This window comes from Sulfitobacter sp. 1A15106, assembly GCF_043556995.1.
Lineage (GTDB): Bacteria > Pseudomonadota > Alphaproteobacteria > Rhodobacterales > Rhodobacteraceae > Sulfitobacter > Sulfitobacter faviae.
Genome location: NZ_JBIFFM010000010.1, coordinates 1 through 55,952, shown reverse-complemented (window position 1 = coordinate 55,952; position 55,952 = coordinate 1). Strand labels below are relative to the sequence as shown.

Here is a 55,952-nt window from a genome sequence, read left to right as displayed (position 1 = left end):
CTTAGGCGTCGCGGTTCAGGACATCGCCATCGCGAATTGTAAAATCAGTGAACTGAGCAATACCATCACATACTCTGCCCCGACAGAAATCGACGCTCGCGGCCTCTTGGTATTGCCCGGTGGTGTGGATACGCATTGCCATATCGAACAGATGTCCGGTGCCGGGTTGATGAATGCCGATACGTTCCGCACCGCCACACGCTCTGCCGCGATGGGCGGGACCACGACCACCGTTTCATTCGCCGCGCAGCACGCGGACCAAAAGATGCGGAAGGTCGTGGGGGACTATGCCGCGCTTGCCAAGAGGGGCGCGGTGATCGACCACGCCTTTCACATGATTGTTGCGGACACGGGCAATGGCAATCTGGCCGAAGATATCCCGGCCCTGATCGCCGAAGGGCACCGTTCGATTAAGATTTTCACCACCTACGCCAAGGTTCGTCAGGATGACAAATCCATTCTTGATATCCTTGCGCTGGCGCGGGATGCGGGCGCGCTCGTCTGTTTTCACGCCGAGAATGACGGGCTGATCGGTCATATGACCGAAAAGCTGCTGGCCGAGGGCAAGACCGCCCCGAAATACCACGCCGCCTCTCACCCACGCGAGGCAGAGATTGAGGCGATCGACCGGATGTGCCGTTTTGCCGAATTCACCGGGGCGCGGGTGATGATTTTTCACGTCTCGACCCGCGAAGGGGCCGAGATCGTCCGGCAGGCCCGCGCGCGTGGGGTAAAGGTGCAGGCCGAGACCTGTCCGCACTACCTTTTCATGACTGAGGATATTCTGGATAGCGAGAATCCGGCCCGCTTTATGTGCTCCCCTCCGCAACGCGGGACCGATGATCAGGCCGCTCTTTGGGAGGCAATAGCCGATGGCACGATTGAGCTGATCACCTCAGACCATGCGCCCTACCGGATGGACGCCAGCGGTAAGTTCGCCCATGGGGAAAACGCGCCGTTCAATCAAATCGCCAATGGGATGCCGGGTCTGGAGACGCGTTTGCCGCTGATGTTCAACGCGATGGTGAGCGAGGGCCGCATGGGTGTCGAAGCATTCGCCAAGGTGACCGCCACCGCGCCCGCGCGGGCCTTTGGTCTGGATGGCAAAGGCGCGATTGCCGAAGGCTTCGATGCAGATCTGGCGATTTGGGATCCTGAGGCGTCTTACACCTACGGCGCCGATGATCTCCATGACAACACCGGGTACAATCCCTTTGAAGGCACTACCGTCAAAGGTATGCCGCGCCATGTGCTCTCTCGCGGTGAGCTATTGGTCAGGGACCGGGCGCTGGTTGCCGAAGCGCCGCGCGGGCGTTGGTTGCCGATGCGGGCGGGATAAGGGGCACCGTTGCAGCGCCCCTACCCTTCTACGCTCTAGAGCTTAGTTCATGCCGTAGTTTGCACGGTCTAGCTTGTCATAGATCTCGCCTCTTGCCAGGGCTGCCAGCGCATCGGTGTCGGTGTGATCCACATCGGCCAGCAGTTCGGCCCAGCGGTCTACGATGCGCTTATAGTCTTCCAGCAGCGCCTCGGGGTTCTCGATCCCGCGGCTTTTGGCGTTTTCGATCAGTACGGCTTCGTCCGCTTTGACGAATTCCGCCAACGCGTCTTTAAGGGCCTGGTCGGGCTCGAAGACTTCCATGCCGCCCTCTTTCGCAGCAGAGACCGCTTTGTCGACGTCCTTGTCGAACTCAACCCGGTGCTGCGCCAAATAATAGGCCATTTGGTCAAACAAAACGTCGCGCGACTCTTGCGACAGCCCCTGCCAGAACGTCGGGTTATAGCCCCACTCGAAACCGGCATAATAGTTGCCGACGGCCAGCATGTTCAGATGCGTGACTACATCGGAAAGCGAAAAGGAATCGAGCGCGTCAGCGGCAGCCACGGCGCAATCGAGCGAGCCTGTATCGAGGCCGGTGTACATCTCGCTTGAGGGGATCGACACGGGCACGGCACCCACATGTTCGGCAAAACGCGACCAGGCGCCCCCGGCCATGCGCAGGCGTTTGCCTTGAATGTCCTCATAGGTGGCGACAGGCGTGTTGCACATCATATAGTATTCAGAGGTCGAGTAGCCGCCACCGAAGACCACGCCATTCTCTTTCCATTCGGCCAAGGCGGCTTCGTTGGTAAGGCCAAACTCGGTCGAGGCGAAAGCCATGACCATCGGGTCGGTGTTGTAGAAGGCGAAGTTGCCGATCAGATTCGCGACAGGCAGTTCGGACGGGGTGTAGGTGCCCGCGTGATAGGTCACTTGTGCCACACCATCGCGCACGCCTTGCAGTGAAGCCGCGGGCGGCAGCAGCGAGCCACCAGCGAAGACGGTGAAATTCACCTCGCCATTGGTTTCTTCCGCCACACGTTCGGCAAATTCCACGTAAGGGCCGCGCACCATCGAATGGCGTTCCGCAAAGAAGTGGTTCGCGTTCTGGGCTGCGGCCGCAGTGCCGAGGCCACAGACCGCGAGGGCCAGTATGGATGTGTTGAGTTTCATATTGTCGTCTCCTCCGGTTAAAATAGCGTTACTGCGCCATGAGTGAGGGCAGGAACAGGCTGATCGCGGGAAAGGCGATCAGGATAAAAAGCGTCACGATGTCCATGGCGATGAACCATGTCGTGCCCGAGATGATGTCGCGCAACTTAACCTCGCCCGAGAGCGCGCTGTGCAAGACATAAAGATTCAGGCCGACCGGCGGTGTGACCAACCCGATCTCCAAAAGCTTGATGCAAATGATGCCGAACCAAATGAGGTTGATGTCTGCGGCCTCGAGCACCGGTAGCAGGATTGGTAGTGTCAGCAGGATAAGACCGATGGAGTCGATCACCATGCCCAAGATGACGAAAAGCGCAGCAATCATCAGGATAATCACGATCTGATTGTCCGACACCGACAGCATCATATCCGTCAGAGCGCGCGGTACGCCCGACAGCCCCATGAAGCGGGTGAACATCACTGCGCCGATGGAGAGAAAGAAGATCGAGGAGGTCGCCAGCGTCGTCTGGCGGATCGCCTCGGCCAGCGCTTTGCGGGTTAGCGAGCGACGCAGCAATGCAACCGTCGCGGCAAGGAACGCACCCACGGCGCCGGCCTCAGTCGGGGTGAAGAAGCCGCCGAAGATGCCACCTAAGACGCCGAGCACCAGCACAGGAAATGGCCAAACGGACCATAGCAGGCTCAGCACTTGCGCCCGGTCGATCCGTTCGACCACGGGCGGGGCAAGCTGCGGTGTGACGGTGGCGCGAACGGTGATCATCGCCATATATACGAAGGCAGAGAGCACACCGGGAATGACGCCTGCGATGAAGAGCTGGCCGATCGATTGCTCGGTGAAAATGCCGTAGAGCACCATGAGGATCGACGGCGGGATGAGAGAGCCAAGCGTGCCCGAGGCTGCGACGACACCGGTGGCCAGCGAGGGGTGATACTTCGCCTTTAGCATCTCCGGCACGGCGATCTTTGACATCGCGGCGGTGGTCGCGATGGAAGAGCCGGAAGCAGCCGCGAAAAGCCCGCAAGCGCCGACACTGGCCGACGCCAGGCCGCCGGGCACCCGCGCCAGCAACACGCGCAAAAGGTCAAACGCGCCTGCGGTAAGTCCGGTATTTGCGGCGATGAACCCCATGAAGAGAAACATCGGGATTGCAGTCAGCGACCAGTCTCCGATCAAGTTGAAGGGCATCGCGCTGACGATGCCAAAAGCGGCTTGTAGATTGAACATCACGGTTATGCCGACAAAGGACACCGCCATAAGGGCCGTCCCGATGGACATCCGAAAGGCCAGCAGGCCGAACAGCGTGCCCACACCGATCCAGCCGATAACGAGATTGCTCATGACATGCCCCCATCAAGGTCGGACTGGGTGACAGGCTGCCCGCGCAGCACCAGCAGACCCCGCAGCAACGCGGCGAGACTGGCAAGGCCGAAGCCAAGCGGCAGAACCATACGCGAAGGCCAGACGATGACTTCACGCCCGCCCATCACGACTTCGCCAACACGCAGGGCGCGCATGGCGTCCAGCCCGGTGCGCCATGTCATTACCGCCAAAATAGCGGCGGCGGCGAGGCAGCTAAAAAGCAGCGCGAGTTTCTGAAGCCATGCGGGGAAGTGATTGAACAACAGATCGACGGAAATTTGCTGGTCCTGCATCTCGACAAAGGCCATCGGCAGCATGACCAGCGCGACCATATAGTAGTAGGACGATATCTCGACCGTGCCTTGGATCGGCGCGTTCCACACAAGTTTAGCGACGACATCCGCCACGATGTTCAGCATCATCGCGATGACGCCAAAGCCGCCGATAAACATCAGCCAAGAGCATAATCTGTTGAACAGCGTCAGCATCGGGCCTCCTCCCCATACCAAGACGGGAACCGGGCCCGTAATTCCTATTCAACCTCACCGCTGAAGGGTCAGTTGACAAATAGCGATGGTTGATCGAGTGATAACGAAACGCGATCAACACGGAAGCATCAATGAATGACGGCAGGAAACCCACAAGGCTCGACCTTCGACATCTGCGATACGCTTTGGCCGTGGCCGATGCCCAAGGCTTCCGCGCCGCAGCCGAGATGCTCAATATCGCGCAGCCGGCCATTTCGAAAGCCGTGAAAGACACTGAGGTGGATTTGGGGTTTCGGATATTCGATCGCAGCGGGCCGCGCGTGATCCCCACGCCAGAGGGCGTCGTTTTCCTCGACGATGCGCGCCAGGCGGTCGCGCAGTTCGAGCGGACAATCCGCGCTTCACGCCAGAATGCTGCCGGGGCCCGTGGGCATATCATCGTGGGCTATTCCGCCCTCGCCACCTCAAGGCAAATCTCGGAAGCGCTGGATGCCTTCCACCGCAGCGTCCCCGGCGTGCAGGTCGAGATGCATGTCATGTCCACGGATAACATGCTGAAAAATCTGAAATCCGGCGCTATCGACCTTGGCTTTTTGCTGTCTCATTCCACCGTTGGCGCACCGGGGATCGACCAGATGCCCGTTTGGAGTTCGCGCATCGGTGTGGTCGCCCCCGCAGGCGAAGCCCCCACGCAAGTGGATGATCTGGCTGAGATGCCCTTCGTCATGGGGCTGCGGGAAAACTGGCGCTCATGGCGCGCGCTGCTGGACAGCGCTTGCGATCGCGCGGGCCTTTCCCCCGTGGTGGTGGATGAGGCTTGGGACGTGCAGGTGATTTTGCAGCGCGTGGCCGAACGCCGCGGGGTGACGCTTTTCCCCATGACCATGGCCGAGAGCCTGCCCGCAGCGTTAGAACTGGTGCCGATAGCAGGGCTAGATGCAGAGGCGACGATCTCGATGGCATGGAGCATAAAAGCAGATACCGGGCTGTTGCGTCAGTTCCGCAACCACTTCCCACCGCTTGGTTGATCGCGTTCGGTTATCGGACGATACCACAAGTCTATTTGCGTAACGCGGGGATAGCGCGATCATATGCGCCTATGAAACAGATCCCGATCGCCCCCTTCGACCTTCCTGAAGCACAGCCTTTTTTTCTCGAAGGCAGCGACACCGGATTTCTCTTTTTCCACGGCTTCACCAGCACGCCGCAGAGCGTGCGCGAAGTCGCAGAAAAAGTACATGAGATCAGCGGCGCGACGGTATATTGCCCACGGCTTGCGGGACATGGCGAAACCCCCGCCGCCCTGAAAAAAACCGGTCAAGCGGATTGGGTCGCCTCTGCTGAGACCGCTCTCGTGACACTCTCGACACGCTGCTCGCGGGTGATCGTCGGCGGGCTTTCCTTGGGCGCGACGCTATCGCTCAATCTCGCAGCCAGAATGCCCGATAAGATACAGGGCGTGGTCAGCATTAACGGCTCAACAGGCCTCTACCGCCCCGAGGTTGTGGCGCCGCTTTACGAGGCAGACGGGCCGGCGTTCATTGACGGCATCGGCTCCGACATCGCCGAACCGGGGATGACCGAAATCTGCTATGATCGGATCCCACGCGATACACTTAAAGAGCGGTTCCTGCTGACGAATGCGACCGGCGCCCTGCTGCCGCTGATACGGCAGCCGATCCAGATTATGCAGTCGCGATGCGACAATGTGGTCGACCCACAAAACGCGCTGCGTATCGCGACCTCAGTGGGGTCAAACGAGATACAATTAAACTGGCTAGAGCGGTCTTATCACGTGGCGACGCTGGATTATGATCGGGGCGAGATTGCGGAGCGGATTGCTGGGTTCTTAGCCTAACCGGATCCGATAGCGTGCTGTGAAAAGGGCTTGTCAAAATAACCTGCTCAGAACCCCGAAAACACCATGTCGAGCGCACCGCGGATTTCATAGTCTGAAGCGGAAAGGTCCTCGATGGGAGGACCTTTGAGCAACGCAGAGGGGATCGCCGCCATCTCGGCAGTGTGCAGGGCATAGGCATCGCCGCTAATCTCAAACACTGGCTCGAGGCGTCCTATAACCCCTGGCCCGCCTGCAATCGAGATCAAAGGTGCGACCACGCGGGAGCCGGTGTCGATGAGATCCGTCTGAAGGTCGAGCACAAGCCGCCCGCCAGATAGTCGGTAGACTTGGAACTGCGCCATCAGTCGAGCCGGAACACCTGCAAATCCGCCAGCGGCATCCCATTGGTCTCAATCCAAGCGCGCCGCTCTGAGATCGCCGCCGCATTGTCTGACGCCCAAGCCGCGGCCCGTGCCGCACGCACCGCGTCTCCGACCGCAGCATCGCTGATCGCGGAGACGTTCAAGCCTAACTCCCGGGCGGCAGCGAGATTTTCTGCCGTCAGGGTAATGTTTGTGCGCTGCTTTTCAGCTGTGGTCTGCATACTGCCCTCCTGCGTCACATGGAATATACACATAAATGGTGTGTAGTGCAATGGGACTGGGATCACCTCCATATTGGCGCGAATGCCCCGGCGGGTTGCAAAAGGGGCGTTTTCCGCGCCCTATCCCTGAATTTCGTTAGGCAGAGATCGGCCTGCACGCTCCTGATGTTGCACGTTATCGAAGGTTACTGGGTGGGGGGAGGGACACCCGAAAAATTTAATTCAACCCCATGCACAGTAGAATATCTGTACTTTTAGACATCAATTCCAAGCCTCAGATGTGCTAGGCTCATCCATAACGCGACAACCTGGTGAAGGCGAGATGGCAAAGAATTCCTCTAAAACCGACCCTGCGGCCCTGCCTTCCCACGAGATATTGCCGGTACGCGCGTATTTGGACGTAAACGAGGTTGATCTTGAAACCCAGAAAATGAACGAGATAGCCCAACTGGTCCGCCTGCCAGATGGCCTGTCAAAAGCAGCACAAAACGCCCGGCTCGCTAGAGCCCTTGATCTCTATGAAGGCCTAGCCCCTACAGACGGGCTGGAAGGCATGCTTGCAGCGCAGATGGTTGGTACGCATCACGCCGCGCTTGAATGCCTTCGCATGGCGGCAGTTCCGGGACAGACTTTCGCGGGCCGGGACATGAACCTCAAGCATGCGCAGAAACTCATGGCGCTCTACACTCAGCAGGTAGCTGCATTAAACAAACATCGCGGCAAGGGGCAGCAGAAGGTCACCGTTGAGCATGTCAATGTTCATGCAGGTGGCCAAGCTGTCGTCGGCAATGTGGAGATGGGAAAGCGCAATGGACAAGCTTTAAGTAAATCCGACGCAATTAGAGATGTGCAGAATGTCTCAACTTCCACCGCTAAGCGGCAGCGGAAGCCGACCAAAAGTAAGCGGCGAGATTAGGCGGCGATGACACACCAACGGAATACCGGACCCATGCGAACAAGCCCGCGCTGCGGTGCCAAGACCCGCAAGGGAACACCGTGTCAGGCCCCTGCCCTCTCCGGTAAGGCCCGTTGCCGCATGCACGGCGGCGCAGCAGGCTCCGGCGCCCCGAAAGGCAATCAGAACGCGCTGAAACATGGTCTTTATACCAAGGAAGCATCGGCGCTCAGAAAACATGTGCGCGAGTTGTTACGGAGCGGCAAAGAACTTATCGAGAAATTTTAGCGGTGTCGCATTTCGGCAGCAGTAAAGCGGCAGAAGATTCGGTCGCCGCTCAGCCCATACCGTAGCCTGTTCGCGCCGTTTAGCTCCTCGAAGCCGGGACTAACGTAACGGCGAGAAGAAACTATTTGAAGAACTCGCCGCCCTTCGTGCAATGCGACATTTAAAAATCAAGTGCAGGAGAAGGCCAAACGCCGCCCCAATGCCAACGCCTAGCAAATCTGCGAGTACGTCCGCCGTCTCGCCATGACGCCCGACGTAGGGCTGAATGACTTCTATCAAGCCCCCATAAACTGCAGCGGCAAACACAACCCGAAAAAGCCCTTTTGGATAAAGAGCCGCACACGGCATGGTCAAGATCGCAAAGGCCAGAACATGATGGGCCTTATCAGTTCCTGGAACAGCGGAGGGGGCGCTTAGGGGAATGAGAGTTAGCGCGCCGATACAAAGCGCCAGGCCAACTGTAAGCCATATCGCAATCGCTCGACGGCGCTTTCTGCTTAAGGCAATCGCGCGAAGCGTAGACATAGCCTATCGTTTCGGGGGGTAAATGCGAATGCCAGGGCCGTTGTCGGGCGTACCGATGAATTCAATACCAGCAGCTTCGAGTACCGACTTCACAGCTAGCAATGAGCTCTTTCTTATTTTTAGCTCACCGCCCTCAGTCTCTGCAGTCTGAATCGTTCTTAATGACAGACCAGCGTTCTCTCCGAGTTGAGAGGCTGACCAACCGAGCGCGCCCCTCGCGCTTCGTATCTGGGAAGCAATAATCACTTTCACCTCAAGATATATCTTGCGCATTTTACGCAATATGATACTTTTTTCGCATGTTAGATCGAATCCAACACAACTGGCGGCAAGAATTCAAGCGCCTTGAAGGTGCGTATGCGCCCTCGACCATGCGCGCCTATTACGCAGATATCGAGACATACACCCGCTGGTGCGCACAAACCGAACGGACGCCCTTTCCCGGCAGCGTGGATACAGTCTGCGCATTTCTAGTAGATCAGGGGCCAGAGTTTACTCCCTCGACAGTCCGTCGGCGCATATACGCCATTCGAAAGGTTCACCAGCTGTTGTGTCTGCCCGATCCAACGCATGACGAGGACATCAACCTTACCTTTCGCCGCATCCGCCGCAGCAAAACGTCGCGGCCGCGGCAGGCGAAGGGAATGACGAAGGATTATCTTGGTCAGTTCCTTGCTGTTCAACCGGACACCCCTTGGGGCTTAAGAAACAAAGCCATGCTTTCACTGGGCTATGACCTTCTTGCTCGGCGGTCCGAGTTGGTTGCCCTTACTGTCAACGACGTTGAGTTCCTTGGTGATGGAACGCTGCGTGTTCTGATCCGACGCAGCAAAGCAGACCCTGAGGGCTATGGCCGAATCGCGTTCACGTCAAAACGAACGGGGCAGCTTATAACCGATTGGCTTGTTTGGCGAAGCCAAGATTTTCAGCCTTTGTTCAACCCGATCTACCACGGTCATGTAGTGGATCGCCACTTAAGCGATACGTCCGTAAAGCATCTTATTAAGTCAGCCGCTAAGGGTGCTGGCCTGGATCCATGCGAAGCGAACGATTTTAGCGGGCATTCGATGCGCGTTGGCGCAGCGCAAGATTTGTTAAAAGCAGGTCACGATACCGCTGCGATCATGCGTGCAGGAGGTTGGAAGTCAATTCACGTCCTCACTCGGTATTTAGAGAACGCGGAGTGTAACGTCTGGCTATAGTCTCTAGCACAGCAAACTACGCGCCGACCAGATCACCATGTTTATCACTGATGCTCAAGTGCTGCCATGGCGCAGCCGCTTTTGATAATTCCGATTGATCCACTCCCACAAGGTCGCTGAGTTCGATCAATCAGAGCCAAAAAGATCACGGGTAAAGACCTTGTTCGGGACGTCATCAAGATCGTTCGTCCGCCGGTTCGCCAATATGACGTCACAATCATTCTTGAAAGTTGCAAGGTCATGGGTGACCTCTGAGCCGAAGAATTCCCTTTCCTCCATCTCAGGCTCGTAAACCACAATTTCAACCCCTTTAGCCTTGATACGCTTCATCACGCCTTGAATCGAGCTCTGCCTGAAATTGTCAGAACCCGCTTTCATGACCAACCTATAGACCCCCACGCGGCGCGGGCTCAAAGCAAGGATCTGTTCGGCGATGAAATCCTTGCGGGTGCGGTTAGCGTCGACGATGGCGCGGATCATGTTCTGCGGCACTTCGGAGTAATTCGCTAAGAGCTGCTTGCTGTCTTTCGGCAGGCAATAGCCGCCGTAGCCGAAGGAGGGGTTGTTGTAATGCGCGCCAATCCGCGGATCGAGGCTGACCCCGTCGATGATCTGGCGGCTGTCCATGCCGTGGCTCATTGCATAGCTGTCGAGTTCGTTGAAATAAGCCACGCGCATGGCAAGGTATGTATTGGCGAAGAGCTTGATCGCCTCGGCCTCAGAGGCATTCGTGTAGAGAAGCGGTATGTCTTCGCGCAGCGCACCTTCGGCCAAGAGCTTGGCAAAGGTCTCGGCCCGCGCGGAGCGTTCCCCGACGATGATCCGCGAAGGATACAGGTTATCGTGCAGCGCCCTGCCTTCGCGTAGGAATTCCGGGCTGAAGATGACCCGGTCTCCGCCGATCTGAGCCGAGATCCGTGCGGTATAGCCAACCGGGACAGTGGATTTGATCACGATGGTGGCGTAGTCGTTGACCGCCACCACGGCGCGGATCACCGCCTCAACGCTGGAGGTATCGAAGTAATTCTCGACAGGATCGTAATTGGTCGGCGTGGCCACCACTACGAAATCCGCCCCCGCATAGGCCTGCGCAGCATCGGTGGTCGCAGTCAGCCGAAGCGTTCTATCGCGCAGGTAACCTTCGAGCTCGGCATCTACGATGGGGGATTCTCCTGCATTTACGTGCGCGACCCGTTCAGGGTCTAAATCAACCGCCGTGACCTGATTATTTTGAGCCAGTAAGACCGCATTGGACAGCCCTACATATCCGATGCCTGCAACAGCGATCTTAGTATCTGACATGTGTATTACCTACCCGAAGCCGGAGATACCTCGGCTCACTTTAGTTTATCTCTGGACGTTATTCCGAAAGGGGTATTGAGATGTTTACCCTTTAGCGCCCTGCCCTCGTGCGTAGACGTCTTCGTAGCGAATAATGTCATCTTCGCCCAGATAGCTGCCAGTCTGCACTTCAATGAGCACCATCGGCACCTTACCCGGGTTCTCCATCCGGTGCGTGGCGCCGAGGGGGATATAGACCGACTGGTTTTCTGTCACGAGCTTTACTTCGTCACCGACGGTTACCCGAGATGTTCCCTCGACCACGATCCAATGTTCGGATCGGTGGTGATGGCTTTGCAGACTAAGTGCCGCACCCGGGTGGACCACGATCCGCTTCACTTGGAAGCGCGAGCCGACTACGAGCCTTTCGAACCAACCCCAGGGTCGATAATCGCGCGGCAGGGTTTCAGCCTGGACAGCGCCCTTGGCCTTGAGGGCCGCGACGGCCTTTTTCACATCTTGCGCGCGATCTTTATGGGCCACCAGAACCGCATCAGGCATGGCCACCGCAATGATGTCACTCAGACCGATACCTACCAACTGTTGTTGGGGCTCCTCGGCGCGCAGTAGGGTGTTCTCGCAATCAATAGCTGTGGCGGATTCTGATACGACGACGCCAGCGTCATCCGGGCCGGTTTCGCGCCAGACCGCATCCCATCCACCAAGGTCCGACCACGCCCCGCCATAGGGCACCACGGTGAGGTTGTCGGCCTTTTCCATGACCGCATAGTCAATAGAGATGTCTTCGATCTGACCCCAAGGCTGAGGCGCAAGCCGGGTAAAACCGAGGTCCTGTTCCGCCTGCTCTACCGCCATCCGGACCTGCGCCAACATCTCAGGCGCATGGGCCTCAAAGGCTGCGATGATCGTTTTGACCGAGAACAGGAAGATCCCGGCGTTCCACAGGTGCTGGCCGCCGTTTAGCATTGTCTCAGCAGTCGCACGGTCGGGTTTTTCCACAAAACGTTTTAGCGGCTGTGGAATGGGTGCAAAGTCGGCGGCGGGTGCCTGGCTCATCTCCAACCAGCCATAGCCGGTCTCGGTCCGGTCGGGGCGGATGCCGAATGTCACAAGCTGGCCGTCCTGCGCCGCTGTTGTCGCGGCCTGCACGGCGGCCCGGAAAGCGTCCGGATCAGGGATCACATGATCGGACGGTGCCACAAGCATAAGCGCTTCAGGCGCGCGGGCAGCGAGGCTCAAAGCTGCAGCAAGGATCGCCGGGGCGGTGTTGCGCCCTTTCGGTTCAATAAGAATGCCCGCAGGCGCAATCTTGACCGCCGCCAATTGCTCGGTCACAATAAAACGAAAATCGGAACCCGTCAGGATCATAGGCGCAGCAAAACCGTCACCGGACAACCGTTGTGCCGATGCCTGAAACAAGCTTTCCTCGCTCATCAGCTTCGCAAATTGCTTAGGGTAGCTCTTGCGGGACAAAGGCCAAAGCCGGGTGCCGGAACCGCCAGCCAAGAGGATCGGGTGAACAATATGGGTCATCGCAAATATCCTGTTGGGAAAAGTCAGTGCCGAATGGAATTCTGGTTGTCGATAAACCAGTCATAGGTTTCCTGCAGCCCCTTTTCGAGGTCAACTGAGGCGCGCCATCCCATATCGGCCAAACGGCTCACATCCATCAATTTGCGCAGGGTGCCGTCGGGCTTGCTGGGGTCATTGGTAATACGCCCCTGAAAGCCGGTGACCCGAGCGACCATCTGCGCCAGTTCCATGATCGAGACATCCGTCCCGGTGCCGACGTTGATATGGCTGAGCATGGGCTGGGTGTTCGCGTCATAGGTCTCGCGGTCGAGATCGAGCACGAAGAGCGACGCCTCGGCCATATCATCTACATGCAGAAACTCGCGCCGCGGCTTGCCCGACCCCCAGATTTGCACCTCATCGTCTCCTGCCTGTGCCGCCTCATGAAAACGCCGAATTAGGGCGGGCAGCACATGGGAGTTCTCGGGGTGAAAATTGTCGCCGGGCCCGTAAAGGTTCGTTGGCATGACCGAGCGGTAGTCCGTCCCATGTTGACGGTTGTAGCTTTCACAGAGCTTGATCCCGGCGATCTTGGCCACGGCATAGGGTTCATTGGTCGGTTCCAACACGCCGGTCAGCAGCGCATCTTCCTTCATCGGTTGTGCCACTGCACGTGGGTAGATGCAGGAGGAGCCCAATTGCAACAGTCTAGTGACGCCAGCAGCAAAGGCCTGATGGATGACATTGCATTCGATCATCAAGTTTTCGTAGATGAAATCTGCCGGGTAGGAGTTGTTGGCGTGAATGCCCCCGACCTTGGCCGCGGCCAGGATCACCACGTCGGGCTTCTCAGACTGCATAAAGTCGCGAACCGCGGCTTGATCCGTCAGATCCAACTCGGCATGGGTACGGGTGATCAAGGTGATCTCTTCTGCGGCAGCCTGCCGCGTCCCAAGCTGCCGCAGAATGGCGCCGCCGACCATGCCGCGGTGGCCTGCAATGTAGATTTTTTGCATGTTAGCCTTGCTCCACGCTCATCGGCAATTCATAGCCATGCTCTTTCAACAGCGCATGACGGCGCGCAGTACGAAGATCTGCCTCCACCATCTCGGCACACATCTCCTGTGCAGTAATTTCCGGCTCCCAACCCAACACCTTCTTAGCTTTTGCCGGGTTTCCAAGCAGCGTTTCTACCTCTGCCGGGCGGAAATAACGCGGGTCAATCCGCATCACCACATCGCCAACTTTCAAGCCCGCTGCCTTAGAACCTTCAATCGCGGTGACCGTTGCGATCTCATCGGCACCTTCACCGCTGAACTCCAACGTTAAACCCAGCTCTCTGCCGGTCCACGTAATAAACTCGCGCACGGAGTATTGTACGCCAGTTGCAATCACGAAGTCTTCGGGTTCGTCCTGCTGGAGCATCATCCACTGCATGCGGACATAGTCCTTCGCATGCCCCCAGTCGCGCAAGCTGTCGATATTGCCCATGTAGAGACAGGGCTCCAACCCTTGTGCGATATTGGCCAGCCCCCGGGTGATCTTGCGGGTCACGAAGGTCTCGCCGCGTCGCGGAGACTCGTGGTTAAAGAGGATGCCGTTGCAGGCATACATGCCGTAAGCTTCACGGTAGTTCACCGCAATCCAATAGGCATACATTTTCGCCACCGCATAGGGGCTGCGCGGGTGGAACGGAGTCGTCTCTGTTTGCGGGGTTTCCTGGACGAGACCGTAGAGCTCAGACGTTGAAGCTTGATAGAAACGAGTGGTCTTCTCCATCCCGAGAAAACGGATCGCTTCAAGCAGACGCAGAGTGCCAATGGCGTCGACATCAGCAGTGTACTCTGGCGCCTCAAAGCTCACCGCGACATGGGACTGCGCGCCGAGGTTATAGACCTCATCAGGGCGTACTTCGCTCAAGATACGGGTGAGGTTCGACGTGTCGGTAAGGTCGCCATAATGCAGGTTAAAGCGCGCATGGTCTGTATGAGGATCTTCATAGATGTGATCGACCCGTTGGGTATTGAAGGACGAGGCACGGCGCTTAATGCCATGCACTTCGTAGCCCTTGTCGAGTAAGAACTCCGCGAGATAGGAACCATCTTGCCCAGTAACACCGGTAATAAGCGCTCGTTTGGTCATTTGGGAATTCCTTTCCTAGGGAGAAATTGCTCAATTTTCGAAAAATTCTTAGCCAGAAGTGTGTTGATGCCACCGACGCCATAGCGCCGCAACGCGGTATAATCTTCACGGCTTTTTTGCAGAATGCGGGACAGCGAGCGGTTGCTCTCCCCCCCAACGCGCATTTTCACCAGCACTTCGGGAATATAGGCGAGACGTATGTCGCCTTTCACAAGATAGCGCAGCATGGCTTCATAGTCCGCGGCGATGCTCATAGACGTATCGTACAGCCCCCAACGATCAAACACCTCGCGGCGCAAATAGAGAGTTGGGTGTGGCGGCATCCATCCGCGCTTTAGAAGTTTTGGGTGATAAGGTCCCGATCGCCAACGCCGTATAATCTTATTAGTATCGCTGGCAGATACGTAGTCTAGATCACCATAAACGCCATCAACTGCCGGATCGTGGAATGCTTCAGCGACCTGCTCCAATACCTTATCATGGGCGAAGAAATCGTCTGAATGCATCAAACCAATGACATCGCCACTGGCCCGGGAAATGCCCTTGTTAATTGCATCATATATTCCTGCATCTGGTTCAGATACCAGACCGCTCGATGAGCCGTGATGTTTCCGGATGAGCTCGAGAGTGCCGTCCTTAGACCCGCCATCCTGAATTACATGCTCGACGTGTCGGTACCTTTGCGCCTCTACGCTGCGCAACGCATCCGCGACGGTGTCGACGCGGTTAAAAACCGCCGTCACAATTGAAATTTTCATTTTCTCAGCCGTTAAAAAAAGGGTCAGGGGCAGCACGCAATTAGGCGTCCCACTTCAGCGCCTTTTGAGAGTTCTCTTAAGGAAACTCAAGCAATGTCCAGCTTAAAAGTCTCGATAAGGTCGGATATCGCGCATTTGGGGCGTTTGATATTTAGTATTTAATCTCGATCAATTGTAAGCGTCCGGTGTCGCTGCGGTTTCAGGCTTTTTCGGGCTGCCAATTCCAGGGCATGAGTTCGTCGATGCGGTTGATCTTGTGATCTGGTAAACGTTGGAGGACCCATGTGAGCCATGCCTCGGGATCGACGCTGTTCAGCTTACAGGTTTCCATGAGCGTATAGGCGATTGCGGCGGCGCTTCCGCCCCCAATAGACCCCATGAACAAATAGTTTTTTCTTCCCAATGCAACGGGTCGCATTGTCCTCTCGCAAGTGTTGTTGTCCAGCTCGAGGTGCCTGTCGGTGAGGTAGCTGCGGGCTTTGGGCATGCGGTTCAGGGCATACCGAATGGCTTCGGCCAGCTTGGTTTTGCCAGAGATCTTGCGCAGCTGAGCCTGCAGCCAAAGCTCCAGGTTGTCGAAGACAGGCTTGGCCTTGGCCTGCCGCAGGGCGACGCGCTCTTCCGGCGTTTTCCTTCGGGCCTCCTTCTCGACAGCGTAAAGCTGTGCAATCTGCTTGATTGCCTGTTGGGCAATGGGAGAGCCAGTGCGCTCGGCCTCGTCGACGAACTTGCGGCGCACATGGACCATGCAAGCCTGTTCGTCAGCTTTGTCCTTGCCAAACAGACCATTGAAGCCGGCGAAGCCATCAGCATGTACCGTGCCGGTATACCCGGTAAGGTGATTGACGGGGTGCTCGCCCTTCCGATCGACGCTGAACTGATACCAAGCGCAGGGCGGCGCTACTCCGCACCACGGTCGTTCATCCCGAACATAACTCCAGAGCCGGGCGGTTTTGGTCTTTGTCGTGTTTGCGCGCACCTGCAGTTTAACGGGGGTATCGTCCGCAAACAGGGCTGGCCCAGCCCGGACCAACTTGCCAATGTGTTCCGCCAAGGGTTCCAGCAGAGCTGTGGTACGCCCGACCCAGTCGCTTAGTGTGGAGCGATGTAGATCGACCCCTTCGCGAGCGTATATCTTGGACTGCCGCTCAAGCGGCAGATGATCGCAAAATTTGCCGACCAGCATGTGCGACACAAGGCCGGGTCCGGGTCGCACACGTTCGATCAGGCGGGACGGCAACGGGGCCTGGGCGAAGGCTTCACAGCAGGTGCAGGCCATACGCGGACGGATAAATCGGCGCACCATGAAGCGGCTGGGGATATAATCCAGCTCTTCGGTCACGTCCTCGCCCACTTGGCGCAAGGCACCGCCGCAGTCGTGGCATGCCTCGCCCGGCGACAGAACCTCATCTTCCCGATCCAGGTGGTTGGGTAGTGGTTTGCGGCTGTGCTGGCGCTTGTTGGTTGGGGTCTCTTCATCAATGGGCGGCTGCTCGGTGTGGTGATCCTCTGCGGCCTGCGCGATCTCTTCGTCTTCCAGCAAATCGAGAGCCAGTTGATCCATACCCTCTGACTTCGAACCGAAGCGCGCCTTGCGGTGACCATGAAGCTCAGCCTTCAGCTTCTCGATCTGGTAGGCCTGAGACTGGATATGCTGGAGCATTTGCGCGCTGACAGAGCGCAGCTCGTCAGGATCTTTGGGCAAGGATTTGAAGGCGTCCAGCATGGTGTAATCCATACCAGACCGCCCTATGGGAGGGAATGCAAAACAACGCCAAACCCTATGTTTTGTTGGGTTTTACCCTATCCAGCAACCAGCGGTCGCCAAGTCTTCTGTGGCGTCCGCCAGTCGATCCCTTCGAGCAGCATCGACAGCTGTGAGGAGCTCAGGCTGACCTTGCCCTCTTTGGCTGCGGGCCAGACAAAACGACCCCGTTCCAAGCGTTTGGTAAACAGGCAGGCTCTCTGGCTATCCCACCAGATGATCTTCAAAAGGTCACCCCGGCGACCCCGGAAGACGAACATGTGACCGGAATACGGATCTGCGGCCAAAACCTGTTCGGCCTGTGCCGCCAGCGTGTTGAAGCCACGCCGCATGTCCGTCACGCCGGCAGCCAGCCATACCCGCGTGTTGCTCGGCACCGGGATCATTGCGTCAGTCCCTCGACCATCGCCACAATCGCCGACAGCGCGGATGGTCCCTCCACCAGAATGCGCCGACCATTTGACAACGTGATATCCACGCGCTGCGCGGTGGCGGAACCTGTTGGGGAAGAGCGCGGAATGTGTGGCGCTGGCGCAGACGTCACGCCCGAGACCTCAATTGGGAGAAACACTGCCTCCTCAGGCTCGGGCAACTCCGCGGTTTGACCTTCCGATGTAAACCGTGGATCGCGAAGCCACGTATGGATCAGGTTGGTGTTCATTGCGTAGCGACGCGCAACCTGCGCAACAGAAACCCCGGTCACCCGCGCCTGCGCGCAGATCGACCGCTTTTCATCATCCGACCAGACCCGCTTCTTCTGACCCTTCTTACCCGCCATCGCTCACCTCAAGATGTACACCATCGATAGTGGACATCTACTAGAAACTTTATCGCGCGGTCAGAGCAGGGACACCGGACGGATACGATCAATTAGATGAGAGCACCGATTGTAATTACACCTTGTGGGTCAGCCTGGCTGTGCTTCGGTAAATTGCGATTTCAGGCGGCTTGCGGCGTTATTGCCTCTGTCTGCTCCACAAAGTCATTCCAGCGCTCAAAGGCCCGCCCGTGGTGAACGCGCGCCTCCCTCGGGTCACGCTTCAGAAGCATGTGGCGCTTGCCGCCCCACCCACTGTCTTCCTGCGCTACCTTTTCAATGCGGCGCAGGATAGAATGACCTAAGCGGCGTTCCTTTGTCGTGACGGCCCCCGCCCGGATTTCTTCGGTGATACCCTCTGCATAGTCCAGCAAATCCTGCCCGATCTCCAATGGGGGCCTCTCCGCGCTCAAACGCATCGAGCGCCGCCTCTGCAGACATTAACTTCATGTCCAAACTCCGCTCTACTCGCCCGCTGTAAGGGCGTAGCGAATGCACTCGTCGAAGCGATCAGGCGAAAACCTGTCACGCGCATGCAGCGCGGCCTCACATTTAGCGGGGCCCGGTCGGTTCTGGACGAGGTGGCGCAGGGCTTTGGCAATCGATCCTGAGTTCCGCTCTACAAATGTCGCAGGGTAGTCCTCCACAGTTGCCCGCATCGCAGGAGTGTCGGTGATCATCAAAGCGCGACTGCAGAGCATGCCCTGGATCACCGCTAGGGGCTGGCACTCACTTGAATAAGTGGATGGCAGAGCGATAACGTCACACTCCGAAACAAATAGCGGCACATCTTCGGGCGGAACGATTCCTTTTACATCTATCCAGCGTGTCTGCTTTAGTTCCTCCAGATAACATTGCATCGCGGAGGTGGATTTTTCGGTGTCACCGATCACCTTGCCCAGCAGGACCATTTTGATATGCAACCCATCACACCGAAGAAGCCTAATGCCCTCCACAAGTTCCGCGATTCCTTTGCTTGCCATGATGTTGGAATTCCAAAGCACTACGAGGGAGTAATCCCCCGCTCGCCTCTTAGGTCTGTTGTAATAGTCGTCATGGGAAACGGCGAAATTCTCACACACAAGCAGGTGGCGAAAGTCAGAGGGGGCGAGCAGTTCGAGAAGGTGATGAGATGGAACGATAACCTCGCAGGGTGCGTACAGCCAGCGTGCGAAACGCCCAATAACGCGGCGTTTGAAGAGATGTGGAAAATCCGATCCATGTACATGAACTATTACCCGCGCTCCAAGGCGCGAAGTAAAAAGTGGCAAGGCATCGCGAAGAAAGCCTATGGAAGAGCGCGAGCAGACTAGATAGACCTTGCCGTGTTGCCCGCGTAGAACTGAGAGGGCGAGCCGGGCGGCCTGCCATAGGGTTCGCGGAATCGAGGCCAGTGTATTGCCGGAGTATTCATAGATCGTGCCAAGAAGTTCTTTTTGATTTTCAACTACCCTTCGGGTAACCATATTCTGTCCGTTGACGCTAGAGAGCTCTGGAGTCCAGACTGCTATTTTACCACTATGATCGGCTGTCATTTCCAAAGCTCTATAATTCTGCACACAGCGCAGCAAAGTCTTCCCACTGGCGGGCTTTCGAGTAGCGCAAGCGGATCATCTCCCAACCGTTGCGTGCGATCCTCTGTGCTTCGCTCGGTTCATTAATGTAGTGTGTGATCAGAGACAGGGCTTCTGCGTTGCTCTGATAGGTGACGTGGGTCTCGCCGTTCTCGAAGCCTTCCGGGTAGTCCCCAGCGTCAGAAATCATCAGCGCCCCAGCCGACAGAGATTCGAAGCTGCGCATATTGCCCCGGTCCCTCCCAGCGATGTCGATGGCCATGTTAAGGACAAGCTTGGTGCGGCCGAGCAGCCCATACATTTCGTTTCCGAAAACCGGCGGCTTAGCGACGCGGCGTACACTGCGCGGACGACGAACCTTGGAAAAGGGCGGAAAAAGACCAAGCGGCGTCCTTTCGGCCATCTTGGTGTAGCGCGAATTGAGCAATCTGAAATCCGCATTCAGACTTTGATCTGCCAGCGTACACGATACGTCCTCGATCAAGCGGGCCCTGTTCTGGTGGTGGAGGGAGAAAGTGCCCGCAAAGAAAAGGTCGGTGCGGCGATCATCCCATGGGACGAAGCCCATAGCGTCAGTCTGGCTTTCGTAGGACGGAGTAAGGTAGTTGGTCCGCAGCCCAACCTTGGCATGGTTCGCGTTCAGCGTCGGGAAGTTAGACACGATGGCATCGAAATGCTGCAGGCCGGTGCCCACGATGGCGGACCCGAGCCAGCCAACTTTCAGGCGAACGCAGCCCGGCATCCGGCGCATAAATGTCTCGGAATGGCGAGCGGAATTCACGGAATAGAACACCTCGGATCTGTGATTTTCTATCTGAGCAAGAAGAATTTCGTCTAGTGTTGTGTCGGAAGACAGACCGTTGTCGCTCGCCCAGTGACGCAACCCTTTTTCATATTGGGGAAAGCTCAGGCGGCCATCGGGATTCTTCGAGATGCATATGGCCAGCAGCTGTGCTTGCGGCACATCGCTTAGGATCACAGCATTAGTGGCATCCTCATTCTCGCAGTTTGCAAGGCGGGGTTGTAGTTGATCCAAGTGCGCCGGATAGATATTGCCAACCTGGAAAACGCGCATGACCTCAATCCTTCCCGGTCGCGTGTTTCAGCGCCAACCAAACAAATACTCCGCTGCCCCCTAACATCGCACAGGCATAGATCGCAACCACAGTAACGGGCGGAAACGTCCAAAGATATCCTGCGCAAAAGGCCATGATCACAAAGCCGAGACGCGTCACATCCCATCCAAACTGCCAAACCGATTTACCGGCGATGACCAAGACCATATTGATCGGCCCCGACACGAACATCCCTAAGAGGTAGGGTGTAAGCGCGACCGCGAAAGGGCCCGTCAACTGCCATTGATCTCCAAGAATAAAGACTATCGCCGCCTCGCCGAACAGCACGATTGCGCCGCAGACTAAAAGACCGATGCCAGCGCTCTTGCTCACCACGCCGAGCAGAAAGGCCCGGCGCGCAGGATCGCCGCGACGCGTCATTTCCGCATAGCGGCTTGACAAGGCCTGTCCAAAGGCTGCGAGAATCATGCCGAAGGGAAATATCAGGATGCGGGTAGTCATGCTGAACTGCCCTGCAATCTCTTCCGAGAAGGCTGCGGCGAGGACAAAGACCGGCAGGGCGGCACTGATCGCACCGACGATGCCGCTTGGCACATTTAGCAGCGGATAGCGCCGATAGATGCGCGCAGCGCGCCAAAGCCTTTTGGACGAGATCTGCCACTCATTCCGGCCGACTCCGCGCAGCCAGCGCGCCACGATCACCATCGCGCCAGTGCCGCGCCCTATCAAATCAGCCATCGCCAGCGAGATCGGCCCTCCAAAGACTAGCGCGCCTAGCGCGACACTGGCCCCTTGCGTCAGGCCCGTCTGGCTAAGCTTGCTGCTGGCGATTAAGACAGGGCGATCCATCCGCACCGCCAGTTGCGTCGCCGCATGAAACGCGCCCATGCCCATCAGCATGGCGGGCAGAACCCAAGTCATCCAAAGCGCGCCCGGCGCATCGGGGAGGAAAATTGCCACGATGATTTCCAACGCGGCCCAAATCGCAAGCGGCAACATGACGACAGCCGCTCCAACCAGCATTACCAAATTGCGTAACCAACGCTCAGAACGCGCCCGTAGAAACGCTAGCTCATAGCGCAGCGTCACTAAGGGCATCAACAAAGCGGCCAGCGACAAGGCTACCTGAAACGCGCCGAAAGCCTCGGGCGTATAGGTGCGCGCAATGATCGGCACACAGGCCAACGCGATCACCTGCGCCCCTACAGTGCCCAAGAGAATGACAAGGGAGCTACGGAGCAAAAGGAGTCCGGTGCGACGGCTTGCCCAAGTATTGGCAGAACACAAAAATTAGCAACCCGCCACCCGTCACCATCGCCGTAAAGATAGGCGTATTCGCAGCGGTCAACAAGAATGGTGCGCTAGAGATGATGACGAATCGGACATCGGCGCTTTTGACCAACGCGTCTAAGAAGGAGAGCAAAAGACCGACCAACACCCCGATCAGAGGCAAGCCTATGTAGCCCGCTGCAGCGATGCCATCAGAGGCCCAAAAATTGGAGTTGGCGCTGAATAACTCGTTTCCGGAGGCCCAATAGCCAACGACGCGCCCAAGGGGCCCTTGGAACGGATAGTTAACGAACAGGTTGATCCCTGTTACATGAGAGAAATAGGTATGCGGATTCTCCTCAAAGAACTGGACATATTGCGTGAAGGCGACGGCTTGGATCCCTAGTGCCCGCATGCTGAACTGCGAGACGGCTATCTTTAGTATGCCGTCAAACTCAGTCTCGAACACCACAACCAATAGAATGGGTGGAAGAAGAAAAATCATCGGAAACAAAATGAAGAGAAATGGGCGCCGTAGAAGCCCCCAAGCCAAAAGCCGGTGCAAAACGAAAGGCATGAATAAGGCAATGAGAGCAATTTTGGAGCCGTTCACCATGTAGACCGCAAGACAGAGGAAACTCGCCAAAAGGGCGAAAGACAGCTTTTTGTGTTTAAAGCTTAGGGCCAGCAGAATGGGGCTGAAGACAAACACCAACCAATTCAATAAATAGCCCGAAAGTCGGCTGACTGACAAATCAGTCGACGCTGAACGTTGACTGTAGACATCTTCTAACGCGACAAGTCGCATGATGGAATGAAATTGAATAATAGTCAGGGACAAGGCCGTAATGCTCAAAAAGACGATGAATTTAGCCGACGAAAGAAAACCGAGTTCGCGCAGCCTCGGCAGCGAAAACTGCGTTGACGCACTGATCAACCTGATAAGAAAAAGCGACGCCAAAAGGAGTAGAGACAGACCCTCGCTGCCATGAGGGAGGGTGCCGACCCGAGCCACCGTGATTTGCAGCGGCGTATAAACGATAATGAAGAAGAACCATATAAAGAAATGCGAAAATCTTCGGATCCGAACCGGCAAGAACATCAATGGAGCATAGAGGCAAATCAGTGCCGTGAATAATTCGGCAGACGAGGTCGAGTAGCTAGTGAACCCAAGATAGCCATAGAGTGGCGAAAAGTAGACGTCGTATACAGAGAAATAAAGGGCGATATATAAGCTGTGCAGCAGAAGGGTGGCCGCGGCGCGCGTAACTTGTGACGTGCTGACTTTCGTTCCGCTGGCGAAGGCCATAACTCTCAACCATCCTCTGAGGGATCGAATCCCAGAATCACATCGACAACCCGCTGCAACTGCTGATCCGTCATCTCGGCGAAAATGGGGATTGACAGACCTTCCTCGGCCAAGTTGGAGGCGATGGGGAAGTCTTCGGGGCGATGTTGCAAGCGCGCGTAACATGGCAAGAACGGTAAGGCGCGCGGGTAGTTGCGGGCCGAGCCGATGCCGTGGCTCTTGAGGTGTGCCTCCAATTTCGTGCGCGCGGTGCTGCGCAGCACATAGAGATGCCAGACCGCCGAGACGCCAGCGCTTACGCGGGGTATGGTGAGCGTGTCGCACCCGGAGAGGCCCGCATTGTAGGCCGCCGCCAGCGCTTGCCTGCGCGCGGTCCAGGGTGATAAATGTGGCAACTTCACGTTCAGTATCGCGGCTTGTAGCCCATCCATCCGGCTGTTGATCCCTTCGATCTCGTGGTCGCCCTTTCGTAAGCCACCATGTCTCGCAAACATGGCGATGCGGCGCGCGAGACCCGCGTCATTGCTGACCACAGCGCCCGCGTCGCCCATCGCGCCAAGGTTCTTTCCCGGATAGAAAGAAAACGTCGCCGCCGCGCCAAAAGTACCAACTTTACGTCCACCGATTTCGGCCAGATGAGCTTGCGCGCAATCCTCGATCACCCAAAGCCCTCGGCGCGCGGCGACCTGCATGATCGCAGGCATATCGGCGGGGTGGCCATATAGATGCACGGGGATTATGCCTACGGTCCGCTCCGTGATCAAATCCGACAGATGGGCCGGGTCGAGCGTGTAACTGATCGGATCAATGTCGCAGAACACCACCGTCGCGCCCGCCTGCGTCACTGTCTCGCTGGTCGAAATCCACGACATAGCCGGTACAATTACCTCATCTCCCGGCTTCACCCCCAAACCAACCATCGCCATGTAAATCGCATCGGTCCCGTTGGCGCAGGAGATGCAATGTGCGGTACCAATCTCGGCGGCGAACGCGGTCTCAAACGCCTCTACATCGGGGCCACGGATGAAAGCGGAGGTCTCGATTACCTTGGAAATGGCCGCGTCAATTTCTGATTTGACCGACAGGTATTGCGCGTGAAGGTCTGCCATTGGCACGATCTTGGCTTTATTATCTATCATCTTCAAGCGTTCCTTTTATTTCTGATGGGTCGGTCGGATGAACCGGGCCGGGTTGCCCGCGTATATTCCAGGGTTCTCGATATCGCGAATTACGACCGAGCCCGCACCGACCACGACGTCGTCGCAGATCGAGACCGGGAGGATCGTAGCGTTCGATCCAATCGAAACTCGATCGCCTAAGGTAGTTAGGCCCCAGAGATCTGTATTGCCACGCGCCGGACCACCAGACGCAAAGCTATCATTGATAAACATCACGCCGTGGCCGATGAAGCAATCTGTTCCGATGCGCACCAGCGAGCAGATGAAGCTGTGCGACTGCACTCTGGTTCGCGCGCCTATGATAACCTCAGACTGGACTTCAACGAATGGCCCGATAAAGACCCCTTCGTGGATCTGGCAGCCGTAGAGATTGACAGGCTCGACGACGGTGACATCAGAGCCAAACTCGACATTTGTGATCGCCGCTTGCAACCTGCGAGGGCCGGTTTTCGGTGTCATTTTTTTCTGCCTCCGAGGCCGAGACGCGCGTGCTTCGGTTTGAAGCGAAGCACAACCTCGGCACCAGTCTCTATGCTTTCGTAGATCGCTGTGATCAGTTCGAGGCTGCGCCGTCCTTCGAGACCGTCGACCAAATTCCGGCCGCCGTCGCGGATTGCCTTTACAACGTGGTCATAATATTCCTTGTGTCCATACCCGTAGACGTTCGGTGGATTTACCGAAAAATTTTCAATAACGTCGTCGTCGACGGGCAAAGCTTCACTGAAATTCCAGACTTTCATCTCGTTGACCGCAAAGCCGCCTATTTCAACGGTTCCCTTTTCCCCAAGGATCGATATTGACCCTTCGAGATCTTTTGGCCGGGTCGCCGTCGTGGCTTCTATTATACCGAGCGCCCCGTTGTTGAACCGTAGCAAAACGACTGCGGTATCTTCAGTCTCGATATCTGCGAGCGCTGTACGAGACATCGCGAAGACACTATCGACGTCCCCCATCATCCACTCTAGAAGGTCTACATGGTGACTGGCCTGGTTGGTCAGGACACCTCCGTCAAACGCCCAGGTGCCACGCCAAGGATCTTGGTCGTAATAAGACTGAGGGCGGCACCACCGAACGCGGACAGTGCCCATCGTGAGTTTTCCAAAGCGCTGCTGCTCGAGCGCCTCGCGCAACTTGATCACCGGCAAATTGAAGCGGTTCTGTTTAACAACGAACAGTTTTATACCTGCTAAGTCACAGACTTCGATCATTCTGTCCGCATCGGAAAGCGTTAAAGCCATCGGCTTTTCTACGAGGATGTGGGCTCCATATTGGGCAAGCTGGATGACATGATTGGCATGATTTCCACTTTCAGTGAGCACAGCAACGAGATCCGGTTTCTCAACTTGCATCATTTCGTGCATATCGGAATAGGCCGGCACATCGTAGGCGTCAGAGATTTTGTTCGCCTTTTCTAGATCAATGTCGCAAACGCAGTGCAGTTTCGCGCCGCCGATTTTGCCTTCTGCAAGCAGCTGAGAGTGGCGAGCGCTAATACGTCCGCAGCCTACAAGGGCCACCCTCAATTCTCTATTGTTTTGGTTTTCGGATGTCACAAGTCTTTCCCCATTGTTCAAGCCAGTTATCCCTATTTCACTATGAGTTGCGTCGATAAATTATAGATTTTTCAGCTATAGGATAGTTATTTTGGCCACCAACTTTCCGTTCACAGGCCACTCGTTCTCCTAGCTCTTCAAATGCCTAATAGAACAATTGGCTGGTTATCACTTTAATTTAATCCAAACAAATCCAGTGTAAAAACTATGCCCGAATGAGTAAGCAGAAACACCTCCATCCGATTGGTCAAAATCAACTCTTTCCACGCTAGAAAGAGGCGCAGGAAGTTACCCCCGTAGGCCTCATCCTTGAGGGCACAATCGACTCTGGATTCAATAGATGCTGCTCAATTGGAACCCTATTTAGGCTTCTGTATGAAAACGAAAAGGTTACCGGAGAAGAACGCTGGAGAGACTCGATGCAGAAGGTCGAACAAATGATATCCAAGTTTGGACCCAAAATAGTATGCCGGGTCACAGCGGCGACAATATGACTCGTTGTTCCAGCCTGGAAAAGCCTTTGAGATATCAGACAGGGTATTCATTAAATACGTCTTCTCGAAAACGTCCTTTTCCAAACGTTCCGGCTGGGCGCGTCTGAGAATAAAGTTTTCCATACCAGGGGACATAATGCGTTCCCCAAGCGCTATATAATGGTATTTATGTGGCGTTCGAGCACAGAACCAACCTCCAGGCTTGAGTAACCGATTTATCTCATTTACAAAATTGGTGGGCGACTGAATATGTTCAATCACATAGTCAGCAACGATCACGTCGATACTTTCATCGGGAATCTTTATGCGATCGTTTTCTATCATTAAGCTACGATCAACAGAATTGTTCTCCATGACGATCGGATCGACATCAGCGCCAATTACTTCAGCGAATTTCCCTTGCATGTGCCGCAAGCGGCGTAGGGTATTATTGCTGGAGTCCTCAAACCACGCAGCACGTCCAGCACCGTAGTCGAGATAGACGCTGTCAAGCGAAGTCAAAGCGTTAACCCGTTGATAGAAATCGATTGTTCCGTCATTTGGGGAATAGCTTAGGAAATACTTATCAAATGGTCGGTACATTATGGCCTTACTTATGGTTGAGTGAGGTAATAAAAGTTCACCAGGGGTACTCGCCTAATCTTCCGACAAGTCTCAAACAGCGCAGAGTTCTGCGCTTTCGAACCACCACTGGCCCAGCAGTTGCGAGTAAAAGGGAGTACAAGTTTGAGGTGAAGTTCAGAACTCATGTGATTTTTGAGTTTAAGTGGAACATTTGTAAGTCATCGCTTTTCATAAAGCTTTGTAGTTACTGGTGATTATTTCACCTAGAATAGTCGTATCAAAGTTTGTACCGCCCTAAGCACAGTTGGTTTATACGCCTGATAATGCAAAGCCTTAAAAAGTGATATCGCAAAGTTGGTCAGGAGGTGGCCTGAGAACGTCTAAAGTGACCCTACAAAACCTTCCGGAGTAAATCAGCCTTGTCTGTCTTTTCCCACGTGAAATCAGGGAGCTCACGGCCAAAATGCCCGTATGCCGCCGTTGGTTTGTACTTTGGCCGCCTAAGATCTAACATTTTAATCAACCCACCGGGGGTTAAATCGAAGTGCTCTTGCACAAGCAGAGAAATTTCGGGATCCGTTAATTTCCCTGTCCCAAACGTGTCGATCGAAATTGAAGTAGGTTCACTGATGCCAATCGCGTAAGAGATCTGGATCTCACAGCGTTCCGCTAAACCTGAGGCTACAATATTCTTAGCTACATAACGGCCGGCATAGGCAGCTGAGCGGTCTACCTTTGACGGGTCTTTGCCAGAGAATGCGCCACCACCATGGCGCGCCATACCACCATACGTGTCCACAATAATCTTACGGCCTGTAAGGCCACAATCCCCTACAGGGCCACCAATAACAAATTTACCTGTTGGGTTAATATGGAATTTCGTATCGCTGGATAACCATTCGCTTGGAAGTACTGGCTTAATAATTTCCTCCATTACCGCTTCGTGCAAATCGCTGAAGGTGATGGATGGATCATGCTGTGTCGATAGTACTACCGCATCTATGCCGACGGGTTTGTCATCTACGTACCGCAGGGTCAGCTGGCTTTTCGCATCTGGGCGCAACCAAGCCAACTGGCCGCTCTTTCTTACTTTGGATTGCTGTTCTACCAATCTGTGCGCATAAAAAATTGGCGCAGGCATGAGTACGTCTGTTTCGCTGCTGGCATACCCAAACATCAAACCTTGGTCGCCAGCGCCTAGCGCCTTATCATCTGCCTCATCAACCCCCATCGCAATATCTGACGACTGCTTACCTATAGCATTGATAATGGCACAAGACGCACCATCAAACCCTACATCACTGCTGTTGTAGCCAATGTCTAAGATCACTTCTCGAATGAGTTCTTCCAGATCTATATACGTGGACGTTCGAACTTCCCCTGCCACGATGGCCATGCCCGTTTTTACCATGGTTTCTACGGCGATACGTGCTTCTGGATCATCTTTAAGCATTGCATCGACAATTGCATCAGAGATTTGATCAGCCAATTTATCTGGATGCCCTTCGGAGACAGACTCAGAGGTGAAGATGTAGTTATTTCGGGTCATAGTCTTGGTATTCCAACTGATTAGTAGCGGTAATGCTCTGGCTTGAACGGGCCATCCGGGGCCACACCGATGTAGGCTGCCTGCTCGGGGTCGAGTTTGCTGAGCTTCACGCCGATCCGGTCGAGATGCAGGCGCGCGACCTTCTCGTCCAGCTGCTTGGGCAGGATATAGACTTCGTTCTTGTACTGGTCACCGCGCATCCAAAGTTCCATCTGTGCCAGCACCTGGTTGGTGAAGGACGCAGACATCACGAAGGACGGATGACCCGTCGCATTGCCGAGGTTCAGCAGGCGGCCCTCGGAAAGCAGGATCAACCGATTGCCGTTGGGCATCTCGATCATGTCCACCTGCTCTTTGATGTTGGTCCACTTGTGGTTCTTCAGGCTAGCGACCTGGATCTCATTGTCGAAGTGGCCGATGTTGCCAACAATCGCCATATCCTTCATCTCGCGCATGTGCTCGATGCGGATAACGTCTTTGTTGCCAGTCGTGGTAATGAAGATATCAGCGGTGGAGACAACGTCTTCCAACAGAACGACCTCAAAACCGTCCATCGCGGCCTGAAGCGCGCAGATCGGGTCGACTTCAGTCACTTTAACGCGGGCACCGGCACCGCGCAGTGAGGCGGCGGAGCCTTTGCCCACATCGCCATACCCCATCACGACAGCGACCTTACCGGCCATCATCGTGTCCGTGGCGCGTCGGATGCCGTCGACAAGGCTTTCTTTGCAGCCGTATTTATTGTCGAACTTTGACTTGGTCACAGAGTCGTTCACGTTGATCGCAGGGAAAGGCAGTTGGCCCTGTTTCACCAGATCATAGAGACGGTGCACGCCGGTGGTGGTTTCCTCGGACACGCCTTTGATCTGGTCGCGCACCTTGGTGAACCAGCCAGGGCTTTCGGCCATGCGCTTTTTAATCTGCGCAAAGATCGCTTCTTCTTCCTCGGATTTCGGCACGGCGATCAATTCGTCTTCGCCATTCTCGACCCGCGCGCCCAACAAGATGTAAAGCGTGGCGTCACCACCATCGTCGAGGATCAGGTTCGGGCCATCGGGGAACATGAAAGATTTGTCGAGGTAATCCCAATGCTCACCCAGCGACTGGCCTTTGATGGCAAAAACCGGCACGCCCGCTTCGGCAATCGCGGCGGCGGCGTGGTCTTGGGTGGAGAAGATGTTGCAAGACGCCCAACGCACGTCCGCGCCAAGAGCCACCAGCGTTTCGATCAAAACGGCGGTCTGAATGGTCATGTGCAGCGAGCCGACGATCCGCGACCCTTTCAGCGGTTTGCTCTCACCGTATTCGTCGCGCAGCGCCATCAGGCCCGGCATTTCGGTTTCGGCGATGTCGAGTTCCTTGCGACCGTATGCGGCAAGGTTGATGTCTTTTACGATATAGTCTTTGGTCAAGTGATTACCTATGCTGAGTATTGAATTTCTTATGACCGGTCGCCCTAAGCGCGAGGCCTTTTATAGTCTGGAAGTTTTGCCTAATGCCCGATAACGCAAACTATCGGGGGTTTGTGCGATGCTACTCACGACGCGCCCCCTGCCCCGCGTTCTCTGCACCCAGTTCTTCCTGCAAGGCCGCGATCTCCGCCCGCAATGCTTCATGCTCCGCCATACGCCTTTGGAGAAAATTCTTGGTTAGCCGCGCGCGCTCTAACACGCCGCGGGGCGTCAAAACATAGGCGTAGCGCAGCTTGTTGCCCGAAGCGCGAAAATTACTGACCTTCACCTGGCCCTTTTCGACCAATCCTTTCAGACAGTAGTTGACCACCCCCAGGCTAATGCCAAGCGCCTTGGCCAAGTCCCGCTGTGATAGCTGGGGATTGGCTTCGAGCGCCCGCATCACGCGAAAGCGAATATCATCATTACTAAGTTTGATCATAGTCTCAATGCGCCACGGCTACCGCACCAGAGCATGCGGGAGGCAGCTCCAGGGTAAAACAGTCGTAGCGTTCATAAATGAACGCATAAAGATGCATGACAGCAATTGAAAGACTAAATTTGACGGAACGGCTAGGTAACGCTTAGGAACGCGCCTCAATAAAACGACATTCGCCAGGCGTGATATGCGCGGCCGTCAATCGCCCCGTCAGATATGCACCGGTGTCCAACGCGATCCGATCGCCGGAGAGATTGGCCCGCTTAACAACCGTATGGCCGTGTACAACAATATTACCATCCGAGCGCGGCTTCGTTAAAAAGTCGGGATGGCCCCAAAGCAAGACCGCTCCGCGCTGGTCTTCGGGGGGGCGGTTGGGCGACATTGCCGCATGCACGCAATACATGTTGCCCGTCGACCAATGTTTGGGCAGAACGCGTAGCCACTCTTGCAGACCCTTTGGCAGCGCATTTTCGAGCTGCCGGGCCAAGTCGACCGACGCGCCCGAGAGAATGGCATCCTCGGGCACCTCTATGCCAAAGCTGGTGAGCGTGGCCACACCACCGTTTCGCAGCCACGCCAGTCCAGTCCCCGCAGGATCGTCAATAAAGTTGAGCAACATGCGCTCGTGATTGCCCATCAAACAGATCACGCGATCCGGCCTCGATCGGCTTAAATCATAGAGCTGAAGCAGGACCTCTCGAGACTGCGGGCCGCGATCGATATAGTCGCCCAGAAAAACGCAAGCCTCATTACCGAAAGCCACCTCATCCAAGAGACCAAACATCTGATTTAGGTGAGCGGCGCAACCATGGATATCACCGATTGCAAAGAAGGCCGCCTCCGGGCAAATCCGCGCGGAGGTAACATTTGCAGGTGCCGAGCGGCGCCGAGGATCAAGCTGTGATAGGATGCGAGGTAGCAAGGTTTAGTCCGGGTGTATTCGAGGCCGACTTTGAGGTTCTTGAAGCTCGAGTTAGCTGCACTGCGGCCGATAGGCCACATCTAATTCGCATGGGCCTCCGACGGGCTTATAATCGCCGATTCAAGCGGTTTCTGCTGGCTTGTGCCCCATGTGCCTTGATTGGCACTGGTTGATCTAGCATGCACAAGGAGCCAGGAAAGAGATCTTTGGGATAAGCCTCCAGGTCAGGATACGCGGCTTCGTCGGCCCATCCCGGAACGGCTAAATCCACTATGCCTGCCGCTTTTTGCATTACAACTCACCGCGGCATGGAGTACTCAGAAACCTGTTGCAAAAACGGCATAAAGGAAGAAACAAGCGACTACGCCGAGCCGGGTGGGTTGTATCCTGCCGCCTGTATGGGAATGCTAAGCGCAACTCGAATTTCGAGAGTCTGCCCCAGCAGGCTCCGGTGAAAAGCGTTCAGACGCTGGTCACTGTTCCAACAAAATAGCATATGTCGCTCGCCGAGCCAAAGGTTTGTCCATGTTTAAACATTTGATTGCTATCTCACTTTTGTCCTTCGCCACGGGATGCGGTGTGGCCTATGTTTCGCCTACCGTCTCTGAAGAAGAAGGCAAGGTGCGCATCGTGCGTTTGACATCGGATACAGTGACGGCGGCGAACAGTGCCGCCTACGTGCCAAAAGAGCTCCCAGCTGCATTTTTCCAAAACGCTGGCGGCGCGGGCGCGATGCGCGGAGCCGGTGCCACCCCCGCACCTGTCTCAGAGCTCCAAACCCGCCCTGCCGACCTGGCCTTGCGCGTTCCCAAGACACCCCCAAGCACCACATATGAGATTGGCGTAGGCGATGTGCTCCTGCTCGCCTCGCGAAGTGGGGGTAGCACAGTAGAAGAACTCAGTGGTCTATTAGCCGCACAGAACCGACGCCAAGGCTATACCGTTCAAGATGACGGCGCGATTGCGATCCCGGATGTCGGGCGGGTCACTGTTGCTGGTTTGACTCTCGAGGACGCTGAAGCCGCTCTGTTCCAACGCCTTCTGGAAGCTCAAATTGACCCCTCCTTCAGCCTCGAAATTGCTGAATTCAACTCAAAACGAGTCTCCATCGGCGGTGCGGTCGGAACCGCGGCAGTCATTCCGATCACCCTCACCCCCCTCACGCTGGACCAAGCGATCGCAACAGCCGGCGGCATCCAAACACCTGATCTAGAATATGCCTCCATTCGTCTCTACCGCAAAGGCGATCTCTATCAGATTCCGCTGGAAACCTATTTGGAGTCTCCCGACCTGCAAAAAACACGGCTTGTCGCTGGTGACAGTATTTTCGTCGATACCGAATATCAGCTAGATCGCGCGCAAGCTTATTTTGCAGAACAGATCACGCTACGCCAGTTCCGTCAGCAGGCACGCGTACAAGCCCTTGCGGAACTTCAAGCGGAAGTGAACCTGCGTCGAGCTGCGCTCGAAGAAAGCCGGTCAAACTTCGAGGCACAACTGGACAATGATGCTATTGCCCGCGACTATGCCTACCTAACTGGTGAGGTGAGCCAACCGGGCCGGTTCACCTTGCCCTTCGGCCGAACGGCATCGCTGGCCGACGCGCTCTATTCCCATGGCGGATTCGATACGCAAACTGGCAACCCAACGCAAATTTATGTCTTGCGAGGATCGCCGGACACCAGCGAAGCGGTGACCGCTTTTAATCTGAATGCCAAAAATGCAGCGGAACTTATCCTAGCCACCCGCATGGAGCTGCGGCCCAACGATGTTATCTTCGTTGCAGAACAGCCCGTCACCCGGTGGAGCCGCGTCATCACTCAGATCACCCCATCCTTGTTGACCAGCGTCGCCAGCTCCGTAAATTAACGGTATTCTGCTATGCGCCTCTCTGACGGGGCTGGAAGATGAGCTGTAGGTGGGGGACTGGCTGGGTCTCCCCCTATCCATGTTAAGGCAGCAAGAGTTTGCCCAATCAGGGGGAGCCTCGCAAGACAACATTCCATTCACGCTCCGCGTAAGTTAGGACAGTCGATATTCGGTTATCGATGACCGCGCTCTGTTCATGTTGCCCACCCATGGTACTTGCGAATAAAGGACCAAGAATGTCGGATGCGCCTAAAATGGGCTGGTTCGTAGCGCAACTGCGCCCGAATGGACTTGCGCAAGCCCGCGTCCATCTGCGTCGTCAACGGTTTGAAAGTTTTTCCCCCGAGCGTGTGGGTACCCGACAGCATCGAGGTTGCCTCATACAAAAGCGCCAACCTCTATTTCCAGGTTATCTTTTTGTTCAGTTCGATCCAGCCGCCCCTGGCTGGACTGCTATTAACAACACCCGCGGGATTGCGCGGCTTATCTTGCAGGATCCACGCCGCCCCCGCCCGCTGCCGCAAAGCCTCATCGCCGGCCTTCAGGCCCGCTGTCGTCCCGATGAACTTGTAAAATCCGCTGATGATCTTGAAATCGGGGAACAGATCCGGATCCTGTCAGGCCCTTTTGCGGATTTTATCACGCAAGTTGACCAGCTCCCAGATTCTGAGAGGGTCGGCGTTTTGCTAGACCTAATGGGGCGCGATGTCCGGACATCGCTGCACCGCAGTCAGGTCAGCAAGCTAGGCTAGCGATATCATCGGCCGCGAGCTCATAGATGCAACTCGTTAGGCTTTCTTGAGAAACCGATTGTGGGCTTCAACATCCGTCTGGAATGTGCCCTCGTAAGCTACGTTGTCATTGTTCACGGAGAAAGCCTGCAGCGTCCAATCGGCTGCGCCAGACTCCCGAAAAATCTGCACATTTAGAACTTCGCTCTCCCGAACATAGGTACCAGACAACGGTGACACCTGAAGTCTTGACCGTTTCTTGCCAAGTGATCCAACCCCGAAATAGCGGGCCCGACGGAAGCGGCGAGCAGGGAAAAATCTTACTGCCGCCATGTAAGTCACCGCGAACAGAAGGATAAAGCCTACTAGCGCAATAGTTGCCAGGATGGGTTGATCCCACAACAGTACTCCAACTGCGATCGGGGTCGAGAAAAGAGGCGCAAGAAGTAAACTTGCAATGGGGTTATCGAACCGCCCCCGGCGACCCTTTAACATTGCGACTGTTCGTACGGCGATATGGTGAAAATGCAGCCGATCCGGTTGGCCCGTTGCGCGCCGTTTCGCACGCCGCCTTACGATCGAGAGAAGCGTGTCGCAAACCGGCCAAAAGAGTAACAGCAAAACCGCCATGCCCGCCACAGAGGGGTTCCGGGCAACAAGAACAATCCCAAGCCACGCTATAATATGGCCGATACCGTAAGCCCCCGCGTCACCCAGGAAAATGCGCCCGAAGGGCCAGTTCAAGATAAAAAAACCGAAAATCGAAGCCGCCAGGAGCCCCGCTACAAGCTGGATATCAGTATCCCCAGTGTGACCCGCAATCGCAATAAAGCCTATGGAGGCTGCCATAGAATAAAGCGCTGAAAGACCGTTTAACCCGTCCACCAAATTTAATGCGTGGCACGTGCCGGCAGACCAAAGCAGGGTGATCACAATGGCAGGAACAACCCATTCCAACAACGCACCCTCGGTTAGACCTAAGTCAGGCACAAGAGACCCGGTGACGCCGATGGCAAGAGCTGCGGAAATAAAGGCTGCAAAAAGCCGATTACGGGGACTAACATTCCGGTAAATATCTTCGAGTAGCCCGGCAAAGAACACAACTGCACCTGCCGCAAGGGCAAAAAGAAGGTCGCGCCCTATGTCATTGGTATAGAACACACAGCCAACACTAAGGCCCAAAATGACCCCAATACCCCCAACACGCGGGGTTGGACATGTATGTTGGGCCTGCGGTGCAGAAAGATCGCGGAGCATGTGCTCAGGCGACATAAGAAGATTCGGCCGCGCAATAAAAAGTGTGCTCAATGCCACACTAATGAAAAAGGCAACACCGAATATCAGTAAATCGTACATCAGAAGAGAACCTAGGAACTACAAACATTGGCACAAAGAATAAGTGCCCCGGGAAAAAACAATAAACTATGACGCATTCTAGCGGCTGCAGGAGAAGCTACAAGGGGCTTGCATAGATAGGCTTTCATGCTGAACTCCTAACTCCTCGGTCCGTACGTAGAAATCAACCTTGCAGGTGTCCTCACACCAAAGCCTGACGCCATACTGCCGGAAGCGTTGGCCCGTCGCATGCTAAATTCCCAACATTGTTGTCGCGGCACGCGCTAATTGCCATTTGCCGCGCCGCCTGACAAGTCTGTCCAAGCGGATTCACGCCTGTAGCACTGTATGGGAAAGGTAGGAAATATAATCATCCTGTGATTGTACATCAATACATATTTGAATTAGCCGGAGAGCCATAAGAGCAGGATCCTAGACGCTGCATACAAATGTGGCGAGAACGAGCCAGAACGCCCCCATGCAAGCCTCATCTTCCCCAAAATCTGGGCTTCAGATGCGCCCACAAGGCGAGGTCGCGCTCGGGTCTTAATAGAAGGTGGCATTGGAAAGTGTTTGGGGTTAGGAGACGCCAACAGAGTTGATATCGGTTACCAATAGACAGCATGAAACAGTTCTCCAGTGCTTCTGGGCACCCCCATAACGAAGCTACCGACGGCGATGAAATTGACCTCGGCAATCTGCTGCAAACTCTTTGGCGAGGCAAGTTGTGGATCGCCCTGTGTGGATTTCTTGCGCTGTGTCTTGGAGGTTTTTATGGCTATGGGATCGCGGTCCCAGTCTACACTGCTAAGTCTGCCGTAGCTCTTGAGAGCCGGCAGGAGCAGGTGATGGATATTGAGAGTGTGGTTACAGGGCTGGGCGGCGATCAATCGACGATCAACACCGAAGTCGAGGTTCTCCGTTCGCGCGAATTGATCGAGACATTGGTGTTAGACTTAGATTTGCTAAACGATCCAGAGTTCAACAGTGCTCTCCAGCCCAACCCTCGGTTTTCAATTGGCGTGATTGTTGGAGCTGTGCGAGGTATCTTTGGTGCCCAAGAGCCTTCTTTTTTGGTTTCCGAAAGAACCACGCTCGACAGGACCATCAACGCAGTTCTTGACGCCCTCTCTGTCTCTAACCTGCGCCAGAGTTTCGTTTTTGAGATAACAGCAACAACGCAAGATCCGGCCAAATCGGCCTTGATCGCCAACCGGCTGGCTGAACTCTATATTGAGAACCAAATTTCTGTGAAGTTTGAGAAGACAGAAGCGGCTACAGCTTGGCTCAGTGAAAGAGTTAGTGGACTGCAGGTAGAATTGGAATCGGCTCAAGCGGAACTGAAGAATTTCTCCACAAATACTGATCTTATCAATGCAGATGCACTCGCAGCGCTTAACCGGCAAGTGAAAGACCTTAGGGATCGGCGTTTGACGCTCGCAGCCCAAGCGGAGGCAACTGCGACGCAGTTAGAAAGATTGCGGAATGCTGCAGAAGCGGGTGATCCAAACGTCTTCGCCGAAGTTGCTCAGGACACACTTCTGGATCAGGCTTTGTCGCGGTTAAAAGAAGGACGTGAGGGCGGCCGTGAGGCTTTTAGTTCGCGAAGAGAAGCACTCATCGCCCAGGCTGAACTCGAAGCGGCCCGTGCGCGGTCTCAGCTAACCGCCATTGAAGCGTCGATCGCTGACGTCACATCACGCATCGACAATCAATCAGAAGAATTGGTGACATTGGAGCAATTGCAGCGCGAAGTTGAGGCCAGCCGCCTTCTTTACGAGGCGTTTTTGAGTCGATTAAAAGAAACGAGCATTCAGCAGGGCATTCAGCAGGCTGATAGCCGCCTTCTAAGCCGGGCTGTAGTCCCCCCTGCCCCATCCGCGCCGCGAAAGTCACGTATACTCGCGCTTTCTCTTATTCTTGGGCTAATGATCGGTGCCGCCGCAGTGTTGCTGCGCGAAATGGCTCAAAATACCTTCCGTACCCCAGAAGACCTCGAAGCCAAAACGGGGTATACGGTGATTGGTCAAATCCCTAACATCTCTGTGAAAGCACGCAGGAGCGTTCTAGAGTATCTGACGCAAAAGCCGAATTCAGCAGCGGCTGAGGCAGTGCGGAACCTTAGAACGTCAATCCTACTTGCGAACCTTGACACGCCACCTAAGGTTATCATGTCGACGTCTTCGGTGCCAGGCGAAGGGAAGACAACCCAGTCAATCGCCCTAGCGCAGAACTTCGCCGGACTGGGTGCAAAAGTACTACTAATTGAAGGGGACATCCGGCGCAGGGTACTTTCAGAGTATTTTTCCCACGATCATCCTAACGGGTTCCTATCTGTAATGTCCGGGGACGTCTCTTTAAATGATGCTATAGTGCACGATGAAGCCTTGAATGCAGACATTCTTTACGGAGAAAAGTCACGGGTGAATGCAGCTGATCTGTTTTCTTCGAGAACGTTTGGCGAATTCATCAACGAATTGCGGAACCATTATGATCATATCATTATCGACTCACCACCCGTCCTCGCAGTCCCGGACGCACGCGTGCTGGGTCAGTTGGCAGATGCAATTATATATTCCGTAAAATGGGACAGTGCTACTCACCGCCAAGTACTGGATGGCTTAAGGTCGTTGGAGAGTGTCAATCTTAAGCCAAGCGGCTTAATTCTCAGCCAGATAGACCGGAGTAAGTTGAAGCGTTATGGCTACGGCGACAGCTATGGGGCTTACGCTGGATACTATACCAACTGATATGCGGATCCGAGCTTTCGAAGAATGAGGCATCACTCTGGACAGGCTATGCGTCTGAAGCGAAAGAGACGTGCGAGGTTACCCAGTTTCCGTTCGTTGACGCATTAATCTCAGATCGAACCTGCATGCAATTATACAGAATCGGCATTTGGGTAATGTTCGGCATGGCCTGTTTAAGGGCAGGCGCCTGATCACGCACTTCGTTTGGAGGTGTTCCACAGAGCGTCACCGCCGAGATGTTCGAAGGGATAAGACGCTTGCTCTGCAATTCTCTTTAGCGGATCGAGAGGTCCGGCACACAATGAAGAAGAGCGCCAGTTGATCTTCATTATTGGTACCTTCCTCTGCTTGAGGTGCTGACCGAGCGGAGGAAGGTTCTGTAACACTTGGCCAACCAAGGAGCGCTTTGTTGCAGCCCTTAGCTTTTATTAGGCGTCACGAGTAATAGGCCAACAACATGGCAATGAAGCCCGACGTCACAACATAAGTATTACCGCCTGCGACAACAGTAATGTCGCCGCCTGGGGTCATGTTTGAAACGCTACTGACCGGCAAGCCCGTCGCGCGTGTTATTGCGGCTGCAATCACGCCGGGCCCAACTGTTTGTCCAGCACCACCGGGCGCTGTGATCGTCACGGTATCGCCCGCAAACGCACTACTAGCGAGAGACAGAGAGATAGCAGCAGACATCAAAAACTTTTTCATCATAGACTTAACCCTTTTTCAGAACTTCAAAACCCGTAGGCGACTGACAACGTCACCTGCTGGCGGTCGGTGTTGTCTGTCACGTCTAAAAGACTAAGAGATGTGCTGATAGTCGAATCGGGAATGTTGAATGACGCACCGAGATTGAGCTGAGTTTCGGTGAAGGACATGCTTGCGCTCATATTCTGAGTGATCCCGACGCCAACGCCAGCAAAAGCACCATCTTCGATCCCGACACCATCTGTGTCCCGTGTATTGTCTGTACCGTACCCAACCACAAACTGAAGCGGAACTTCTACACTTCCCTTTTCAATAGCTAAGATGTGCGATGCATAAACGGTAAACTGCTCGGACCGGTTCGAATTCACGCCCCAAGCTGCAAGGTTCGAAACTGTCGCACCGACAAAAGTTGCAGAGTTTCCGCCAACATGCGCCAAACGAGAGGCGGAAAGGCTTAGCGAGCCCGCATCACCCAATGGCTCCAGCCCGGTTAAGGCCAAACCGAATGTTAGGCTAAGATTTTCGAGGGGGCTTCCGATACTATAACCTGCGACGAGGTCTCCGTCGCCCCCTGCTCCAGATACTCCGCCTCTGGGCGTGGCATAAGTCAAACCAACAAAGCCGCTTCCTGACCTAGGTGCGACCGCAGAGGGCGCGCCCGCAACCGTCGGAAATGCCAACTGAGTACTGGGACTGAGTAGCGACGGCTGAGGCGCAAGAACTGCGTCACTTTGCGCTAAGCCCACCGACCCAATGGATGCTACAACTGAAGAGATCACTAAAATTCTTTTCGACATACCATTTCCGCTCAATTGGATTTCATGCTCTTAGCTTAAGTGTAGAATGGCTAACGTCCATTTACAAGATTATTCCCCAGAGCAGAGCTGTTATGATGAGTTATTGAACAGTTTGCCCAGAAGTTGGCGCCCGGACCTGAATGAGGCGGTCCGTTCACAATGCAGGACTTACGTACGAGGGTCGTACCTGTCACGTATTTGTGGCGCTCCAAGTGCTTGTTTAAGATACCTTCCCTTGAAATACGACCGGTATTTTCCAGCCGAGTGCTGAGTGCCGTCGGCGCGGATTGTAGAAGCCATTGATGATTGAAAGATGGCAGTTTCGGCTTGTCGCCGGGTTTCCTATGACCGTGGTGTCACGGTAACGCGCCAAGTTTGCAAGTTGTCTTGCAGATCGTTGATCAAGCGACGTCTGCTGCGGGTTTCCATGTCTTGAATGCTTCTAGCCGATCGTAGCGGATGGTGAGAGCGGAACGATGGCGGGCTAGTGCGGAAACGGAATCGCGGGTTACAGATTGCATCGAGATGAAGCGTTGAAAACTACCCGCCGATCAGAAACTCTACATCACCCGCTCTCGTTTTCGGAAAGGGATATGGCTGTTTTCAGCCCGGTTATTGGGCCCCTCATGAGACCAATGATTAGGGCCAGGTGCGACTTCGCGTTTCGCCGCCCCTTAGGAGCGCAGCTTGCTTGTCCGCCATGATCCGTTTGGGAACGAAGCCTTAGCGTTCTATCGATTTGACCAAAAAATTGCTTTGCCGCGCATGTCTCACCTAGATTAAAGGATGCCCTCAATAAAAAAAGCTGGTGCCAGTAAAACCGGCTCGAGATCGTCACGGACGACTTCGTCCAAGTGCTAGACATCGCCGGCACGCGGCTGCCATCTTCGCCAAACGTGGGCGATCATCGGGCCAAACTTGACGGTCTAGCGCCGGATCGTGTCGTACGAAACGTCCACGCCACGGTCTAGCATCAACTCTTCAACCGCGCCCAGGCCCAGATTGAACCGGGCGTAGAGCCAGACACCATGAGCAATGTACGCACGCATTGTGATGATGACAGTGATCTCGCCAAAAACGCGCCGATACTCGACCTGAAGCTTGTCATGTGACACTGGAAGATAGCGCTCCAGACCCGCTATCTGAGCATCACTCCGCCAGACCAGATCAAACTGCTCCGTTTTTAATGGGTGAATCATACGGATTCGTTCCGATCATATGGTCTTGACCTTCGCCGCGTGAAGCCGGGTATGGCAGGCTCATGGCGACAGAAATCCGCAGCTTTCACTGTAGCTCCGATTCTTCAAGGCAATGCGGTTTTGGCCACGATATCAAACCTTTCAGACTTATGAGCAGATTCTAACCGGGTGCGGGGGGCTATGCGTGCCCCAAGTTCATCTGTTAACATTCCTAGATCATTTGGAAAATCAGTATACTGGCCCACGCCGTTTGATCGCGTCACGCATTTTTTCTGGCGTTGTGGAAAAAATGTGTTACACGGAGAGAAACCCGGATGACACGGATTCACGAGGCAGGGCAAATGAATACGAGCGGATCAGCGTCCCTAGGCAGGCATGCGGGGCTTATCTCGAGTCAGCTTATACAGCATCGGGAGCGCTTACTTGAGCCCAACAAAGAAAAGGTCCTGCGGCCTTTTTCTTTCAAGGAGGCGTGCCACTACATCGGCGTGAACGAAAACTCCCTGCGACACACCCTACGTACCAATCCGGCTCTGCCTCAAGGAACACTCCTTCGGGGCACGCGTCGTTATTTCGAAGCTTCCGAGATCCATGCGATCAGAGACTTCCTGATCGAGAATGACCGGCTCGAAAGCAAGAACATTACGCGCAGACAGGATGGCGAGCGCTCTCAGGTCGTCAGTATCGTGAACCTGAAAGGTGGCGCTGGAAAAACCTCTACCGCCGCCAGCGTCGCATCCGCCTTGGCTTTGCGTGGTTATAGGGTGGCAGTCATTGACCTCGACGCTCAGGCTAGCACGACACAATTTTGCGGGATCATCCCAGAGCGTGAGCCGGACATGCTCACACTCTATGACGCGATCCGCTACCCTGATGCTTCTGATCCCGAAGGAACCCAGCGGATCGATATTCGCGAGGTGATCCGGGAAACGCATATCCCCAATCTCAGCCTGATCCCCTCCAATATGCATATCATGGAGTTCGAGCATGAGACCGCAGTCAACGATCAGAAGAAATTCCCGTTCTTCGTCCGCGTAGAGGAGGCACTCGCGCCCATCCGCGATGACTTTGACGTGTTCTTGGTCGACTGCCCGCCGCAAATGAGTTTTGCAGTTATAGCATCTCTTTTTGCCAGCTCCGGGCTTCTTGTCCCCGTCACGGCCTCCTTCATCGATGTCATGAGCCTCGGTACATTCCTCGGGATGGCCGGTGAGATGATGTCGGTTTTGGAGGGGCGTCAGGGCGCTCGACCCTACGACTGGATTAAATACCTGATCACAAGGTACAACCCCACCGACCAGCCGCAAATTCAGGTCGCCAGCTATTTAAGGTCCATCCTGGAAGATGCGGTAATGGCCAGCGAGTTCTATTTGTCGGCCGCGATCGCGGATGCGGCGAATAGTGCGGAGACCATTGCGGAAGTCGATCCGTCAAGTTTCAACCGCCAGACCTATCAGCGTGCTTGGGATTCCGTGACAAGGGTCGTTACGGAGTTTGAAGGTCTTGTCCATCAATCGTGGGGGAGAGATATCAATGGCGCGTAAAGGCATTTTCTCAGCAAGTCTTGAGCGGACTTTGTCCGGTGGTGAGGATACGCAGGAAGCCCCCTCCCCTACCCCAAGCACTACCACTGCAGCGCCCACGTCTGGCAGCCCAACCGTCCGACGCTTTCGAGAAACATATGACGATCTGAGGAATCAGACGATTCAAGAAATCGACGTCAACCTCATCGGTCAGAGTAAATATCAGGACCGCTTCGATGTGTCCGCGGAAATCGACACGCTTGTCGAATCCATTCGCGAGTCCGGCCAACAAGTCCCCGTATTGCTCAGAGCTGCGGCACCTGGTTCCGGCTTCGAATACGAGCCGGTCTACGGTCGGCGTCGGATCGCGGCCTGTCGTATTCTTGGCATTCCGGTAAAAGCCTATATAGGGGAGCTGGACGATGAGACTTTGGTCGTTGCCCAAGGTCTGGAAAACGCTGAGCGTCTAGAGAATAGCTACATCGAAAAATCCGCCTTTATCACTCAACTGCTCGATAGCGGTATGAAGACAGGAGTGATTGAACGAGCCTTGAACATTCCGAAAGGTGAGGTGAGTCGGATGGCGAAGGTCATTCGAGAGATTCCTAGTGAGCTTATCAATGCAATCGGACCGGCTCATGGCATCGGTCGGAGGCAATGGAACGCGCTGGCAAAGATCACAGCGCATGTGGAGACCCGCCGGATCAAAAGAACGGTAGAATCCCTGCCCGAGGAGATGGATAGCCGCAGCCGTTTCAACACTGTCCTTCAGGGTTTGAAACGCGGTTCTGAGCAGGCGTCAAGCAAGTTAGAGAAGCGCTCGGTTGCAAAAGGCCATGTTGAACTATCGCCCAGCTCTAAGGGCATTAGCATCAGGGTAAAGGATAAATCCGACGCCGCCTTCATTGAATGGCTCCAGGATCAAACCGAAAAACTGTATTGGCAATGGAAATCAGAGCATGAATAACATAAACCATTGTTTATTAAAGATTATTTGGCGTTTGGGAAAAATCATGTACCGCGGTACATGTCCTCCCATACCCGCCAAATAAAACGACTCTACAAGAGTCAAGTTCCAATCCAGCTAAGGCAGCAATAAGATAAGAAAGGAGGCAGACGTAGCGCAAAAAGAAACCCCCCGAAACCGTAGTCTCGAAGGGCCCCAAGTGATTTAAGCACCTCTTGGATACCCTGCCAGAGAATCGATTGCAACACCGTTTTCGGTGAATGGTATCTCTTTGCCGTCTGAAAATTTATGAAACAGGCGAAAACCACGGCATTTTATGCCGGAGGGCGGAGCAGCTGTGCCCCTACCCTTTCCGGAACCAGGCCTTCTGTCACGCGCCGCGATCTTCTTACCGCAGTAAAGAATAGCAGCCAAAGCTATGGCCTCACGCCGAGCTCGATACTCGTGTTAGATACGCTTCTAAGCTTCCTCCCAAGCAGAGACCGAGACACAGGCATTGAGAGTGCTCTTAGTCCAGATGATTTGTTGGTGGTTTATCCATCGAACAAATCCATCTGCCTGCGAGCCAATCGCATGAGTGATCGTGTGCTCCGCCGCCACATCGCGAAGCTCTGCGAAATCGGTTTCATCGCGCGCAAGGACAGCGCCACCAGAAAGCGCTTCCCGCTCCGGGTTGGCGGAGTTGTTCGAGATGCTTTCGGCTTTGATCTCTCCCCCCTACTCCGCATCTACCCCGAGCTGGTGGCTGAGGCGGCAAGGCTCGAACTCCAAGCCTCGGAGCTGCGCTCGATGCGCTCCAAGGCGCTGGCAATTCGTGCCGATCTTCTTCGTGCTTCTGAGCAGTTGACCGACGCACAGATCGATTACCTCGCTGAGGTCAAGAAGATCCTTCGCAGAACCTCGTTGAAGCCCGAGGGTGTCGCTGCACTCATTCGCGAGATGCGTGCTCTGAAAGATGACACTCAAAGACGCCGCTCTTCGTCTGGAGAGACCATTCAAACGTCTCAGCCTCACCACAGAGCCCCTTCCCCTACCCCGGCTACCGCCGACCAGCTACAACGAACTGAGCCTAAAGAAATGGCCCTGCAGGAACTTGAGCGCTGTACAACCTGTACTCGACACGAACGGAACCTAGAGATTGATGCGCCCAGGTCAGTACCCTTATCAGGCCGGAAAGTCGGAGTTGAGCGCGCAAATCGTGCCCGGGACCGCCTTGCGGATACACCGAAAGAGTCCGCCAGGGACGGTCAAAATAGCCGCCAAGTAGAGTCTGTAAAAATAGAGCCTAATAAGAAAGCGCACGATGAATATGGACGCCTCATCGCAGTTTGGGAACGCTGTCCCACTATAGCAAGCTTCTACCCTGAAGCTATTCAATCTCCCTCGCGCCTTCGGGAAGCGGTTTTTCTCTTTGGGTCCTTTCTGACTCTGAAAAGTGATGTCCTGGCAAAGGGCGTAGCCTTAATCGGATGGCCGAATATGATTAGCGCATTGGAATATCTGGCTGAGAATGCGAAGCGTATCAAATCACCCGCAGCTTACTTCCACTCTATGATCGCAGGGTTCATTGCGGGCAAGCCTGTTGCGGGCACTTGATAACGTAGATGCACTTTGCCTAAGCAAACCTGTACCGCGGTACAGATTACCAAGGATGCATAGCTGATAGTGATTCCCAGGGCTGCTCATACAGACGCTGGCGCGAGCATTTTCCGGTTCATGCTTATGAAGACACGGTTCGATTCCTATCTTCGACTATATGGCTGCGCGAAAACATGTACCGCGGTACACGTAGCTCAACGTGTGAGATTACAGTGGTTTCACCGTCCGAAACCTGACTACGCCTGAGCCCGCAATCTGGCCGAGCATAACCGATAGCATAATTCATTTGATGGGGTACGACCGCAATTCGCTTGTAGTAATCTGTACCGCGGTACAAGCTAAACTGGGCATTCGAAACCGGATTTCTTATCCTTGGTCAAATTGACGGCGCCAACGTCTTCCGACTATTCGTGTTCATCTCAATAGGTTCGTTGATAAGCGGACTAGAGATCGCTATTGCGGAGCCTGCTGCGCGTCTCAGACTCCTCGAAACGGGATCACAGCGAGTGTCACCATCAGATGAAACAGCTATCTGCAATGGAGTTTTCAAGCCTACCGTGGCCGAAGGAATATGTCAGAGGCATACAAACCCTTCACTGTGTCCCGGCCAATACAGAAAGCACCTGCTGATCAAAGTTAAAATAAAACTGCGGTTATTTCATCCGGCCCAAATCGTAGTGTGCACGACATCTTCAGCGACAACTGTCTAATGAGGCACATACATAAGCCTCACTCCGAAATGAGAAGGGCTTCAAGCTATTTTAATGCACAATCATTGCTGAATTAGACTTCTACGATCGACCGCTGTTGCGCCTGCCGCAATGGTCCGCCCGCGAAGGCTCCGGGAAAAAGTCAGAATACAGATGTGACATTAGCTAAAAATGCCTTCGCGCAATCCTATCTTATCGAGCTCATCCAACTGCTAAGCGATGGTTTCCGCGAGCACATGGCAAACTAAAATGCACCCTTAGGGTTCCTGGCGTTGTCGATATTGATCGTCAGTAGCGAGCCGGGTTTTCATCGTGACTTCGCGGATTCCTTGCAGCTTCGGCTGCACTAGGAAGCTAGTTGTTTTGCATGTATGCTGATTAGGGGCAGGGACCTGGCAGTTTGATTACTTCTTAGGAGACCATGGGTTGCGGGCTATAATAACTAAGCCGGCGGAGGGGGTTATCCCGTCACTGGCTTCCACGTCTATTGGGACACAACGGTGCCAACCGAAAGGACTGCAGAACATAGAGCCATACTTGATCCTCAATCGGAACCAGAGGAACCAAAGTTAAGGAAGGCTTTGGATAAGCTTTTCGCAGGAGGAGCTGATGCACCGTAGGACTCCCCTCCTTACCTCCGATGTTGTGCACACCGCCACAATCTTTCATCAATCAGCTCACCCATTCTGCGATGTTGTCAGGGCTTTTGGTCCAAGAGAGTATCTACCCAGTGATAGGTTCTTACACCTGCAGGTCATCATTGTCGTGCGCCGTTTGTCGGGTTGCGTTCCATCAATATGACAATCCAGTCCAGCATTTCGCTATGTGAGGCGGTCAGTTCAGCACCGATGCACACGCTACGCCTATCGCTCCATACACAGCCGCAATTTCGAAGCTGCCGTAGCAGGAAACGAGTCGTGTAAAGATAGGCGATCTGCGGCTTCTCAAAAAACGTGCCATATGCTTGAGGCGGAGAAGCTGGGAGTCGTCGGTAGGACTGCGCGAGCGCTTCAGTGATCGAGATTTCAATCGGTTCTGATGTCTGCGGGGTGGCCATCAGAGTAGTACCCCTCCGTCAGACACTGCCGAGTTTCAATCCGTCCAATGCTAGGATAAAGCATCTGTTCCTCGGCCCCCCAATAGTCTAGGCTCGGCGCGGATCATGATGTTCGCATGCCCGAGAAACAGCGACTCCGCAGAATCCTTGCCTTGCGTTATTGTCAAATTGTTCGGAAAAATCAACGTATCGATCGAACACTTCTAGGTCTCCTTATCACAGGGTAGGGGCCAAGAAGCTGCATTTGCGAAAGATTGTTTGATATAAACTCAAACTGTACTCGTCTCAGAATACCTAACGGGTCTCGTTCTTCGTTATATGAAAATATGCTTCCCCATCCTTTAGAATCATTCTAAAGTACTAGGGCAGGTTTCAGGGTTAGCTGGTACTGAGCGGGCTCCTACGGGCAAACACTTCTGTTGAGATCAAGGCGTATCATGGATCCCGTCTTCGCTGTATTTGTTGCTGCAATTGTCACGGCGCTCGCAACGGGGCTTGGTCCTTTGCCATTTCTGATCTGGCGCAGTATGACGCCCAAAGCCGTCTCAGTTTGCAATGGCATCGCGGCAGGTCTGATGATCGCAGCCAGCTTCAGTCTGCTCCAGGAAGGAGCTGACTTAGGTCCTATTCGCACCATCTTCGGATTGGTTGGAGGTTTGCTGTTCATCGCGCTCAGTCACAAGCTCATCGAGCGCAAAGAAGACTTCCACATTGGGGCCATCAAGGGCGCAGATGCCATTAAGATGCTCATGATTGTCGGAATAATGACTTTGCATTCTGCTGCTGAGGGTGTGGGCGTCGGAGTAGCCTTCGCAGGTGAAGACAATTTGGGCGAGTTCATTACTGCCGCCATCGCCGTTCACAATATCCCAGAGGGTCTTGCCATAGCGCTTGTACTGGTACCAAGGGGCGCCAGGGTCTGGCAGGCAATGGGCTGGAGCGTTTTCTCAAGCTTGCCTCAGCCGACCTTGGCTGTACCCTCCTTCATGTTTGTTACCTTCTTTACGCCTTTCCTACCCGTTGGATTGGGCCTTGCTGCCGGCGCGATGATTTGGATGACACTGTCCGAATTAATCCCTGAAGCATTGGAAAACGCCGCAAGCCCAATGATCGCCAGCGCTGTAACAATGTCGATTGCTGGAATGCTTTTATTTGAACTCATGCTACGAGCGTTCTGATCAAAGGAAGCCACGGTCATTCATGCAGTAGACCGCGTGCCAAATCGGTTCCTAGGACTTGGATCGTACCGAGCGGAGAATAGTGTATGTGGGCTCTTCCGATCATCTGTAGAGCGCGAAGCGGGGTCCTGTCCCAGGGAGAGGTGTAACTTCTGGTAGCGCTTTTGGTGGCGTCCGCGCCCTTCATGAGGCGCCGTAGGACGTCATCAAAGGCGCGGTGGTCATCGGTGAATTTTCGGTAAGGTCGGGTTGCGAACATCAACCTGAACCGAAGGAAGACCCCGATGACCAAACCCATGATGGACCTGAAAGAGCTTGTCGAGAAGAGCGCGGATGCCGATCTTCTTCGAGATATGATCGGTTTTGCCGCCGAAAGGCTGATGGAACTGGAGGTCGGCGCAAAAACCGGGGCCGACTATCATCAGAAGACGTCGGAGCGGAAGGCGCAGAGAAACGGCTACCGCGAACGCGATTGGCAGACGCGAGCCGGGAACGTGGAACTGCGGATTCCGAAGCTGCGCACCGGCAGCTATTTTCCTTCTTTCCTGGAGCCGCGGCGGGCGACAGAGAAGGCGTTGAGCGCGGTTATCCAAGAAGCTTATGTCCATGGCGTCTCAACCCGTTCTATGGACGATCTCGTCCAGGCGATGGGTGGGACCGGCATCTCGAAGAGCCAGGTTAGCCGCCTGTGCGAGGAGATCGACGAGCGGGTCGATGCCTTCCTTACCCGTCCAATTGACGGCGAATGGCCCTACCTTTGGATCGATGCGACTTATCTCAAGGTCCGCCAGGGCGGGCGTATCGTCTCCGTTGCCGTCACCATCGCCGTCGGCGTCAATACAGACGGCCGCAGAGAGGTGCTGGGCATGTCCATCGGCCCGTCCGAGGCCGAAACCTTCTGGACGGAGTTTCTGCGCGATCTGGTGCGGCGCGGGCTATGTGGTGTGAAGCTGGTCATCAGTGATGCCCATGAAGGCATCAAGGCCTCAGTCGCACGCGTGCTGAACACGAGCTGGCAGCGTTGTCGGGTGCATTTCCAGAGGAACGCTCTTGCGCATGCAGGCAAGAGCAGCCGACGCGTCGTCTCCGCCTTTATCGCAACCGCTTTTGCACAGCCAGACCATGCGGCGGCGAAAGTCCAATGGCGCAACGTCGCCGACCAGATGCGGTCCAAGCTGCCTAGGCTCTCTGGGCTGATGGATGATGCCGAGGAAGACGTGCTCGCCTACATGACCTTTCCCCAACAGCATCGGACGAAGTTGCATTCGACGAATCCGATTGAACGTTTGAACGGCGAGATCAAGCGCAGGACAGACGTCGTCGGGATCTTTCCAAATGAGGCTGCCATACGTCGCCTCGTCGGCGCCATCCTCATGGAGCAGACCGAAGAATGGACTGTGCAGCGTGCGCGATACATGACGCTGGAAACCTTGGCACCGGTCTGCGATGATCCCATCATCAGCCTGCCTGCAACTCAGACGGACTGATCAGCTCGGCCGTCGAAAGCGCCCGGCCAGCCGCGAGTTACACCACGCTATGGGGCATGATCCGAAGCGGCTCAGCAGCCTTTGGCGCGGGTAGCAACAGCTTTCTTTGCTTGGCCTGTCGACGCCACGGCGACAGTTGGATCGGAAGGACGCCATATCGCTCAGCGATAGCGTTCACCGTTGCACCGACCTCAAGCGTGTCCGCCACCGCCTGTGCCTTTGTGGTATCCGACCATCGGCGGTGGCCGGACGCATAGTTCTCAAGGCCAACGCTTGCACAATACTCAATGAGCACTCTGAGCGCGCGGGTCCCACCCGCTTTCGACGGCATCTAGGAGTGCTTCGATATATGGTTTTCCGTGCCGATGATAGACTTCGCTGGTTGTGCGGATGTGGTCACGGAACAGCTCTGGCGGCACGATGAGATCGGGGCGGTTGCGACGGATATGGCTATGCAGGGCTTTCTCAATGCAGATTGCACGGTGGCCAGTCTTGATGTCGATCTTGCGCAGGAGAAAGCCGCGCGTCAGATCCGGATCACATTGGACTTGTCGCATGCGGAATGTTGAGTTGCTGCTGTAGCCGAGTTTGATGACGGATAGGTTCGGAACCGTGAATGCAAGGATATAGATCTCGCTCGGCTTGGAGGCCCATGTTTCGCCGCAGCCTGCGCAATCCAGATCACCGTTGCGCATATTGACGACTGCGACCTCCTGGCAATGACCGCAGGCGTGTTGGTAGTTTCGATAATTAGGCCCCTTGCGTACCGCAGGGCCGATCAATTGCCAATCATGGCATTGCGCCTCTTCTGCGTAACGGTCTTCGATGCATTCAGAACAGCTAGCTTGGTGCCCGCCTGCTGCAGCGGCTTCGATGCGATGATACTGACGCCGATCGGTGTGGCCGCAGACAAACCGGAACAGGCCGTAGTGGCGATTACCTTTGGGGTCGGCCCCGATTAGCTCGGCTCCAATGGCCCGGGCAGCCGCGGCCCGCCGGGCTTGGATACAATGCGGGCATTCGGGATTGTGGCCAAGGACAACGCTGATGCGTTTCAGGGTAGGGGCCCCGCAGACTGTGCAGCCGAGTACGACGTGCAATCGATCTTTAGCGCGGCCGATCAACTCAAAACCCTTCTGCGTCGCAGCCTCCTGCCAATGTGCGGGACGGGCGCCCTGGAAAATCAGCTGGAACTTCCCATCGATGGGAAATGGATAAGTGAATTGGCTAAGCGGCATAAAGAGCTCCTAAGAAAAAGACATGACCAATGGCACAGAGCGTAGCGCCCGGTGTGCGAAGATGCGTGAAGTTGGGGGTGGGGGCCTCGAGTGCCCCACCAATCAAGGCGCTCGGATCAAGCCGCTCCGGAACGGGCAGCCTGCTGCGCTGACATCAGTGCTTGATTGCCGTGGTGGGCTTCAAGCAAGCAAAAGGTCTCATCAAGAAGCGGGAGCACGTCTGAACCACTGCGTTTGTGTTTGTTTGCGAGTGCGAGCATTTCAGTCCCGCAGCGCATGAGGTCACCGCTGCTTGGCATCTCACCGGGACAAGTTTTGAGCAACACTTCGACGGCCGCGCGGAGATCGGGATCGACGGTGCGCATGTCCTGCAGGAGGAGAAGCGACATTGTGCAGGCGCTCCAGGCTGAAGCCGCAGCATGCCCTTGATCTGTCGCTGCCTTGGCGCCGACCTTTTGCCGGGTCTCGTGATACACCCAGTCCGCCCGCAGGGCTTCAAAATAGAGGTCCAAGAGCTTGCGGAATTCCAGCCGATCGAGCCGGATCAAGCTATTGAGCGGTTCAGTCGCGCGGGAAAGGGTGGTAGATGGTTTAGCAGCCATGCTGATGTCCTCGTCGTCAGAGTTTGGTTAGCACGGGCGTTGGAGTTGCGCCTCCGTCGCCCGTGCGCTTATATATGATACTAAGAAATCAATCTGTCAATAAGTAATATCATGAAATCACGTGGAAGACCCAAAACGGACACCGCTCCTGTTATGGTCCGGATGCCGACAGCGCTGATAGAGGCTCTTGATGAAGCGCGCCGGGCGGAGGAGGATCTGCCCACGCGGCCGGAATTGATCCGACGTATCTTGGAGGAATGGGCTGCGGGGAGGCGGGATCGATAACTTCGCGGTTTATGGGATGGGTGCTGACGAGAGCGCTGCTGTCAGCGCTGACCTGAGAGGTGACATCAGCACGGCCTGCTGGAGGGGTGTTGAAAGATGATCAAACGCGCCTCGCCTTTTGGCCAATGATGCGTAGCTTCTAACCGGCGTAGCCTCTTGGGGGCGAGGGCCCATGTCGCTGACGCTTCCCCGAGACAGGCAAGACGATAGACGGGACGATTACATGATATCAAGTAATCGCTTTGGGTTTGAGGTGCATCTCACGAGCACTCCCAACCAGGGGCCGCCGAGCTTCGGGGGCAGTTGATGACCAACCAGCTCTCACAATAATCGACGCTTAAAAGCTAGCCGGCGCGTTCACTGACCGGTACTTTCAAAGACCCGGCATCGTTGAGCACCTCTACGCGCAGAATAATTCGGTACCCAATGCCACTGAAGACGGCTTGCGCAGGTATTCATGACCTGCGCTTGATGACGCAACTCCTGATGGTTCGCGCGCGCATTGTTTTGTCAGCAAAAATCGGGACCGTCTCTCAAGCCGCCCATAAACCGGTGGTGCTCTGCATCCGGATCTGCGGCCCCTGACATGGTTTCGCTTAAAACGGGGCTGCGATCTGAGCCATTGAGATATGCTAACTGTACACAAACGCCGTCAATTAGGGGGGTTAGTGTACAGTTATGCTGTTTCCGGTCGCGGAATGCTGCCTTCTGGTTCCGTTGTGAATACCCCCCAACGATGTGCACAGATCCGAGGGGGTGGGGCGCATCTTTCCCCTTCGTCTGGCATCTTGGTCTCGCTGAGTGCGCCCAGCTTTGCAGTGGCACGAATGTCCGTGCTGAGCTGACACGTTATGCCCGGTGCTGGGATTGGCCACGGGAGGGACGGATCTCGGAACTAAGCGGGACCCTCAGGGAGCGTATTGAGGGAACACGCCCTCATCGGTGCAAACGAGGTTGGCCAGTTGCGTCGTGCCGCTCAGATCCGGGTTTGGAATAGGCGTTTTAGCGGGAGCACGGGAAGACTTCATGGCAGAGGCTTTGTCTAAAGCGGCCAAGTGATTTCCGGCGAGAAACACCGTGAGCGCCAAGAGCCCCCCTGAGAGACCGATGCGCAGCCTGCGCCCAAGAGGGGGGCGCGGGTTCACGGTGCTGCTGTTGATCGCTTCGATCTGGGTCATTTAGTCCCCTTATTAAGGGAATACGGGCAAATTATGGCATGGGTGCAGGCGGTGAGACTGTTCTCGGAGAAGGTGCCGGGCGTTCCTAGTCGAAATCGAAGCTTGCCTGGCGGGGATCGTGTTTTGGGGTGCGCGGGGGCTTTTTGAAGGGCTTCAAGGCTTCAAGCTGCGCAAAAGCCTGTGTCTGCGCCAGGCGGTCGGCCCGCAGCTGCGCGCGGGTGGCAACGAAGGATTTGACGGCAGCAAGGTCGTCTTTGGCCACCCAGTGACTGGTGCGCACCAGGCCCTGTGCGCGTTTCTTCGCATCATAGGTGCGGGAGGTCGCGGCGCTCTCCTGGCGTTCCGCTTTTGAACGGCGGCGTTTGGGTTTGATCTGATCGGGCATAGGCATGTTCGGCGATGTGCGCCGGCTCCTTATTGGGGTCTCTAGGGGGGAGCTACGCGCTGTTTTTGAGATGAATAGGTTTGGAGGGGGCTTCTTATGTGGATAACGTCACGGTCTGTGCGCGCAGTGCTGATGCATCGGGGCAGGGGGGGCTTGGGGCAAACCCCTCTCTGCCTAAAAAGAAAGAGCGGGGGCAGGGGGCGCGGCAGGAGCGTAGAAAGCCCCTGTTTACCAGGGCTGATCCATATGCGAGCGGCTGCCCGCAAAGGGGGCCTGGATGCCCGCCGCGACCAGAAAGGCCTCTTCCATCTTGGCATAATCGTCCGGCGTGTCCGGAACGTCATTGTACTCTTTGTAAGTAATGTAGCCGTAGGGGGCCTTTTCCTCTTCAATAAGATTGGACCCTTCGATGCACACCAGCATTTCGCCGTCACCGGCGTCATAGACCGCGATACACTGCTCATCTTCGTCAATATCCGGGCGGCGCCAAAAGAGGTCTTCATCTTTGATGCCCAGCTCGAGGCGCTGCAGATTGCAGATATCTTTGGTGGTCGCATCAAGCCAATATTTTTCAAACCACCACATCACATCTTCGATCAGCGCGGCCTGGGCCACGATGGCATCGGCCTTTGACCCGGTCTCAATGGCTTTCTCGAAGGCCGCTTTCTGCTCCGGGCTCAGATCGAAGTTGGAGCCTTCATAAGCGGGGACGAAGCTCACGTAGAGGTAAGGCGTGTAGCGCGTCGAAAGACTGACGTTCACACTCCAAGTTTCATCGAGATCGATATATTCGTCGTCGAGATCAATGAGGGCGGAGTAGGCCTGGATTTTGACGTTACTCCCCGGCACCTCGCAGGCCGCAGCCGCGCCGATATCGCCGTCCTCGTCGAGCGACCAGCCGCGGGATTTGAGCTCGGTCCAACTGGCAGCGCCGTGTTTGGCGGCCGCTTCGGCAAGCGCTGCGGCCTTGGTGGTGACGCCCTGGGCTGCCGCCTTTTTTGCCGCGGCTTTGATATCAGAGAGGTTTTCGCCGGTGGCGAGCATGTTGAGTTTCTGCATTGTCGTTCTTCTTTCTTGTTGCCAATTTGGCGTTTGCGGTGAAAGCGCTGTAGGGCGCCCTTGGTAAGGCGAAGATGCGCGCCGGATCTGCATGGCGCAAATTTTGGGGCCCTAATTAATGTGGATAACCTTGGCGGAGGTCATCTAAGTCTCTGTTTATAAATGGAGACTTTAAAAGTGGTGAATGCGGCCGCAAAGCGCGAGCCACGCCCCCCGTGTCATTCTTTAGTAAGGATATGGGGAACCCGAACACTCTGGGCGGGCAGGGTCAGCTCGTCGGGTTGGGGGAGGGAGCCGCGCAGAGAATGTTTGAACGCATAGCGTGCGGGGCTCCTGCTCGGATGACGCAGCTTATGCATGGATGTAGCATCGCTTCCGACACTTGGGGTCTTGCCAAACATGGCTCGTCTGCAGGCCAAGACCGAATGGCCGCAGGTCGCCAGCATGGAAGTTCAATGCCGCCCGTCGATGAATGATGGAGATCGAGTGTTTGCGCCGCCGATCGCTATTTTGGTCTGCCGATCGCTGCGCGCGAGACGGGACCCGAGGACGCTACATGACCGCCGTCGATTTTTTGTCAATCCGTTGGATTGCTTGCTCCGCTCGGTAATGCGTTGCTCTCGTTGTACTTCTGTGCGCACCGTGCCTCTGGGAACAGTACTTTGCCAACTAATCGCAGCGGAATGGGTTGAATGCCCGGTTGTTTCTTACCCGCGCCCATATTCCTGATCGGTATCGCTTTACATTGAACCCAAACGACCGTTGCACCCATAAGTGCGGCGTTCTCAAGCTGGCGATGCGACGTCAGACAAGATCTCATGGTGGGCTGTGAAGCGTGGTTAAGCGCTACGGAGAATGTGCCACGTAAAGCGGCGTGGCTAAAGAACGGGGCTTGGATTTACAGGCAAGGGCTGAGACCCCGCTACGTTAAAAGCTATGATGATAGCGGATCGCTAAGGTTTCTGATCCGGGGTTCGGGCTTCTAAGGCGGGCGTTGGATTTGTGGTCGAGTGCCAATGATACGCGGCTGGTATCATTCAGTTCGTACCCCAGTCCGATCAGCGTGCGGAACTGTACTTTCCCATTGAGGGGCGTCCCATTGGTGCCTTTGGTATAAAGTCCCGGCATGAAGCTGCCTTCAATGAACCAAGGGCTATCGATCAATCTCCATTGAGCAGATAGCCCTGCGCCAATGAAGATGTCCCGATCGTTGTCGAACTGTGCCGATACCGCATAAGAATAATCGGCTTGGCGCCCTTCAAAGAAGGGCGAAAAGTGATACTCCGCGACAACAGCAGGGGCTGAAGTGTCGGTATGATCGAGCACGTCGTCCACGCCCAAGCCCAGTACCACTTCGCCGCTGTATGCAGCAGACGTCGAAAGCACAAAGAATAGGGCGGTGGTCAGATGCTGCATGAAAGGGCCTAGGTTCGAAGGGGTGCAAGGCGACAGCTACGGATAAGTAGCTCGATGATATAGATAAACCTGTGCGCTTCGTACAAAGACCTAGATATAGTTGTTTGTGTGCGACACTTTATGTCCCCGCTGCTGTGACGGGAAGCTGACTGGCGTTGTTACACAGAGAGCCTTGATCAAATGCATCGACGTTGAGCTTCTCCACTTCAGCGGGCCATGCCTCTCTTTACTCAAATCTTCCCGCCAGCCTTTGAGCGTAAGCGGCGGCTACGCGGCACTTGAGATCAGCTTGACGGCTGGAAATTCCACGGAAGAAGGTCGTCGATTCGATTGGCCGGATGGCCTGCTGCAATCGCTTCAAGCGTCGCTTTGAGATATGCGAACGGTTCGACATCATTGACCTTCGCAGTCGCTATGAGAGATGCGATGCGGCCCCAGGCGTGGCCACCTTCGTCGTGACCGGCAAAAAGCGCATTCTTTCGCGTCAATGCAATTGGGCGGATCAGGTT

General features: G+C 55.3%; 55 protein-coding genes and 2 pseudogenes (1 of these 57 running past the window's edge). 16 read left to right on the top strand and 41 right to left on the bottom strand.

The genetic code is table 11. The features are described 5' to 3' along the window. Window positions 1-1,339, top strand: the 3' portion of a protein-coding gene (gene hydA, locus ACGYKA_RS15415; RefSeq protein WP_271690129.1) for a dihydropyrimidinase. It extends 53 nt beyond the left edge of the window; the window shows 1,339 of its 1,392 coding nt (coding positions 54-1,392); its start codon lies off the left edge, out of view; it ends in the stop codon at window positions 1,337-1,339. Between the two features lie 42 nt (window positions 1,340-1,381). On the opposite strand, the gene ACGYKA_RS15410 is transcribed toward hydA, so the two are convergent. From ACGYKA_RS15410 to ACGYKA_RS15400, 3 genes are read right to left on the bottom strand one after another with little or no spacing between them, the layout of a single operon-like run. Continuing rightward, the gene (locus ACGYKA_RS15410; RefSeq protein ID WP_271690130.1) at window positions 1,382-2,494 is read right to left on the bottom strand and encodes a C4-dicarboxylate TRAP transporter substrate-binding protein; all 1,113 of its coding nucleotides are present in this window, start codon (window positions 2,492-2,494) and stop codon (window positions 1,382-1,384) included. 28 nt (window positions 2,495-2,522) lie between these two features. Beyond that, a complete protein-coding gene (locus tag ACGYKA_RS15405; RefSeq protein ID WP_168612360.1) occupies window positions 2,523-3,833 on the bottom strand; it encodes a TRAP transporter large permease in 1,311 nt (436 codons plus the stop codon). Further along, on the bottom strand, window positions 3,830-4,342 hold the full coding sequence (locus tag ACGYKA_RS15400; protein WP_271690131.1) for a TRAP transporter small permease subunit: 513 nt from the start codon (window positions 4,340-4,342) through the stop codon (window positions 3,830-3,832). The genes ACGYKA_RS15405 and ACGYKA_RS15400 overlap by 4 nt, the downstream gene beginning before the upstream one ends. A gap of 131 nt (window positions 4,343-4,473) precedes the next feature. On the opposite strand from ACGYKA_RS15400, the gene ACGYKA_RS15395 reads away from it, so the two are divergent. Together ACGYKA_RS15395 and ACGYKA_RS15390 are read left to right on the top strand one after the other, a co-directional pair. Then, the gene (locus ACGYKA_RS15395) at window positions 4,474-5,370 is read left to right on the top strand and encodes a LysR family transcriptional regulator (protein WP_271690132.1); all 897 of its coding nucleotides are present in this window, start codon (window positions 4,474-4,476) and stop codon (window positions 5,368-5,370) included. Between the two features lie 71 nt (window positions 5,371-5,441). Beyond that, complete coding sequence (locus ACGYKA_RS15390) at window positions 5,442-6,200, top strand: carboxylesterase (protein ID WP_271690133.1); 759 nt, start codon at window positions 5,442-5,444, stop codon at window positions 6,198-6,200. 47 nt (window positions 6,201-6,247) lie between these two features. Here ACGYKA_RS15390 and ACGYKA_RS15385 read toward each other — a convergent pair whose 3' ends face one another. Both ACGYKA_RS15385 and ACGYKA_RS15380 read right to left on the bottom strand, forming a co-directional pair. After that, complete coding sequence (locus ACGYKA_RS15385) at window positions 6,248-6,544, bottom strand: CcdB family protein (RefSeq protein ID WP_271690134.1); 297 nt, start codon at window positions 6,542-6,544, stop codon at window positions 6,248-6,250. After that, on the bottom strand, window positions 6,544-6,786 hold the full coding sequence (locus tag ACGYKA_RS15380) for a type II toxin-antitoxin system CcdA family antitoxin (RefSeq protein WP_271690135.1): 243 nt from the start codon (window positions 6,784-6,786) through the stop codon (window positions 6,544-6,546). The genes ACGYKA_RS15385 and ACGYKA_RS15380 overlap by 1 nt, the downstream gene beginning before the upstream one ends. 322 nt (window positions 6,787-7,108) lie before the next feature. Here ACGYKA_RS15380 and ACGYKA_RS15375 point away from each other — a divergent pair, with 322 nt between their 5' ends. The 3 genes and pseudogenes from ACGYKA_RS15375 to ACGYKA_RS15365 all read left to right on the top strand — a co-directional run bounded on the left by ACGYKA_RS15375 (window position 7,109) and on the right by ACGYKA_RS15365 (window position 7,969). Continuing rightward, window positions 7,109-7,702: a hypothetical protein gene (locus tag ACGYKA_RS15375; protein WP_394439163.1), complete on the top strand. Its 594-nt coding sequence runs from the start codon at window positions 7,109-7,111 to the stop codon at window positions 7,700-7,702. Window positions 7,703-7,708: 6 nt separating this feature from the next. Further along, a pseudogene (locus tag ACGYKA_RS15370) lies at window positions 7,709-7,813 on the top strand (hypothetical protein); the annotation flags it as partial. Window positions 7,814-7,822: 9 nt separating this feature from the next. Then, on the top strand, window positions 7,823-7,969 hold the full coding sequence (locus ACGYKA_RS15365; RefSeq protein WP_394439213.1) for a hypothetical protein: 147 nt from the start codon (window positions 7,823-7,825) through the stop codon (window positions 7,967-7,969). A gap of 99 nt (window positions 7,970-8,068) precedes the next feature. Here ACGYKA_RS15365 and ACGYKA_RS15360 read toward each other — a convergent pair whose 3' ends face one another. Next, on the bottom strand, window positions 8,069-8,494 hold the full coding sequence (locus ACGYKA_RS15360) for a VanZ family protein (protein WP_394439161.1): 426 nt from the start codon (window positions 8,492-8,494) through the stop codon (window positions 8,069-8,071). A gap of 299 nt (window positions 8,495-8,793) precedes the next feature. On the opposite strand from ACGYKA_RS15360, the gene ACGYKA_RS15355 reads away from it, so the two are divergent. Further along, window positions 8,794-9,696, top strand: coding sequence for a tyrosine-type recombinase/integrase (locus ACGYKA_RS15355; protein ID WP_394439159.1), 903 nt, complete (start codon window positions 8,794-8,796; stop codon window positions 9,694-9,696). Window positions 9,697-9,822: 126 nt separating this feature from the next. Here the strand turns inward: ACGYKA_RS15355 and ACGYKA_RS15350 are convergent, their stop codons facing one another. The 21 genes from ACGYKA_RS15350 to ACGYKA_RS15250 all read right to left on the bottom strand — a co-directional run bounded on the left by ACGYKA_RS15350 (window position 9,823) and on the right by ACGYKA_RS15250 (window position 31,373). Further along, on the bottom strand, window positions 9,823-10,998 hold the full coding sequence (locus ACGYKA_RS15350; RefSeq protein ID WP_394439157.1) for a nucleotide sugar dehydrogenase: 1,176 nt from the start codon (window positions 10,996-10,998) through the stop codon (window positions 9,823-9,825). Window positions 10,999-11,082: 84 nt separating this feature from the next. After that, window positions 11,083-12,531, bottom strand: a complete 1,449-nt coding sequence (locus ACGYKA_RS15345) for a mannose-1-phosphate guanylyltransferase/mannose-6-phosphate isomerase (protein ID WP_394439155.1) — start codon at window positions 12,529-12,531, stop codon at window positions 11,083-11,085. A 23-nt stretch (window positions 12,532-12,554) separates the two neighbouring features. Further along, complete coding sequence (locus ACGYKA_RS15340) at window positions 12,555-13,526, bottom strand: GDP-L-fucose synthase family protein (protein WP_394439153.1); 972 nt, start codon at window positions 13,524-13,526, stop codon at window positions 12,555-12,557. Window position 13,527: 1 nt separating this feature from the next. After that, window positions 13,528-14,652 (bottom strand): GDP-mannose 4,6-dehydratase, encoded by a 1,125-nt coding sequence (gene gmd, locus ACGYKA_RS15335; RefSeq protein ID WP_394439151.1) that lies wholly within the window; start codon window positions 14,650-14,652, stop codon window positions 13,528-13,530. After that, window positions 14,649-15,410 (bottom strand): glycosyltransferase family 2 protein, encoded by a 762-nt coding sequence (locus tag ACGYKA_RS15330; protein WP_394439149.1) that lies wholly within the window; start codon window positions 15,408-15,410, stop codon window positions 14,649-14,651. Before ACGYKA_RS15330 ends, gmd begins: the two co-directional genes overlap by 4 nt. 199 nt (window positions 15,411-15,609) lie before the next feature. Further along, window positions 15,610-17,148, bottom strand: a complete 1,539-nt coding sequence (gene tnpC / locus ACGYKA_RS15325; protein WP_394439147.1) for an IS66 family transposase — start codon at window positions 17,146-17,148, stop codon at window positions 15,610-15,612. Window positions 17,149-17,213: 65 nt separating this feature from the next. Beyond that, window positions 17,214-17,561, bottom strand: coding sequence for an IS66 family insertion sequence element accessory protein TnpB (tnpB, locus tag ACGYKA_RS15320; protein WP_394439145.1), 348 nt, complete (start codon window positions 17,559-17,561; stop codon window positions 17,214-17,216). Further along, window positions 17,558-17,953, bottom strand: a complete 396-nt coding sequence (gene tnpA / locus ACGYKA_RS15315) for an IS66-like element accessory protein TnpA (protein WP_394439143.1) — start codon at window positions 17,951-17,953, stop codon at window positions 17,558-17,560. The genes tnpB and tnpA overlap by 4 nt, the downstream gene beginning before the upstream one ends. Window positions 17,954-18,114: 161 nt before the next feature. Continuing rightward, window positions 18,115-18,384 carry a hypothetical protein gene (locus ACGYKA_RS15310; RefSeq protein WP_394439141.1) on the bottom strand — a complete coding sequence of 90 codons (270 nt, stop codon included), beginning with the start codon at window positions 18,382-18,384 and terminating at the stop codon, window positions 18,115-18,117. 72 nt (window positions 18,385-18,456) lie between these two features. After that, a complete protein-coding gene (locus tag ACGYKA_RS15305) occupies window positions 18,457-19,527 on the bottom strand; it encodes a glycosyltransferase family 4 protein (RefSeq protein WP_394439139.1) in 1,071 nt (356 codons plus the stop codon). 10 nt (window positions 19,528-19,537) lie between these two features. Further along, the gene (locus tag ACGYKA_RS15300) at window positions 19,538-20,641 is read right to left on the bottom strand and encodes a glycosyltransferase (RefSeq protein WP_394439137.1); all 1,104 of its coding nucleotides are present in this window, start codon (window positions 20,639-20,641) and stop codon (window positions 19,538-19,540) included. 4 nt (window positions 20,642-20,645) lie between these two features. Next, window positions 20,646-21,836 (bottom strand): lipopolysaccharide biosynthesis protein, encoded by a 1,191-nt coding sequence (locus tag ACGYKA_RS15295; RefSeq protein WP_394439135.1) that lies wholly within the window; start codon window positions 21,834-21,836, stop codon window positions 20,646-20,648. A gap of 37 nt (window positions 21,837-21,873) precedes the next feature. Then, a complete protein-coding gene (locus ACGYKA_RS15290; RefSeq protein WP_394439133.1) occupies window positions 21,874-23,220 on the bottom strand; it encodes a hypothetical protein in 1,347 nt (448 codons plus the stop codon). A gap of 5 nt (window positions 23,221-23,225) precedes the next feature. After that, complete coding sequence (locus tag ACGYKA_RS15285; RefSeq protein WP_394439131.1) at window positions 23,226-24,359, bottom strand: DegT/DnrJ/EryC1/StrS family aminotransferase; 1,134 nt, start codon at window positions 24,357-24,359, stop codon at window positions 23,226-23,228. Between the two features lie 15 nt (window positions 24,360-24,374). Then, window positions 24,375-24,857 (bottom strand): acyltransferase, encoded by a 483-nt coding sequence (locus ACGYKA_RS15280; protein ID WP_394439129.1) that lies wholly within the window; start codon window positions 24,855-24,857, stop codon window positions 24,375-24,377. Continuing rightward, a complete protein-coding gene (locus ACGYKA_RS15275; protein WP_394439127.1) occupies window positions 24,854-25,951 on the bottom strand; it encodes a Gfo/Idh/MocA family protein in 1,098 nt (365 codons plus the stop codon). Before ACGYKA_RS15275 ends, ACGYKA_RS15280 begins: the two co-directional genes overlap by 4 nt. 359 nt (window positions 25,952-26,310) lie before the next feature. Further along, window positions 26,311-27,027 carry a class I SAM-dependent methyltransferase gene (locus ACGYKA_RS15270; protein ID WP_394439125.1) on the bottom strand — a complete coding sequence of 239 codons (717 nt, stop codon included), beginning with the start codon at window positions 27,025-27,027 and terminating at the stop codon, window positions 26,311-26,313. A 373-nt stretch (window positions 27,028-27,400) separates the two neighbouring features. Then, window positions 27,401-28,558, bottom strand: coding sequence for a methionine adenosyltransferase (gene metK / locus ACGYKA_RS15265; protein ID WP_394439123.1), 1,158 nt, complete (start codon window positions 28,556-28,558; stop codon window positions 27,401-27,403). A gap of 20 nt (window positions 28,559-28,578) precedes the next feature. Then, entirely contained in the window at window positions 28,579-29,970 is a 1,392-nt protein-coding gene (gene ahcY / locus ACGYKA_RS15260; RefSeq protein WP_394439121.1) for an adenosylhomocysteinase, read from the bottom strand. Window positions 29,971-30,091: 121 nt separating this feature from the next. Further along, window positions 30,092-30,412: a MarR family EPS-associated transcriptional regulator gene (locus ACGYKA_RS15255; RefSeq protein ID WP_394439208.1), complete on the bottom strand. Its 321-nt coding sequence runs from the start codon at window positions 30,410-30,412 to the stop codon at window positions 30,092-30,094. Between the two features lie 181 nt (window positions 30,413-30,593). Then, window positions 30,594-31,373, bottom strand: a complete 780-nt coding sequence (locus tag ACGYKA_RS15250) for a metallophosphoesterase family protein (RefSeq protein ID WP_300056787.1) — start codon at window positions 31,371-31,373, stop codon at window positions 30,594-30,596. A gap of 525 nt (window positions 31,374-31,898) precedes the next feature. Here ACGYKA_RS15250 and ACGYKA_RS15245 point away from each other — a divergent pair. Both ACGYKA_RS15245 and ACGYKA_RS15240 read left to right on the top strand, forming a co-directional pair. Further along, a complete protein-coding gene (locus ACGYKA_RS15245) occupies window positions 31,899-33,242 on the top strand; it encodes a polysaccharide biosynthesis/export family protein (protein WP_300056789.1) in 1,344 nt (447 codons plus the stop codon). Window positions 33,243-33,478: 236 nt separating this feature from the next. Beyond that, window positions 33,479-33,994: a transcription termination/antitermination protein NusG gene (locus ACGYKA_RS15240; RefSeq protein ID WP_271690140.1), complete on the top strand. Its 516-nt coding sequence runs from the start codon at window positions 33,479-33,481 to the stop codon at window positions 33,992-33,994. A 36-nt stretch (window positions 33,995-34,030) separates the two neighbouring features. On the opposite strand, the gene ACGYKA_RS15235 is transcribed toward ACGYKA_RS15240, so the two are convergent. After that, on the bottom strand, window positions 34,031-35,329 hold the full coding sequence (locus ACGYKA_RS15235) for a glycosyltransferase family 4 protein (protein WP_271690141.1): 1,299 nt from the start codon (window positions 35,327-35,329) through the stop codon (window positions 34,031-34,033). Between the two features lie 602 nt (window positions 35,330-35,931). Here ACGYKA_RS15235 and ACGYKA_RS15230 point away from each other — a divergent pair. Next, window positions 35,932-38,058, top strand: coding sequence for a polysaccharide biosynthesis tyrosine autokinase (locus tag ACGYKA_RS15230; protein WP_271690142.1), 2,127 nt, complete (start codon window positions 35,932-35,934; stop codon window positions 38,056-38,058). Between the two features lie 435 nt (window positions 38,059-38,493). Here the strand turns inward: ACGYKA_RS15230 and ACGYKA_RS15225 are convergent, their stop codons facing one another. The 4 genes and pseudogenes from ACGYKA_RS15225 to ACGYKA_RS15210 all read right to left on the bottom strand — a co-directional run bounded on the left by ACGYKA_RS15225 (window position 38,494) and on the right by ACGYKA_RS15210 (window position 40,759). After that, on the bottom strand, window positions 38,494-38,766 hold the full coding sequence (locus ACGYKA_RS15225; RefSeq protein ID WP_271690143.1) for a hypothetical protein: 273 nt from the start codon (window positions 38,764-38,766) through the stop codon (window positions 38,494-38,496). Window positions 38,767-38,789: 23 nt separating this feature from the next. Next, window positions 38,790-39,374: a hypothetical protein gene (locus ACGYKA_RS15220; protein ID WP_276155216.1), complete on the bottom strand. Its 585-nt coding sequence runs from the start codon at window positions 39,372-39,374 to the stop codon at window positions 38,790-38,792. A gap of 406 nt (window positions 39,375-39,780) precedes the next feature. Continuing rightward, a pseudogene (locus ACGYKA_RS15215) lies at window positions 39,781-39,902 on the bottom strand (IS3 family transposase); the annotation flags it as partial. Between the two features lie 584 nt (window positions 39,903-40,486). Then, window positions 40,487-40,759 carry a hypothetical protein gene (locus ACGYKA_RS15210; RefSeq protein WP_271690145.1) on the bottom strand — a complete coding sequence of 91 codons (273 nt, stop codon included), beginning with the start codon at window positions 40,757-40,759 and terminating at the stop codon, window positions 40,487-40,489. Between the two features lie 314 nt (window positions 40,760-41,073). Here ACGYKA_RS15210 and repA point away from each other — a divergent pair, with 314 nt between their 5' ends. The 3 genes from repA (at window position 41,074) to repC (ending at window position 44,845) form a co-directional block, all read left to right on the top strand. After that, on the top strand, window positions 41,074-42,303 hold the full coding sequence (repA, locus tag ACGYKA_RS15205; RefSeq protein ID WP_271690146.1) for a plasmid partitioning protein RepA: 1,230 nt from the start codon (window positions 41,074-41,076) through the stop codon (window positions 42,301-42,303). Next, a complete protein-coding gene (repB, locus tag ACGYKA_RS15200) occupies window positions 42,293-43,249 on the top strand; it encodes a plasmid partitioning protein RepB (RefSeq protein WP_271690147.1) in 957 nt (318 codons plus the stop codon). The genes repA and repB overlap by 11 nt, the downstream gene beginning before the upstream one ends. A gap of 288 nt (window positions 43,250-43,537) precedes the next feature. After that, a complete protein-coding gene (gene repC / locus ACGYKA_RS15195; protein WP_271690148.1) occupies window positions 43,538-44,845 on the top strand; it encodes a plasmid replication protein RepC in 1,308 nt (435 codons plus the stop codon). 1,470 nt (window positions 44,846-46,315) lie between these two features. On the opposite strand, the gene ACGYKA_RS15190 is transcribed toward repC, so the two are convergent. After that, on the bottom strand, window positions 46,316-46,615 hold the full coding sequence (locus ACGYKA_RS15190; RefSeq protein WP_271690149.1) for a hypothetical protein: 300 nt from the start codon (window positions 46,613-46,615) through the stop codon (window positions 46,316-46,318). 437 nt (window positions 46,616-47,052) lie between these two features. On the opposite strand from ACGYKA_RS15190, the gene ACGYKA_RS15185 reads away from it, so the two are divergent. Beyond that, entirely contained in the window at window positions 47,053-47,793 is a 741-nt protein-coding gene (locus tag ACGYKA_RS15185; RefSeq protein ID WP_271690150.1) for a ZIP family metal transporter, read from the top strand. A gap of 284 nt (window positions 47,794-48,077) precedes the next feature. Next, a complete protein-coding gene (locus ACGYKA_RS15180; protein ID WP_209219848.1) occupies window positions 48,078-49,280 on the top strand; it encodes an IS256 family transposase in 1,203 nt (400 codons plus the stop codon). A 37-nt stretch (window positions 49,281-49,317) separates the two neighbouring features. On the opposite strand, the gene ACGYKA_RS15175 is transcribed toward ACGYKA_RS15180, so the two are convergent. The 3 genes from ACGYKA_RS15175 to ACGYKA_RS15165 form a co-directional block, all read right to left on the bottom strand. Then, a complete protein-coding gene (locus ACGYKA_RS15175) occupies window positions 49,318-49,611 on the bottom strand; it encodes a transposase (protein WP_271690151.1) in 294 nt (97 codons plus the stop codon). Then, window positions 49,565-50,518, bottom strand: a complete 954-nt coding sequence (locus ACGYKA_RS15170) for a hypothetical protein (protein ID WP_271690152.1) — start codon at window positions 50,516-50,518, stop codon at window positions 49,565-49,567. Before ACGYKA_RS15170 ends, ACGYKA_RS15175 begins: the two co-directional genes overlap by 47 nt. A gap of 116 nt (window positions 50,519-50,634) precedes the next feature. Next, window positions 50,635-51,120: a hypothetical protein gene (locus tag ACGYKA_RS15165; protein WP_271690153.1), complete on the bottom strand. Its 486-nt coding sequence runs from the start codon at window positions 51,118-51,120 to the stop codon at window positions 50,635-50,637. Between the two features lie 111 nt (window positions 51,121-51,231). On the opposite strand from ACGYKA_RS15165, the gene ACGYKA_RS15160 reads away from it, so the two are divergent. Continuing rightward, window positions 51,232-51,405, top strand: a complete 174-nt coding sequence (locus ACGYKA_RS15160) for a ribbon-helix-helix protein, CopG family (RefSeq protein WP_394388883.1) — start codon at window positions 51,232-51,234, stop codon at window positions 51,403-51,405. A 908-nt stretch (window positions 51,406-52,313) separates the two neighbouring features. On the opposite strand, the gene ACGYKA_RS15155 is transcribed toward ACGYKA_RS15160, so the two are convergent. The 5 genes from ACGYKA_RS15155 to ACGYKA_RS15135 form a co-directional block, all read right to left on the bottom strand. Next, window positions 52,314-52,583 (bottom strand): hypothetical protein, encoded by a 270-nt coding sequence (locus tag ACGYKA_RS15155; RefSeq protein ID WP_271690154.1) that lies wholly within the window; start codon window positions 52,581-52,583, stop codon window positions 52,314-52,316. 85 nt (window positions 52,584-52,668) lie between these two features. Then, a complete protein-coding gene (locus tag ACGYKA_RS15150; protein ID WP_271690155.1) occupies window positions 52,669-52,968 on the bottom strand; it encodes a hypothetical protein in 300 nt (99 codons plus the stop codon). A gap of 228 nt (window positions 52,969-53,196) precedes the next feature. After that, window positions 53,197-54,027, bottom strand: coding sequence for a hypothetical protein (locus tag ACGYKA_RS15145; RefSeq protein WP_271690156.1), 831 nt, complete (start codon window positions 54,025-54,027; stop codon window positions 53,197-53,199). A gap of 927 nt (window positions 54,028-54,954) precedes the next feature. Then, complete coding sequence (locus ACGYKA_RS15140) at window positions 54,955-55,443, bottom strand: acyloxyacyl hydrolase (protein ID WP_271690157.1); 489 nt, start codon at window positions 55,441-55,443, stop codon at window positions 54,955-54,957. Window positions 55,444-55,727: 284 nt separating this feature from the next. Continuing rightward, window positions 55,728-55,952: transposase domain-containing protein (locus ACGYKA_RS15135; RefSeq protein ID WP_394439114.1), on the bottom strand; the 225-nt coding region annotated here is incomplete at its 5' end.

What these genes read in the sequence shown, in the direction of transcription:
- ACGYKA_RS15145 (WP_271690156.1), bottom strand. Translation starts at nt 54,027, where the DNA reads ATGCAGAAACTCAACATGCTCGCCACCGGCGAAAACCTCTCTGATATC.
- metK (WP_394439123.1), bottom strand. Translation starts at nt 28,558, where the DNA reads ATGACCCGAAATAACTACATCTTCACCTCTGAGTCTGTCTCCGAAGGG.
- ACGYKA_RS15290 (WP_394439133.1), bottom strand. Translation starts at nt 23,220, where the DNA reads ATGGCCTTCGCCAGCGGAACGAAAGTCAGCACGTCACAAGTTACGCGC.
- ACGYKA_RS15155 (WP_271690154.1), bottom strand. Translation starts at nt 52,583, where the DNA reads ATGACCCAGATCGAAGCGATCAACAGCAGCACCGTGAACCCGCGCCCC.
- ACGYKA_RS15330 (WP_394439149.1), bottom strand. Translation starts at nt 15,410, where the DNA reads ATGAAAATTTCAATTGTGACGGCGGTTTTTAACCGCGTCGACACCGTC.
- ACGYKA_RS15350 (WP_394439157.1), bottom strand. Translation starts at nt 10,998, where the DNA reads ATGTCAGATACTAAGATCGCTGTTGCAGGCATCGGATATGTAGGGCTG.
- repC (WP_271690148.1), top strand. Translation starts at nt 43,538, where the DNA reads ATGAAACAGGCGAAAACCACGGCATTTTATGCCGGAGGGCGGAGCAGC.
- ACGYKA_RS15385 (WP_271690134.1), bottom strand. Translation starts at nt 6,544, where the DNA reads ATGGCGCAGTTCCAAGTCTACCGACTATCTGGCGGGCGGCTTGTGCTC.
- ACGYKA_RS15235 (WP_271690141.1), bottom strand. Translation starts at nt 35,329, where the DNA reads ATGTACGATTTACTGATATTCGGTGTTGCCTTTTTCATTAGTGTGGCA.
- ACGYKA_RS15380 (WP_271690135.1), bottom strand. Translation starts at nt 6,786, where the DNA reads ATGCAGACCACAGCTGAAAAGCAGCGCACAAACATTACCCTGACGGCA.
- ACGYKA_RS15300 (WP_394439137.1), bottom strand. Translation starts at nt 20,641, where the DNA reads ATGCGCGTTTTCCAGGTTGGCAATATCTATCCGGCGCACTTGGATCAA.
- ACGYKA_RS15175 (WP_271690151.1), bottom strand. Translation starts at nt 49,611, where the DNA reads ATGCCGTCGAAAGCGGGTGGGACCCGCGCGCTCAGAGTGCTCATTGAG.
- ACGYKA_RS15285 (WP_394439131.1), bottom strand. Translation starts at nt 24,359, where the DNA reads ATGATAGATAATAAAGCCAAGATCGTGCCAATGGCAGACCTTCACGCG.
- ACGYKA_RS15255 (WP_394439208.1), bottom strand. Translation starts at nt 30,412, where the DNA reads ATGCGGGCGCTCGAAGCCAATCCCCAGCTATCACAGCGGGACTTGGCC.
- ACGYKA_RS15365 (WP_394439213.1), top strand. Translation starts at nt 7,823, where the DNA reads ATGCACGGCGGCGCAGCAGGCTCCGGCGCCCCGAAAGGCAATCAGAAC.
- ACGYKA_RS15245 (WP_300056789.1), top strand. Translation starts at nt 31,899, where the DNA reads ATGTTTAAACATTTGATTGCTATCTCACTTTTGTCCTTCGCCACGGGA.
- tnpB (WP_394439145.1), bottom strand. Translation starts at nt 17,561, where the DNA reads ATGATCCCGGTGCCGAGCAACACGCGGGTATGGCTGGCTGCCGGCGTG.
- ACGYKA_RS15405 (WP_168612360.1), bottom strand. Translation starts at nt 3,833, where the DNA reads ATGAGCAATCTCGTTATCGGCTGGATCGGTGTGGGCACGCTGTTCGGC.
- ACGYKA_RS15280 (WP_394439129.1), bottom strand. Translation starts at nt 24,857, where the DNA reads ATGACACCGAAAACCGGCCCTCGCAGGTTGCAAGCGGCGATCACAAAT.
- ACGYKA_RS15165 (WP_271690153.1), bottom strand. Translation starts at nt 51,120, where the DNA reads ATGGCTGCTAAACCATCTACCACCCTTTCCCGCGCGACTGAACCGCTC.
- ACGYKA_RS15170 (WP_271690152.1), bottom strand. Translation starts at nt 50,518, where the DNA reads ATGCCGCTTAGCCAATTCACTTATCCATTTCCCATCGATGGGAAGTTC.
- ACGYKA_RS15190 (WP_271690149.1), bottom strand. Translation starts at nt 46,615, where the DNA reads ATGGCCACCCCGCAGACATCAGAACCGATTGAAATCTCGATCACTGAA.
- ACGYKA_RS15305 (WP_394439139.1), bottom strand. Translation starts at nt 19,527, where the DNA reads ATGACAGCCGATCATAGTGGTAAAATAGCAGTCTGGACTCCAGAGCTC.
- ACGYKA_RS15360 (WP_394439161.1), bottom strand. Translation starts at nt 8,494, where the DNA reads ATGTCTACGCTTCGCGCGATTGCCTTAAGCAGAAAGCGCCGTCGAGCG.
- ACGYKA_RS15240 (WP_271690140.1), top strand. Translation starts at nt 33,479, where the DNA reads ATGTCGGATGCGCCTAAAATGGGCTGGTTCGTAGCGCAACTGCGCCCG.
- ACGYKA_RS15375 (WP_394439163.1), top strand. Translation starts at nt 7,109, where the DNA reads ATGGCAAAGAATTCCTCTAAAACCGACCCTGCGGCCCTGCCTTCCCAC.
- repA (WP_271690146.1), top strand. Translation starts at nt 41,074, where the DNA reads ATGACACGGATTCACGAGGCAGGGCAAATGAATACGAGCGGATCAGCG.
- ACGYKA_RS15390 (WP_271690133.1), top strand. Translation starts at nt 5,442, where the DNA reads ATGAAACAGATCCCGATCGCCCCCTTCGACCTTCCTGAAGCACAGCCT.
- ACGYKA_RS15185 (WP_271690150.1), top strand. Translation starts at nt 47,053, where the DNA reads ATGGATCCCGTCTTCGCTGTATTTGTTGCTGCAATTGTCACGGCGCTC.
- ACGYKA_RS15180 (WP_209219848.1), top strand. Translation starts at nt 48,078, where the DNA reads ATGACCAAACCCATGATGGACCTGAAAGAGCTTGTCGAGAAGAGCGCG.
- ACGYKA_RS15225 (WP_271690143.1), bottom strand. Translation starts at nt 38,766, where the DNA reads ATGATGAAAAAGTTTTTGATGTCTGCTGCTATCTCTCTGTCTCTCGCT.
- repB (WP_271690147.1), top strand. Translation starts at nt 42,293, where the DNA reads ATGGCGCGTAAAGGCATTTTCTCAGCAAGTCTTGAGCGGACTTTGTCC.
- ACGYKA_RS15150 (WP_271690155.1), bottom strand. Translation starts at nt 52,968, where the DNA reads ATGCCCGATCAGATCAAACCCAAACGCCGCCGTTCAAAAGCGGAACGC.
- ACGYKA_RS15210 (WP_271690145.1), bottom strand. Translation starts at nt 40,759, where the DNA reads ATGATTCACCCATTAAAAACGGAGCAGTTTGATCTGGTCTGGCGGAGT.
- ACGYKA_RS15345 (WP_394439155.1), bottom strand. Translation starts at nt 12,531, where the DNA reads ATGACCCATATTGTTCACCCGATCCTCTTGGCTGGCGGTTCCGGCACC.
- ACGYKA_RS15410 (WP_271690130.1), bottom strand. Translation starts at nt 2,494, where the DNA reads ATGAAACTCAACACATCCATACTGGCCCTCGCGGTCTGTGGCCTCGGC.
- tnpA (WP_394439143.1), bottom strand. Translation starts at nt 17,953, where the DNA reads ATGGCGGGTAAGAAGGGTCAGAAGAAGCGGGTCTGGTCGGATGATGAA.
- ACGYKA_RS15160 (WP_394388883.1), top strand. Translation starts at nt 51,232, where the DNA reads ATGAAATCACGTGGAAGACCCAAAACGGACACCGCTCCTGTTATGGTC.
- ACGYKA_RS15230 (WP_271690142.1), top strand. Translation starts at nt 35,932, where the DNA reads ATGAAACAGTTCTCCAGTGCTTCTGGGCACCCCCATAACGAAGCTACC.
- tnpC (WP_394439147.1), bottom strand. Translation starts at nt 17,148, where the DNA reads ATGGATTACACCATGCTGGACGCCTTCAAATCCTTGCCCAAAGATCCT.
- ACGYKA_RS15395 (WP_271690132.1), top strand. Translation starts at nt 4,474, where the DNA reads ATGAATGACGGCAGGAAACCCACAAGGCTCGACCTTCGACATCTGCGA.
- ACGYKA_RS15270 (WP_394439125.1), bottom strand. Translation starts at nt 27,027, where the DNA reads ATGTACCGACCATTTGATAAGTATTTCCTAAGCTATTCCCCAAATGAC.
- ACGYKA_RS15140 (WP_271690157.1), bottom strand. Translation starts at nt 55,443, where the DNA reads ATGCAGCATCTGACCACCGCCCTATTCTTTGTGCTTTCGACGTCTGCT.
- ACGYKA_RS15340 (WP_394439153.1), bottom strand. Translation starts at nt 13,526, where the DNA reads ATGCAAAAAATCTACATTGCAGGCCACCGCGGCATGGTCGGCGGCGCC.
- ACGYKA_RS15400 (WP_271690131.1), bottom strand. Translation starts at nt 4,342, where the DNA reads ATGCTGACGCTGTTCAACAGATTATGCTCTTGGCTGATGTTTATCGGC.
- gmd (WP_394439151.1), bottom strand. Translation starts at nt 14,652, where the DNA reads ATGACCAAACGAGCGCTTATTACCGGTGTTACTGGGCAAGATGGTTCC.
- ACGYKA_RS15355 (WP_394439159.1), top strand. Translation starts at nt 8,794, where the DNA reads ATGTTAGATCGAATCCAACACAACTGGCGGCAAGAATTCAAGCGCCTT.